This is a genomic window from Pseudoalteromonas sp. APC 3355 (assembly GCF_030407615.1).
Lineage (GTDB): Bacteria > Pseudomonadota > Gammaproteobacteria > Enterobacterales > Alteromonadaceae > Pseudoalteromonas > Pseudoalteromonas distincta.
On sequence record NZ_JASDDB010000002.1, the window covers coordinates 173,015 to 230,685 of the forward strand.

General features: G+C 39.7%; 54 protein-coding genes (2 of these 54 running past the window's edge). 32 read left to right on the forward strand and 22 right to left on the reverse strand.

All coding sequences use genetic code 11. From position 1 onward, the window contains the following. On the forward strand, positions 1 to 152 hold the final stretch of the coding sequence (locus QMA08_RS04060) for a hypothetical protein (protein WP_290173759.1). 196 nt of this gene lie to the left of the window's left edge; only the last 152 of its 348 coding nucleotides appear in the window; the start codon falls outside the window, past its left edge; the stop codon is at positions 150 to 152. A 158-nt stretch (positions 153 to 310) separates the two neighbouring features. Here the strand turns inward: QMA08_RS04060 and QMA08_RS04065 are convergent, their stop codons facing one another. After that, the gene (locus QMA08_RS04065; RefSeq protein ID WP_149602186.1) at positions 311 to 1,687 is read right to left on the reverse strand and encodes an NAD-dependent succinate-semialdehyde dehydrogenase; all 1,377 of its coding nucleotides are present in this window, start codon (positions 1,685 to 1,687) and stop codon (positions 311 to 313) included. 217 nt (positions 1,688 to 1,904) lie between these two features. After that, positions 1,905 to 2,420 (reverse strand): NUDIX hydrolase, encoded by a 516-nt coding sequence (locus QMA08_RS04070; protein WP_290173760.1) that lies wholly within the window; start codon positions 2,418 to 2,420, stop codon positions 1,905 to 1,907. A gap of 234 nt (positions 2,421 to 2,654) precedes the next feature. On the opposite strand from QMA08_RS04070, the gene QMA08_RS04075 reads away from it, so the two are divergent. The 6 genes from QMA08_RS04075 (at position 2,655) to QMA08_RS04100 (ending at position 9,050) form a co-directional block, all read left to right on the forward strand. Further along, on the forward strand, positions 2,655 to 3,995 hold the full coding sequence (locus QMA08_RS04075) for a sigma-54 dependent transcriptional regulator (RefSeq protein WP_290173762.1): 1,341 nt from the start codon (positions 2,655 to 2,657) through the stop codon (positions 3,993 to 3,995). Positions 3,996 to 4,009: 14 nt separating this feature from the next. Next, the gene (locus tag QMA08_RS04080) at positions 4,010 to 4,219 is read left to right on the forward strand and encodes a histidine kinase (protein WP_039485081.1); all 210 of its coding nucleotides are present in this window, start codon (positions 4,010 to 4,012) and stop codon (positions 4,217 to 4,219) included. Positions 4,220 to 4,257: 38 nt separating this feature from the next. Then, positions 4,258 to 5,742, forward strand: a complete 1,485-nt coding sequence (locus tag QMA08_RS04085) for a sensor histidine kinase (protein ID WP_290173763.1) — start codon at positions 4,258 to 4,260, stop codon at positions 5,740 to 5,742. After that, the gene (locus QMA08_RS04090; RefSeq protein ID WP_039485075.1) at positions 5,743 to 6,204 is read left to right on the forward strand and encodes a response regulator; all 462 of its coding nucleotides are present in this window, start codon (positions 5,743 to 5,745) and stop codon (positions 6,202 to 6,204) included. Positions 6,205 to 6,214: 10 nt separating this feature from the next. Next, positions 6,215 to 8,182, forward strand: coding sequence for a hybrid sensor histidine kinase/response regulator (locus QMA08_RS04095; protein ID WP_290173764.1), 1,968 nt, complete (start codon positions 6,215 to 6,217; stop codon positions 8,180 to 8,182). A 247-nt stretch (positions 8,183 to 8,429) separates the two neighbouring features. Next, on the forward strand, positions 8,430 to 9,050 hold the full coding sequence (locus tag QMA08_RS04100) for a fumarylacetoacetate hydrolase family protein (RefSeq protein WP_290173765.1): 621 nt from the start codon (positions 8,430 to 8,432) through the stop codon (positions 9,048 to 9,050). Here the strand turns inward: QMA08_RS04100 and QMA08_RS04105 are convergent. The 3 genes from QMA08_RS04105 to QMA08_RS04115 all read right to left on the reverse strand — a co-directional run bounded on the left by QMA08_RS04105 (position 9,001) and on the right by QMA08_RS04115 (position 11,541). Next, positions 9,001 to 9,924, reverse strand: a complete 924-nt coding sequence (locus QMA08_RS04105; protein ID WP_182673315.1) for an ABC transporter substrate-binding protein — start codon at positions 9,922 to 9,924, stop codon at positions 9,001 to 9,003. The genes QMA08_RS04100 and QMA08_RS04105 overlap by 50 nt on opposite strands. Before the next feature lie 117 nt (positions 9,925 to 10,041). Continuing rightward, positions 10,042 to 11,094 (reverse strand): aldo/keto reductase, encoded by a 1,053-nt coding sequence (locus QMA08_RS04110; protein WP_272450756.1) that lies wholly within the window; start codon positions 11,092 to 11,094, stop codon positions 10,042 to 10,044. A gap of 18 nt (positions 11,095 to 11,112) precedes the next feature. Further along, positions 11,113 to 11,541 (reverse strand): thioesterase family protein, encoded by a 429-nt coding sequence (locus QMA08_RS04115; protein ID WP_002958095.1) that lies wholly within the window; start codon positions 11,539 to 11,541, stop codon positions 11,113 to 11,115. 730 nt (positions 11,542 to 12,271) lie between these two features. Here QMA08_RS04115 and dinB point away from each other — a divergent pair. Continuing rightward, complete coding sequence (dinB, locus tag QMA08_RS04120) at positions 12,272 to 13,324, forward strand: DNA polymerase IV (RefSeq protein ID WP_039485058.1); 1,053 nt, start codon at positions 12,272 to 12,274, stop codon at positions 13,322 to 13,324. Between the two features lie 129 nt (positions 13,325 to 13,453). Continuing rightward, positions 13,454 to 14,974 (forward strand): leucyl aminopeptidase family protein, encoded by a 1,521-nt coding sequence (locus QMA08_RS04125; RefSeq protein WP_039485056.1) that lies wholly within the window; start codon positions 13,454 to 13,456, stop codon positions 14,972 to 14,974. Positions 14,975 to 15,045: 71 nt separating this feature from the next. On the opposite strand, the gene QMA08_RS04130 is transcribed toward QMA08_RS04125, so the two are convergent. After that, complete coding sequence (locus QMA08_RS04130; protein WP_149602193.1) at positions 15,046 to 16,683, reverse strand: methyl-accepting chemotaxis protein; 1,638 nt, start codon at positions 16,681 to 16,683, stop codon at positions 15,046 to 15,048. A gap of 142 nt (positions 16,684 to 16,825) precedes the next feature. Next, positions 16,826 to 19,051, reverse strand: coding sequence for a S9 family peptidase (locus QMA08_RS04135; RefSeq protein ID WP_138488613.1), 2,226 nt, complete (start codon positions 19,049 to 19,051; stop codon positions 16,826 to 16,828). A gap of 111 nt (positions 19,052 to 19,162) precedes the next feature. Between QMA08_RS04135 and QMA08_RS04140 the strand changes: the two genes are divergently transcribed. Then, the gene (locus QMA08_RS04140) at positions 19,163 to 19,567 is read left to right on the forward strand and encodes an HIT family protein (protein WP_290173766.1); all 405 of its coding nucleotides are present in this window, start codon (positions 19,163 to 19,165) and stop codon (positions 19,565 to 19,567) included. A gap of 41 nt (positions 19,568 to 19,608) precedes the next feature. Here the strand turns inward: QMA08_RS04140 and QMA08_RS04145 are convergent, their stop codons facing one another. Next, on the reverse strand, positions 19,609 to 21,309 hold the full coding sequence (locus QMA08_RS04145) for a Zn-dependent hydrolase (protein ID WP_039485046.1): 1,701 nt from the start codon (positions 21,307 to 21,309) through the stop codon (positions 19,609 to 19,611). 296 nt (positions 21,310 to 21,605) lie between these two features. On the opposite strand from QMA08_RS04145, the gene QMA08_RS04150 reads away from it, so the two are divergent. Next, positions 21,606 to 22,445 carry an HDOD domain-containing protein gene (locus QMA08_RS04150; RefSeq protein WP_002961652.1) on the forward strand — a complete coding sequence of 280 codons (840 nt, stop codon included), beginning with the start codon at positions 21,606 to 21,608 and terminating at the stop codon, positions 22,443 to 22,445. 55 nt (positions 22,446 to 22,500) lie between these two features. Here the strand turns inward: QMA08_RS04150 and QMA08_RS04155 are convergent, their stop codons facing one another. The 5 genes from QMA08_RS04155 to QMA08_RS04175 form a co-directional block, all read right to left on the reverse strand. Further along, positions 22,501 to 24,183 (reverse strand): amidohydrolase, encoded by a 1,683-nt coding sequence (locus tag QMA08_RS04155; RefSeq protein ID WP_290173767.1) that lies wholly within the window; start codon positions 24,181 to 24,183, stop codon positions 22,501 to 22,503. A gap of 132 nt (positions 24,184 to 24,315) precedes the next feature. Then, complete coding sequence (locus tag QMA08_RS04160; protein ID WP_002961647.1) at positions 24,316 to 24,552, reverse strand: calcium-binding protein; 237 nt, start codon at positions 24,550 to 24,552, stop codon at positions 24,316 to 24,318. A 9-nt stretch (positions 24,553 to 24,561) separates the two neighbouring features. Continuing rightward, positions 24,562 to 24,798 (reverse strand): EF-hand domain-containing protein, encoded by a 237-nt coding sequence (locus QMA08_RS04165; RefSeq protein WP_182732761.1) that lies wholly within the window; start codon positions 24,796 to 24,798, stop codon positions 24,562 to 24,564. Between the two features lie 186 nt (positions 24,799 to 24,984). Continuing rightward, on the reverse strand, positions 24,985 to 25,212 hold the full coding sequence (locus tag QMA08_RS04170) for a hypothetical protein (protein ID WP_024597597.1): 228 nt from the start codon (positions 25,210 to 25,212) through the stop codon (positions 24,985 to 24,987). Between the two features lie 24 nt (positions 25,213 to 25,236). After that, positions 25,237 to 25,470, reverse strand: coding sequence for an EF-hand domain-containing protein (locus QMA08_RS04175; protein WP_290173768.1), 234 nt, complete (start codon positions 25,468 to 25,470; stop codon positions 25,237 to 25,239). Positions 25,471 to 25,800: 330 nt separating this feature from the next. Between QMA08_RS04175 and QMA08_RS04180 the strand changes: the two genes are divergently transcribed. Genes QMA08_RS04180 through QMA08_RS04195 form a run of 4 tightly spaced genes read left to right on the forward strand, consistent with a single transcriptional unit; the run spans position 25,801 to position 29,666 of the window. Next, the gene (locus QMA08_RS04180; protein WP_290173769.1) at positions 25,801 to 27,258 is read left to right on the forward strand and encodes a HAMP domain-containing sensor histidine kinase; all 1,458 of its coding nucleotides are present in this window, start codon (positions 25,801 to 25,803) and stop codon (positions 27,256 to 27,258) included. A gap of 1 nt (position 27,259) precedes the next feature. Beyond that, positions 27,260 to 27,805 (forward strand): hypothetical protein, encoded by a 546-nt coding sequence (locus tag QMA08_RS04185; RefSeq protein WP_290173770.1) that lies wholly within the window; start codon positions 27,260 to 27,262, stop codon positions 27,803 to 27,805. A gap of 2 nt (positions 27,806 to 27,807) precedes the next feature. Beyond that, on the forward strand, positions 27,808 to 29,157 hold the full coding sequence (locus tag QMA08_RS04190; protein ID WP_002961637.1) for a sigma 54-interacting transcriptional regulator: 1,350 nt from the start codon (positions 27,808 to 27,810) through the stop codon (positions 29,155 to 29,157). Between the two features lie 8 nt (positions 29,158 to 29,165). Further along, entirely contained in the window at positions 29,166 to 29,666 is a 501-nt protein-coding gene (locus tag QMA08_RS04195) for a DUF1543 domain-containing protein (RefSeq protein ID WP_290173771.1), read from the forward strand. A 33-nt stretch (positions 29,667 to 29,699) separates the two neighbouring features. On the opposite strand, the gene QMA08_RS04200 is transcribed toward QMA08_RS04195, so the two are convergent. Continuing rightward, positions 29,700 to 29,927: a hypothetical protein gene (locus QMA08_RS04200; RefSeq protein WP_007581571.1), complete on the reverse strand. Its 228-nt coding sequence runs from the start codon at positions 29,925 to 29,927 to the stop codon at positions 29,700 to 29,702. A gap of 132 nt (positions 29,928 to 30,059) precedes the next feature. On the opposite strand from QMA08_RS04200, the gene QMA08_RS04205 reads away from it, so the two are divergent. After that, positions 30,060 to 31,310 (forward strand): multifunctional CCA addition/repair protein, encoded by a 1,251-nt coding sequence (locus QMA08_RS04205; protein ID WP_290173772.1) that lies wholly within the window; start codon positions 30,060 to 30,062, stop codon positions 31,308 to 31,310. A gap of 5 nt (positions 31,311 to 31,315) precedes the next feature. Here QMA08_RS04205 and QMA08_RS04210 read toward each other — a convergent pair whose 3' ends face one another. The 3 genes from QMA08_RS04210 to pdsR form a co-directional block, all read right to left on the reverse strand. Continuing rightward, positions 31,316 to 31,480 (reverse strand): hypothetical protein, encoded by a 165-nt coding sequence (locus tag QMA08_RS04210; RefSeq protein WP_182769157.1) that lies wholly within the window; start codon positions 31,478 to 31,480, stop codon positions 31,316 to 31,318. Between the two features lie 281 nt (positions 31,481 to 31,761). After that, positions 31,762 to 33,900 carry a proteobacterial dedicated sortase system histidine kinase gene (gene pdsS / locus QMA08_RS04215; protein ID WP_290173773.1) on the reverse strand — a complete coding sequence of 713 codons (2,139 nt, stop codon included), beginning with the start codon at positions 33,898 to 33,900 and terminating at the stop codon, positions 31,762 to 31,764. Beyond that, positions 33,900 to 34,589, reverse strand: coding sequence for a proteobacterial dedicated sortase system response regulator (gene pdsR, locus QMA08_RS04220; protein WP_039486017.1), 690 nt, complete (start codon positions 34,587 to 34,589; stop codon positions 33,900 to 33,902). The genes pdsS and pdsR overlap by 1 nt, the downstream gene beginning before the upstream one ends. Before the next feature lie 204 nt (positions 34,590 to 34,793). Here pdsR and pdsO point away from each other — a divergent pair, with 204 nt between their 5' ends. From pdsO to QMA08_RS04235, 3 genes are read left to right on the forward strand one after another with little or no spacing between them, the layout of a single operon-like run. After that, entirely contained in the window at positions 34,794 to 35,525 is a 732-nt protein-coding gene (pdsO, locus tag QMA08_RS04225; protein WP_290173774.1) for a sortase-associated OmpA-like protein PdsO, read from the forward strand. Positions 35,526 to 35,581: 56 nt separating this feature from the next. Next, the gene (locus QMA08_RS04230; RefSeq protein WP_290173775.1) at positions 35,582 to 37,600 is read left to right on the forward strand and encodes a marine proteobacterial sortase target protein; all 2,019 of its coding nucleotides are present in this window, start codon (positions 35,582 to 35,584) and stop codon (positions 37,598 to 37,600) included. Further along, entirely contained in the window at positions 37,597 to 38,202 is a 606-nt protein-coding gene (locus tag QMA08_RS04235; RefSeq protein ID WP_290173776.1) for a class GN sortase, read from the forward strand. Before QMA08_RS04230 ends, QMA08_RS04235 begins: the two co-directional genes overlap by 4 nt. On the opposite strand, the gene QMA08_RS04240 is transcribed toward QMA08_RS04235, so the two are convergent. Next, positions 38,097 to 39,056, reverse strand: coding sequence for a DMT family transporter (locus QMA08_RS04240; protein WP_024597327.1), 960 nt, complete (start codon positions 39,054 to 39,056; stop codon positions 38,097 to 38,099). The genes QMA08_RS04235 and QMA08_RS04240 overlap by 106 nt on opposite strands. Before the next feature lie 119 nt (positions 39,057 to 39,175). On the opposite strand from QMA08_RS04240, the gene proB reads away from it, so the two are divergent. From proB to QMA08_RS04265, 5 genes are all read left to right on the forward strand, one after another. Further along, on the forward strand, positions 39,176 to 40,279 hold the full coding sequence (proB, locus tag QMA08_RS04245; protein ID WP_182681788.1) for a glutamate 5-kinase: 1,104 nt from the start codon (positions 39,176 to 39,178) through the stop codon (positions 40,277 to 40,279). Between the two features lie 101 nt (positions 40,280 to 40,380). Beyond that, positions 40,381 to 41,355, forward strand: coding sequence for a GGDEF domain-containing protein (locus QMA08_RS04250; RefSeq protein WP_290173777.1), 975 nt, complete (start codon positions 40,381 to 40,383; stop codon positions 41,353 to 41,355). Positions 41,356 to 41,411: 56 nt separating this feature from the next. Further along, positions 41,412 to 41,771 (forward strand): glutaredoxin domain-containing protein, encoded by a 360-nt coding sequence (locus QMA08_RS04255; protein ID WP_002961611.1) that lies wholly within the window; start codon positions 41,412 to 41,414, stop codon positions 41,769 to 41,771. A gap of 39 nt (positions 41,772 to 41,810) precedes the next feature. Further along, positions 41,811 to 43,295, forward strand: coding sequence for a glutamate--tRNA ligase (gltX, locus tag QMA08_RS04260; RefSeq protein ID WP_002961608.1), 1,485 nt, complete (start codon positions 41,811 to 41,813; stop codon positions 43,293 to 43,295). A 429-nt stretch (positions 43,296 to 43,724) separates the two neighbouring features. Further along, positions 43,725 to 44,024, forward strand: coding sequence for a hypothetical protein (locus QMA08_RS04265; protein WP_002958795.1), 300 nt, complete (start codon positions 43,725 to 43,727; stop codon positions 44,022 to 44,024). Between the two features lie 16 nt (positions 44,025 to 44,040). On the opposite strand, the gene QMA08_RS04270 is transcribed toward QMA08_RS04265, so the two are convergent. Then, on the reverse strand, positions 44,041 to 44,433 hold the full coding sequence (locus QMA08_RS04270; RefSeq protein WP_182673334.1) for a hypothetical protein: 393 nt from the start codon (positions 44,431 to 44,433) through the stop codon (positions 44,041 to 44,043). 104 nt (positions 44,434 to 44,537) lie between these two features. Continuing rightward, the gene (locus QMA08_RS04275) at positions 44,538 to 45,317 is read right to left on the reverse strand and encodes a CPBP family intramembrane glutamic endopeptidase (protein WP_290173778.1); all 780 of its coding nucleotides are present in this window, start codon (positions 45,315 to 45,317) and stop codon (positions 44,538 to 44,540) included. A gap of 202 nt (positions 45,318 to 45,519) precedes the next feature. Between QMA08_RS04275 and QMA08_RS04280 the strand changes: the two genes are divergently transcribed. From QMA08_RS04280 to QMA08_RS04295, 4 genes are all read left to right on the forward strand, one after another. After that, positions 45,520 to 46,221 (forward strand): DUF3581 domain-containing protein, encoded by a 702-nt coding sequence (locus QMA08_RS04280; RefSeq protein WP_182716070.1) that lies wholly within the window; start codon positions 45,520 to 45,522, stop codon positions 46,219 to 46,221. Positions 46,222 to 46,397: 176 nt separating this feature from the next. Further along, a complete protein-coding gene (locus tag QMA08_RS04285; protein WP_039484965.1) occupies positions 46,398 to 47,645 on the forward strand; it encodes a DEAD/DEAH box helicase in 1,248 nt (415 codons plus the stop codon). A gap of 59 nt (positions 47,646 to 47,704) precedes the next feature. Further along, a complete protein-coding gene (locus QMA08_RS04290; protein WP_290173779.1) occupies positions 47,705 to 48,685 on the forward strand; it encodes a sensor domain-containing diguanylate cyclase in 981 nt (326 codons plus the stop codon). Positions 48,686 to 48,701: 16 nt separating this feature from the next. Next, positions 48,702 to 48,890, forward strand: a complete 189-nt coding sequence (locus QMA08_RS04295) for a hypothetical protein (RefSeq protein ID WP_039484956.1) — start codon at positions 48,702 to 48,704, stop codon at positions 48,888 to 48,890. A gap of 126 nt (positions 48,891 to 49,016) precedes the next feature. On the opposite strand, the gene QMA08_RS04300 is transcribed toward QMA08_RS04295, so the two are convergent. Further along, positions 49,017 to 49,973, reverse strand: a complete 957-nt coding sequence (locus QMA08_RS04300; protein ID WP_024597318.1) for a methylenetetrahydrofolate reductase — start codon at positions 49,971 to 49,973, stop codon at positions 49,017 to 49,019. A gap of 250 nt (positions 49,974 to 50,223) precedes the next feature. On the opposite strand from QMA08_RS04300, the gene QMA08_RS04305 reads away from it, so the two are divergent. The 3 genes from QMA08_RS04305 (at position 50,224) to QMA08_RS04315 (ending at position 54,848) form a co-directional block, all read left to right on the forward strand. Next, positions 50,224 to 53,106: a pitrilysin family protein gene (locus QMA08_RS04305; protein WP_290173780.1), complete on the forward strand. Its 2,883-nt coding sequence runs from the start codon at positions 50,224 to 50,226 to the stop codon at positions 53,104 to 53,106. A gap of 207 nt (positions 53,107 to 53,313) precedes the next feature. Continuing rightward, complete coding sequence (gene cysE, locus QMA08_RS04310) at positions 53,314 to 54,132, forward strand: serine O-acetyltransferase (protein WP_002958786.1); 819 nt, start codon at positions 53,314 to 53,316, stop codon at positions 54,130 to 54,132. A gap of 35 nt (positions 54,133 to 54,167) precedes the next feature. Further along, a complete protein-coding gene (locus QMA08_RS04315; protein WP_290173781.1) occupies positions 54,168 to 54,848 on the forward strand; it encodes a hypothetical protein in 681 nt (226 codons plus the stop codon). On the opposite strand, the gene xseA is transcribed toward QMA08_RS04315, so the two are convergent. Beyond that, a complete protein-coding gene (gene xseA, locus QMA08_RS04320; RefSeq protein WP_149602214.1) occupies positions 54,845 to 56,176 on the reverse strand; it encodes an exodeoxyribonuclease VII large subunit in 1,332 nt (443 codons plus the stop codon). The two genes, QMA08_RS04315 and xseA, sit on opposite strands and share 4 nt — an antisense overlap. 135 nt (positions 56,177 to 56,311) lie before the next feature. Between xseA and guaB the strand changes: the two genes are divergently transcribed. Then, positions 56,312 to 57,671 carry the 5' portion of an IMP dehydrogenase gene (gene guaB / locus QMA08_RS04325; RefSeq protein WP_002958783.1) on the forward strand. 110 nt of this gene lie beyond the right edge of the window, so the window shows 1,360 of its 1,470 coding nt (coding positions 1–1,360); it begins with the start codon at positions 56,312 to 56,314; the stop codon falls past the right edge of the window.

Below are 57,671 nucleotides of genomic sequence, written 5' to 3' on the forward strand. Positions count from 1 at the left end.
TATGTACTATTACTTTAGCGCCAGTACTTGTCTTTGGTATTGAACCTGACCCTCAGGCTGGGATTGGTATTATGTTTTTGCTGATAATGCAGCTAGCTGCAATTAGTGCCTCTGAATTTATTATATTATTCTTGTATGTTGATAATTATTAAAAAGCAAACTGCTCATTTACAGTTATTACTGTGTAGTTGCTTTGTGGTTTGAACTTAGTAAAGACTAAGCTCTTCTGTAATCTAATTTTAAAGTTAAAAAAACCTAAAAGCGGTTACCCACTTTTAGGTTTTTTAATGTACTAGTATTTAAGGCTAAATTAGCTATTGATCATAATACATTTGATATTCACAAATTCGCGCATACCAAAGCCGCCGTGCTCTCGGCCGTAGCCACTTTCTTTAACACCACCAAACGGTAGGTTAGGTTGTGCTAAACCGTAGCCGTTAATATTGATCATACCGGTGTCGAAGTACTTTTTAGCTAGTTCAATGGCTTTTTTCTCATCTTTAGAGAAAATACCGCCGCCTAAACCGTAGCGAGAGTCGTTAGCGATGCGCATTGCATCGTCGTTGTCTTTGGCTTTAATAAGCGAAGCTACTGGGCCAAATAATTCGTCGTCGTAGGCTGGCATACCAGGGGCTAAGTTATCTAGTAGAGTAGGTGGGTAGTAATAGCCTGTTTGCGAAGGTATTTCGCCGCCCGTTACTATGTTTGCACCTGCTTTAACTGATTCCATTACTTGGTCGTGAATACCGTCGCGTAGATCCTCACGTGCCATTGGACCTAAGTCTGTGTCATCAGCCATTGGGTCGCCCATTTTCATGGCTTCAAATTGCTCTTTAATTTGCGCTTTAAAGTCATCGTAAAGTGACTCTACAACAACAAAGCGTTTAGCTGAAACACACGTTTCACCGTTATTGATCATGCGCCCGGTTACACAGGTTTTAACTGCAAGCTCTAGGTCTGCGTCATCAAGTACTAAGTAAGCGTCGTTACTACCAAGCTCTAACACTGTTTTCTTAACGTGTTTACCTGCTTCTTCTGCTACTTTTTTACCTGTAGCATCACTACCGGTAAAGGTTACGCCGCTAATTGCTTTGTGCGAAATTAAAGAACTGGCTGTTTTGCCGTCGATAAGTAAATTGTTAAAGCAATACTCTGGGAAACCAGCTTGTTTAAATAGCTCTTCTATTTTTTCAGCCATGCCAAATACATTACCAGCATGCTTTAATACGGTTGTGTTACCCGCCATGATGTTAGCAGCACTGTAGCGAATTACCTGATAAAGCGGAAAGTTCCACGGTTGAATACCTAATAGTACACCTGTTGGTTGGTAGCTGATAATTGCGCGGCCGCCGTCCATATCACGTTCTTCGTCAGCAAGTACTTGTGGGCCTTGTTCGGCTGTATAACGACAAATTCCTGCACATAGTTCAACTTCTTGAAAGCCTTGCTCATAAACTTTACCCATTTCTTCGGTCATGAGTTTTGCAATAGCTTCTTTTTGATCTTCAAAGAGTGAGGCTAACTTATTAAGGCATTTTGCACGTTCAGTGAATGACGTTAATCGCCATTTTAAATATGTTTCGTGAGATTTTTCGATTACCTGTTCTGCTTCCTTTTGAGAAAGTAGTGTATAGGTTTCAATGGTTTGCTCAGTTGCGGGATTAATCGTTTTAACTGTGTTACTCATTTCTATCTCCTTACAAATTTAGTTATTTAAAAGGTGCAAGGCTAGAGCCAGTTTTTATCATAAGTTGATTTTGTTTTTATCCATCTGATTTTATTAGTTAAATTTATATTTTTGTTGAAGGGGGTATTTTTTAAATATAAAAATTGAAGTGCTCGAGGCAGTAAAATATTCTGGGCGTTGCAAAATTTACAACACCCTCTGGGGCAAACACAGAGCTTTATATTAGCTCCTTTGCAATGCGCTTTAATAAGTAAGTTTCTCGTAAAATAGAAAGCCCTTGTTTTTCACTGTTAGCAATGGTGCGCTCGTTATGTGCAATTGCGTCGTTAATATCAACCCATTTGGCTGTCATGCCATTTTGCTGCTCGTAATGCTCTAACTGCGCTTTGCCAAACTCGTCGGCAATATTACATACAAAGCAATACGATTTAATATGAATAATATCAAAATCGTCTTTATACCAAGGGCGATACTCTTCATAGAGTCCAAAAGCTTTAACTATACTTATTTGTTGTGCACCGGTTTCCTCGCTTAGTTCGCGAATTAAGCCTTGCTCAATACTTTCGCCGTCATCTACTCCACCGCCGGGTAGGCTGTAGTCTTCATAACGGTTTGTATACATTAAAAGTATTTTATTATTTTTAATTACAATGGCGCGAGCTGTTAAGCGTGTAAATTGGGTGCCTTGGTCAATATTAATACCTGAATGTATTAAGGTTTTTAATTGCTGCATTTCGTCTCCTTTTTTAGGTTTTTAATAATAATAGTTGCTACCATTCTATAAATAGAAACGATTTTAATTATTAATCATAATTTATGATCGATTTTTTTCAGCATACGTAAATATTAGGTTGGTAACATTTATAGCATTTAATCGCTTAAGTTTATTTTAAAAATTAGATTCTGGGCGCACCTTTAAATTAATATCTAGGATGCGTAGAATAAGAAAAAAGCATAGGGATTTATCATGTTAGACATACTTTTAGTAGATGATGACGTTGAATTTAGTGACGTTGTTTGCCACATAGTCGAATTCCTCGGCCACAATATAAGCACAGCTACCAGTTTAAAAGAAGCACATCAATGGTTTGAAAATAATACCTTTGATCATGTGCTGCTTGATTTTATGCTGCCTGATGGTAGCGGTTTGCACTTACTTGATCACTTAAAAACGATTGGGCAATCTCCAAAAATTACACTTATTTCGGGCCATCCTTCAGTTAAAGGTATTTTAGCTGATATGTGTGAGCCAAATGTAGGGCATTTATTAAAACCATTACAACGTGAAGATTTAGAACTCGTTTTAAATGGTCCTAAAAAAGCAGTTAAAAAAGCAAAGTCGAGCGGTATTGTACGCCACTTTGGCGGTTTAATTGGTGAATCTGAGCCAATGCAAAAGCTTTACAACATGATTGAACGCGTAGCTAAAACAAATGCTAACGTGATGCTTATGGGTGAAAGTGGTGCAGGTAAAGAAGTAGTGGCTCAAGCTATTCATAACGCAAGCCAGTGCGAAGGGCCATTAGTTGCTAGCAACTGTGGCGCACTTTCAAAAGAGTTAATTGGTAGTGAGTTATTTGGCCACGAAAAAGGCGCATTTACAGGCGCAATTGCACGTAAAGAAGGTGTATTTGAGCAATCAAATAACGGTACTTTGTTTTTAGACGAAGTAACTGAAATGCCAATTGATATGCAGCCAAATTTACTGCGAGTGCTTGAAACTAAAAAGGTAACACGCGTAGGTGGTAACAGAGAAATACCAACCAATTGCCGTGTTATTTCAGCTACTAACCGCTCGCTTACCGATTTAGCACAAAATAATGTTATTCGTGAAGATATTTACTTTAGGTTGGCTGTTTTTCCTATTGATATACCGCCACTTCGCGATAGAAAAGAAGATGTACCTTTATTAGCAAAAGCCTTTTTAGATCAACTTAATGACGAAAACGGCACTGCCTTTAGTTGGACTGCCGCACAGCTCAAAGAGCTGCAAAGCTATGAATGGCCGGGTAATGTGCGAGAGCTCCGCCATGCTATACACCGTGCATTTATTATGAGCGACCCACAAACTGGCGACATTATTTTACCTGATAACTTAGAGTCACCTTTTTCGCGCGTTAATAATCAAGCTGCCGAAAAGCCTGTATCAGCAGGGCAAACAATTGAAGAAGTTGAAAAAGAACTTATTCATGCAACGCTTGATAAGGTGCAAGGTAATAAAACGCTTGCTGCACAAATGCTGGGTATTAGTACTAAAACACTTTATAACCGCCTTAATGCATATGGCGGTATTGGCGAATATAAATAGATTTGAGGAAGGGCATGACATCCGATAACCAAACAGAGCAACTCAATAAATTAGTACACGATGCAAGAGGGCCGCTAAATCGTATTTCGATGAATGCTGAGCTGATTAAATTGGTACTTGAAAACGATATGCCAAAAGAAAAAGCGTTAGATGCACTTGATAAAATTATCAATAATTGCCAACAGTGCAGCGAAAGTTTGCAAAAAATATCAGACTCTCAATAAATATTAAGTGTTGTATAAACTTTAATTCGGGAAGCTAAATGAGCAAGAAAAAACAGCAAGGTAAGGCGAATATCACTTGGGCAACATTTATGGTGGTTGTGCTAGGTATTATTGTGGGCAACGCATTTTTAGCATTGAATACGATTCAAGGCTTAACACAAACCCAAAAAAGTTTAGACAACACTAGCATGCTAACCACTGCAATTGAGAAGCTGCATCTATCCATAGTGCAGGCTGAGTCAGGACAGCGTGGTTATTTATTGACAGAAGAGGCTGATTATTTAACGCCGTACTACGATGCTGTAGGCCAAATTGAAGCGCAAACAGAACATGTCAAGTCGCTTCACTCTGAGATTGACGGTCAAGCTGAGCGTATAGCCCAGTTGTTAGTTCTTGTAGATAGTAAAATTAAAGAATTAAAACAAACTGTAAACCTTGCGCTAGATGACAAAGAAAGACGTGCGTTGTATGTATTAAATACGCATAAAGGAAGAAAGCTTTACAAGCAAATTAGAGAGTATGTTAATGAAATTCAAGACCGCGAATTACTCTTTAAAGTAAGCCATTTTTCTAAATTAGCACAGATTAAAAATGAAGCTAAAATTACATTCGCTATAACAGCAATAACGAGTGCGTTACTGATTATTGGTATGTTTATTATGACGCGCCTTAATTTAAGAAATGCAGCACAATATCGTTTTGAGCTTGAAAAACAAAACGAAACTTTAGCAATAAAGGTTTCTGAGCGGACACAAGAGCTAACATTATATTCAGATGAATTGAGCCGTAGTAACCGAGAGCTTGAAGAGTTTGCTTTTGTAGCAAGCCATGATTTACAAGAACCTCTTAGAAAAATCCAAGCCTTTAGCGACCGTCTTGAAACCATGTTTAAAGATGAATTGGGTGAAAAGGGGATGGATTACATTGGGCGCATGAAAAATGCAGCGCAGCGTATGTCTAATTTAATAAACGACTTATTAGAGTTTTCGCGAATTACAACGCGTGGTAAAGATTTTGATGACACGAATTTAAATGAAGTTGTAGCTGATATATTAAGTGATTTAGAGATAGCGATAAAAGAGTCTGAAGCACAAATTGATGTAGATGATTTGCCAGTTATTCAGGCCGATAAAAGCCAAATGCAGCAGCTGTTTTTAAACTTGTTGTCGAACGCTGTTAAATTTAGGCGTCCCAACGTAAACCCACACATAAAAATTAGTTATCAAGATGAAGACATATTTAGTGCGGATCATAATGCACATTTAAGTTTTCAAGTTATTACCATAGAAGATAACGGTATTGGTTTTTCACAAGACTATGCCGATAAAATATTTGTACCGTTTCAACGCTTACATGGACGCTCACAATATAAAGGCACGGGTATTGGCCTTTCTGTATGTAGGCGTATTGTGGAGCGCCACGGCGGAACAATTACAGCCCAAAGTAAAGACGGTGAAGGTGCAACCTTTATTATAAAACTACCTGTGGAAGCTGAGCTTTTCACATTGCAAGGAGAGGCTTAAATGCCCTATTCAAAAGTAAAACCGATTACTATTTTAATGGCAGACGACGATGAAGATGATCGTTTGTTAACACAAGATGCCCTTGCTGAAAGCCGTGTACTTAACGAGCTTCACTTTGTTGAAGATGGCGTTGAGTTGCTTGAGTATTTAGAGCGTAAAGGTAAGTTTGAAGACAAAGCCGTTTCGCCGCGTCCTGGACTTATATTACTTGATTTAAATATGCCTAGAATGGATGGCCGTGAAGCGCTTGAAGCTATAAAAGGAAACCCTAACTTAAAGGGAATTCCGGTTGTTATATTAACTACGTCTAAACAAGAAGAAGACATGGTTAAAGGGTATAACTTAGGTGCTGCATCTTACATTACAAAACCAGTAACGTTTGATGGTTTGGTTGATTTGATGAAAACGCTAGGAAAATACTGGGTAGAATTTGTAGAGCTACCGACAACATTTAACGATTAATGGAGATTGTATGTTAGATAAAGTGACTCAGTTGCTGCTTGTAGAAGACGATGAAGATGATTACATACTCACCTGCGACTATCTGGACCAATTGGATTCACACACGTTTAACATTCAATGGATAAGCTCCCCAGAGCAGGCAATTGCAACGCTTAGCAAAAATGAGCACGACATTTGCCTGCTTGATTACCGCTTGGGTGCATCGAATGGTTTAGATGTATTAAAAGAAGCAATTGCCAATGGCTTTAGCGGACCCATTATTATGCTTACCGGGCAGTCAAACGACGAGTTAGACTCGGCGGCGCTTGATGCCGGTGCAGTAGATTACTTAATTAAAACAGAAATGAGTTCGAGCCGCTTTGCACGTGCTATTCGTTATGCTTTGGCACGTAAAGATGTTGAAGGCGAGAGAGTAGAGCGCTTAAAAGCTGAAGCCGAAAACCGTTCAAAAGATCGATTTTTAGCTCATTTGAGCCATGAGTTACGTACTCCTCTATCGTCTATTTTAGGTTACACCGAACTGTTAATGCAGAGCGATTTTAGTCAGCAAGCTGAAAATGAATTGGGTGTTATTTATCGAAATGGTAAACACTTATTGAGCTTGTTAAACGATGTGCTCGACTTATCTAAAATAGCAGCCGATAAACTGGAGCTGACCCTAAGCGAAGTTAACCTTGATAGCATGCTTGCCGATGTTTACACGCTAATGCGCGTATCGGTGCTTGATAAGGGCCTTACGCTGCGCTTTGAATCTCATCAGCCATTACCTTTGGTTGCACGACTGGATGCAACAAGAGTTCGTCAAATTTTAATAAATCTAATAAACAATGCGGTTAAATTTACCGATAAAGGCGAAATTGTTGTTAATGCGTGGACGCAATGGGTTGATAATCGCGAAATGCTATTTTTTAGCATTAAAGATTCAGGTATGGGCATTGCCCCTGAAAAACAAGAACTTATATTTAAGCCTTTTGAACAAATAGCCGATGTAGAATCACGCTCTGTAGGTGGCGCAGGCTTAGGTTTGGCAATATGTGCTGAATTGTTAGCGCGTATGCACGGTGATATTAGTTTGCACTCTGAAATAGGCAAAGGTTCTACATTTACGATTTCGGTGTATCCAGGTGATATTAGCGAAGTAGAACGACAAGTACTTAATTTTAGTAGTGCCCCACAATTACAAAGTAAATCGGCTCCATGCAAAGTGCATGGGCGAGTGTTAGTGGTTGATGATTTACGTGATTTACGCATGTTAGTTGGTCATATGATCAGTACCTGTGGTGCGCGCGTAGATTATGCCGAACATGGCCAGCAAGCACTTGAAAAAGTACGCATAGCAGATGCGTATAAAGCGCCTTACGATATTATTTTTATTGATATTCATATGCCTGTAATGGGCGGCAAGGAAGCTACCATAGAGCTTAGAAAAATGGGCTACAAAGGCCCAATAATTGCGCTCACTGCCGCTACGATGAAAGGCATACATGAGGAGCTTGCTGCACTTGGTTTTAACGATGTAATACCAAAGCCTGTTGATAGCGCGGCTTTATATCAATGTTTGCAAGATTACTTGGTAGCGCCAGAGCATGCACCGCAAGCTAAAGATATAAATTGTAGTAATGGCTTAACCGAGAAAAAGCAGCGCTTTTTACTTGTGGAAGACGATCATGATGCAGCGCAAATTACGCAACTACTTTTAGAAAGTTTAGGCGTTGAAACCGTCATTGCGTCTAGCTGCGCACAATGTTTGCAAATACTTAATCACGATCAGCAATTTAATAAGGTATTGTTAGATATGCATTTACCTGATGGTCGTGGCGTTGACTTAGGTCAGCAAATTAATGAACGATATCCAGAGCTACGCTTGGTGATTGTAAGTGGCGCAGAGCCAGACCCTAGAGAAATAAAAGATTTAAATATTGACCGGGTTTTACTTAAACCTATTAATTTGAGCTTACTTGAAACGCTTATTAGCTAGGGCCTGTTTATCTTTCGAGGTTAAATTTGCAGCAGTATGTTTGGTATTTAGGCAAGGCAGAGCCTGTGTAGTGTGGTTATTCCCCATAAATAGGCGATAACGTAGCACAAATGCCAAACATGCGCTGCCCGAAGGGTTATGCCCAGGGGCTATTTACTCTTTGTTGCTCGGTTTTTACTTAGCCCCTAGATTGAACAAATTTTAATCCTGAAAGGTCAACAGGTCCAATAACTGAGAAATTATTTATATGCATTCAATAAAGTTAGTATCTGAAGAATTAACACCATCAAAAGTAGTGTGTGTTGGGCGTAATTATACAGCACACATTGCAGAGCTAAATAACGAAACGCCAGAGCAAATGGTTTTATTTAATAAGCCAAATAGCGCAATTACTAATACGTTATTTGCAGCTCACAACGGCGATACGCTGCATTATGAAACCGAGCTATGTTTTGTAGTTAAAAATAAAAAATTTGCAGGTGTTGGACTCGGCCTTGATTTAACTAAGCGTACTGTGCAAAGTAAATTAAAAAATAAAGGGCTTCCATGGGAGCGCGCTAAAGCGTTCGACGGCTCTGTAATTTTAACTGATTTTGTAGCGTTAACTGATGCAATGAAGCACTTTACCTTTGAACTTAAAATTAATAATGAAGTGGTTCAGCGAGGTGATACTCATTTTATGCTGCACAACCCTGACTCAATTTTACAAGAAATTAGTGAATTTATGAGCTTAGAAGACGGTGATGTAATAATGACAGGTACACCGTCGGGCGTAGGTGAGGTAACAGCTAAAAGTATTTTTGCAGTGGCGCTTTATGCTAATGATCAGTGTTTGCTTGAGCATCAGTGGCAAGTAAGTAAAAATTAATGACTTGCTGTTGGTAGTGTTTATCAAAGTCAGTAAAGGTAGTTTTAAGCCAATTATGCTGACTTTGTTGATACTCAGGCGATTGGAGTACATTAGCTTTTAGTGCGCGGTTAATTTTTTTAAGGGCTTGCTGTGCAAAATTATTAGGTGCGTTAGCCGCACAGCCTATTGCTCCTCTTATAAATTGAATGTCATTTTCTGCAATTGGCACACTTTCTATATTCGTATACTCCCCTTGTTTATTAAAGTAATCAGCCATAAACGGGTAATCAATTGAGTAGTCTAAAAAGCCGTGACTCAAGCGTGCTATAACAGCCTGACTTTCATTTTCGCTATTCCAACTTAACGAAGACTCTTTATCTCGTTTTGTATTTTCAATAATTGTATTAATTTTAGTTGTAAATTTACGTGCAGCTGCTTGCCCGTATACATATTGCGGGTCGGTTAATAAATTAATAAGGTGGATAGGCGAGCCGTGCTTTTCTTCTAATTGCGGCTTTAGCTCTTTAGTTGTGATAATTGAAAATGGGGGATATACCGTTGTTGGATTTGAGTAGTTAAGTTGTTGGTTATTATTTTTTTTATAAATAACACACGGAAAACATACATTTTTTCCTTCATTTAAATATTTATTTATACGCTGCTGAGGAACAATTAAGCGGGTATGTTTTACATCAGTTATGGTTCTGATGAGTTGCTCGGTTAGGTTGTCGCAAATTCCGCCTTGTGGTGCGCTTTCACTTTTAGCTATATGAAAAGGGGGCGTGTAACTTTGCAGCCAAATAATTTCTTCTAGAGGTTGTACTTTTTGCTCAACGGCGTGCGCGTTGAATACAATTAATAAGCAAAATGCATAGTATCCGTTTTTCAGCATTGATAAGTGTTCGTTGAATTAAGAAAACTTAATAAAAGTATAGTGTTGGTTGTAGTAGGGTCAAATATTTTAGTTTAAAAGCAACCTCATTCAAGGCTGCTTTTAACTCATACATGCTTAATAAGGCATCGGATGGTTTCTAAATATGGTGTTAATCTCACTAAGAATTTCGTCGTTTAGCGTTATGCTAAATGCGTCTATATCTTCCTTTAATTGAGCTATAGATGTTGCCCCAATAATTGAAGAAGTTACGCCATCTACTTGGTTACACCATGCTAAGGCTAGTTGTGCTGGAGTAATATTGTTTGCATGAGCCAGCTCAACATACTGCTTAGTGGCTTGCTCTGCATTGGGTGTATCTCTAAAAATACCGTTACGCTGCATGAAGGTCCAACGAGAACCTTCTGGGCGAGCACCATTTAGATATTTACCCGTTAATAAACCGGCTGCTAAAGGCGACCACGGTAAGTAGGCAATATCTTCGTGTACACATTGTTCTATTAAATACGGCCAGTCTTTAGCGTGCGCTAAGCTAAACTCATTTTGAATAGATACCATACGCGGTAAGTTATGCTCTTTGGCCAAACTTAAGAACTGGCTTATACCCCATGGCGTATCGTCAGATAAACCGCAGTGCTTAATTTTACCTGCTTTAACACATTCATTAAGGCCTTCTAGAATATCAAGCATACTAGCTTGTTGCTCTTGTGTATTTACGTCGGTAAATTTAAGAGTGCCGGGCCATTGTCTGCCAAAGTGAGGGGTAGAGCGGTTTGGCCAATGTAGTTGATATAAATCAATGTAGTCTGTTTGAAGTCGCTTAAGTGAATCATCTACGGCTTCTATTACTGTTTGGCGAGTAATATTGCCGCCATCACGTACCCACGATAATCCATTGCCTGCAATTTTTGTAGCTAGTACCACTTCGCTGCGCTTTTGCTGATTACGCGATAGCCAATTGCCAATAATTTCCTCGGTTTTACCATAGGTCTCTGGCGAAGGAGGCACAGCATACATTTCGGCTGTATCAATAAAGTTTACGCCTTGCTCGAGCGCGTAGGCTATTTGTTCATCAGCGTCGCTTTGAGTATTTTGTTTACCCCAAGTCATACTCCCTAGGCACACTCGAGATACGTTTACGCCACTGCTACCTAGTGGGTTGTATTGCATAAAAATTCCTTAACTAAATTAGTTTTGAGCATGGCTGATTAAAGCCGATAAAAGAGGCTCGGAGATTGGGGCTTTTTGCCCTGTAGTAAAATCAAACATTACAACTTTAGATGCACCCGTAGTCGTTATTGCTTTTTGCGCATGGCTGTAAACGGTGTAGTTCATGGTAAAGCGATCTGTTTTAAGATCTGTAATTGTAACGCCTACAGTGAGTGTGTCGGGAAAAGTTACTGGGCGTTTATAGCGAACGTTATTTTCGCTTATTACTGGGCCCACACCGTTTGGGCTTATTGTGTCGAACAGATTTATTTTATTTAAAAAGTCGATTCGGGCTATTTCAAAGTAACGTAAATACACTACATTATTTACGTGTTGTAGCGCATCCATATCAGCCCATGCTACGGTGATATCGGTATGAATAGGGTGCTGATCTTTAAACGTTTGCATTATTTATTGGCCCTTGATTTTCAAAGTACTTAGATTATCAACATGGTGTTACGAGCTCAAGGTAATTAATGGCATGTTTTTTTTATAAGATGATTGTACCTGTTTAATTTTAGGTCTACAGTTAAATTACACAGACAAACACAAAAACACACAAAGGTAAAAATATGCAGAATATAATTAATTGGTCCTTAGCTTGTTTGGTTTTTATAGCTTCTTTTACCTGTTACGCGATGGGGAATGAATCTGGCGCTATCATTTTAATGTTGGCAGGATTTTTATTTGAGGTTATGTATTGGCTACGTGGTTATAAGAGAACGGAGGATAATAAACACTTTTTTTAATCGTTAACTAGGGCCTGTTGACCTTTCAGGATTAAAATTTGTTCAATCTAGGGGCTATTTAATCGCGGCGCAAGGTTTGTGACCTAGTGGGCTAAGTAAAAAAACCGAGCAAAGCTTCCGCGTCCTGCTCACGCCCCTTACCTACATCCATGTAGGCAACAAAGAGTAAATTGCCCCTAGGCAGAACCCTTCGGGCAGCGTATGTTTGGCATTTGTGCTACGTTATCGCCCATTTATGGGGAATAACCACACTACATAGGCTCTGCCTTGCCTAAATACCAAACATACTGCTGCAAATTTAACCTCGAAAGATAAACAGGCCCTAGGCTTGCTTATCGCATGTGATTCAATAATAATGACTGTATAAATAACCAGTTATTGTTGTGGTGATGAAGAAGTTTATTCACATAGACATGGATTGCTTTTATGCAGCAGTAGAAATGCGAGATAATCCAAAACTTGCATGTGTACCGCTTGCTATTGGAGGCAATAGCCGACGAGGCGTGCTCTCAACCGCTAACTATATAGCTAGAGAGTATGGCGTACGATCGGCTATGTCGAACTATCATGCTAAACAATTATGCCCCGATTTAGTTATTGTCCCAGGGCGCATGGCTGTATACAAAGAAGCTTCAAACCAAATACGTGAAGTATTTAGCCGCTACACAGACTTAATTGAACCCCTTTCTTTAGACGAAGCCTATCTAGATGTAACAGACAGCACCGCATGTAAAGGCAGTGCCACACTTATTGCACAGCAAATAAGAGCCGATATTTACAATGCTACAGGGCTCACTGCATCAGCAGGTATTGCACCGATTAAATTTATTGCCAAAATAGCCAGTGACGAAAACAAACCGAATGGTCAATTTGTCGTTTTGCCTGATGAGGTCGATGACTTTTTAGCGCAATTACCGCTGGGGAAAATTCCAGGAGTGGGCAAAGTAACGCTCGAAAAGCTAAATTTAAAAGGCTTATATACCGGCAAGGATGTACGTGAAAAAGGCGTTAACTGGATGCAGCAACATGTGGGTAATTTTGGTGTGTCGCTTTATCAAAAATGTGCAGGTGAGTATGTTGGTAAAGTATCCACAGATCGTATAAGAAAATCGCTGAGTGTTGAACATACCTACGAGTACAACAAAACAAGTTTGCAAGAGTGCTTAGATGAGCTGCCAAGGTTGTTAGAGGAATTAGTTTTAAGGCTTAATAAACAGCAGTTACAAAACCGTATTAATAAATTGAGTGTTAAGGTGAAGTTTGCAAATTTTGTAGTGACCTCTGCCGATCAGGTATATCACGAGCTAAATACAGAAATATTTGTTCAACTACTTACTAAGGCCTACCAGCGTGGGCTACAACAGCCTGTAAGATTACTTGGCATAGGCGTTGGCATTAAAAACGAGCCAGAGCAAAACTTCCAACTTAGTATTCTCGATTAAGCTGTAAAGCCTGTAACTCCAAGTTGCCATTTATTGGCAGGTTATGTGATTAGCTCATCGCTCCTTGCTGGTCTTCAATATTTAAATCGACGATAATAGGGGCTTATGTTTTCTAACAGGACCTTATTTATGGCATACCCTCAAGCGGTTAGTGCAAGCCTTGAATGCACATCTCATGATGCGCTTATTATTATTAGTAATGACTTTTCTCAGTTACCAAATAACTCATTACGTGATGCTATTTTAGCTCAAGCAAACGTAGATTCTCGCATCGGTAAGCAAGTTACTTTATTAGTAATTGAAAACAAGCGCGTTGTACTTGCGCCAACCGGTCCGTTAAATAGAGATTACGACGACGTGCGTCGTTATTTTGATGCTGCTAAATTAGCAATTAACGAAGCAAAAGCGTCGGGCAGTGTTAACCCTGCATTATTTTTACCAAATTTAAATGGCGATAGCCGTTATCAGCATGCTTTAGAAGTTGCTTATTTAGGCGCTTGCCAAGCCTTATGGCAGCCATTAGAAGCGCGTGAATATCACGGTGAAAGCATTGAACCTATTACACAGATTGGTTTAGTTGGCGCGAGCGAGCAAACTATTAAAGCTGTTAATGCAATTGCAGCTGGCCAATATGCAGCGCGTGACCTGTGTGGTACTGAACCTGAGCGTATGGCTCCTCCACGTTTTGCTGATTACTGCGTTGAATTGTTTAAAGGCTCAAACATTGCAGTTGACGTAATTGATGATATTGCAGCTATTGATAAAAATTACCCAATGCTAAGTACAGTTGCTCGCGCATCGTATGCAGTTGAGCGCCATCACCCACGTGTTGTTAAGCTTGAATATGTACCAGAGGGCGAAATTACTCGCACACTTATGTTTGTAGGTAAGGGCCTTGTATACGATACAGGCGGTGCAGATTTAAAAGTAGGCGGCCATATGGCAGGCATGAGTCGTGATAAAGGCGGCGCAGCTTCTGTTGCGGGCTTTATGAAAGCCGTTGCTGATTATCAGCCTAAAGGCGTTAAAGTGGTATCGTACTTAGCTGTTGTTCGCAACTCTATTGGCTCAGATTGTTTTGTGCCAGATGAAATTATTACTAGCCGTGAAGGTGTTCGTGTACGTATTGGTAATACCGATGCAGAAGGGCGTTTAGCAATGGGCGACCTGCTTAGCGAAATGAAAGATTTAGCTAAAGGTGAGATTAATCCAACGTTATTTACTGTAGCTACATTAACGGGTCATGCGGCACGTGCAATGGGTCCTTACGGTGCGTATGTTGAAAATGGTCCAGCTCGTAGTGCTGGTGTCTCACGTCAAATAGCTGACCTTGGAGATTTGTGGGCCGATGGCGCTGAAGTATCGCGTTCACGCCGTGAAGACTACGACTTTATTAAACCACGTACGCTAGCTGACGATGTTTTATCTAGCAATAACGCAGCATCTGCCGTTACTGCTCGTGGACATCAGTTCCCTATGGCGTTTATGGCTATTGTTGGTGGGCTTGATAAGCACGGTAACGACTCTGCACAGCCTCTACCTTATGTTCATATGGATATAGCAGGTAGCGGTGTTGAAGGCGGTGATTGGCAGCATGGTAAGCCAACAGCTGCATCAGTAACGAGCTTGTTTGCACGTTATTGTTTGTAAGCTAAAAACTTACATGTAATAAAAAAGCCCTGTTAATTCAGGGCTTTTGCATTTTATGAGAACGCTATCGATTAATCTAATTTAAAACGATTAACTACGCTCGAAAGACCTTCGCTACTTTGTTTAAGGTTATCACTGGCATCGGTAAGCTGCTTAGTATTATTTAATGATTGCTCAGTTGATTGAGATAGCTCATTAATACGCAAATTAACCTCGTCGGCAGCTTGCGTTTGTTGCTCTGTGGCACGTGCTATTTGGCTGTTCATTTCGGTAATAATTGAAACAAGTCGCTCTATTTCATTAAGTGAAGTATTAGCTGATGACGCCTGCTCTACGGTAGAAACTGAAAGTGCTTGGCTTGATTTAACTGCTTCTACTGCTGCTTTTGCACCTTCTTGTAGTTTAGTGATCATGGTTTGAATTTCGTCAGTACTTTGCCCTGTACGACTGGCCAATGTTCTTACTTCATCAGCAACAACAGCAAATCCTCGACCATGCTCTCCTGCGCGAGCAGCTTCAATGGCAGCGTTTAATGCCAGTAAGTTTGTCTGCTCCGATATACTTCTTATTACGTCAAGCACAGAGCCTATATTATGGCTCTCGTTGGCTAAATCTTCTGTTACACGGCTGACTGTTTCAATGTTGCTTGAGAGTGTTTCTATTGCTGTAATTGTTTGCGCAACCACATTTTTACCCGTTGATGCGTTTTGTGCTGCATCCTTAGCTGCTTGCTCTGCGGCTTCAGCGTTACGGCTCACATCGTGTATTTGGTGAGTCATTTGCTCCATGGCAGCTGCAACTTGGGTTGAACTATCGTTTTGAAGCTCAATAAATGAGTGGCTTGTTCTACTTGAATCGTCAACTGTATGCGCATGTTCGCTTACATCGTTTGCACTTTGTGCTACATGAACAAGTGACTCTCGCATTTTTAGAGCAAATAAATTAAATGAGCGTGATAGTTCAGATATTTCATCATTACCGGATTCATTTAATTTACGGGTTAAATCGCCTTCGCCTTGTGAAATATCTTTCATCATATCGGCCGCTAAGCGAGTCGGTATTAAAATACTCTTACCTATAAAGTAACTAAGTAAAATAACAGCAATAATCATAATTATTGCACTGACGACTATAAGATTACGTTGCTCGCTAAATGCTTCGTCAATTGAATCAAGGTAAACACCCGAGCCAATAATCCACTGCCATTGATTAAAACCTTTAACAAATGCGATTTTTTCAACCGGTTTATCTTTACCTGGTTTTGGCCATTTATAAGGGATAAAGCCCTCGCCATCTTTTTTCACTATATTTACCATATCAACAAACAATGATTTGCCGTCAGGGTCTTTGTTATTGGTTAAATCTTTTCCATCAAGCGCAGGTTTTATAGGGTGCATAACCATTGTTGGCTGATAATCGTTAATCCAAAAGTAATTGGTTTTGTCGTAGCGTAGTGCTCTTATTGCATTAAGTGCTTGTGATTGAGCTTGTTGTTGAGTGAGAGTGTTATCTTGTTCAAGCGCATAATAGTGCTCGATTATACTGTACGCCGTTTCTACTACATTTTGTGTTTTTATGTATTGCTCGTCTTTTAGCGAACTATATTGATGAGTTAGGCTCGATATACTAAGTATTATTAGTCCAAATATAACGATGGCTATTAACAGTGAAAAACGCTGGGATATACTAAAACTTCGTAGATTAGGCATACATTTATCCTCAAAAAGTGTGCGCTTTAGCGCATAGAATAAGCGTAGCTAAAAAAAGAGTTTAATCTAGGCTTAACGCCTATTAATGCAAAAAAAAGGCTGATTTATCAATCAGCCTTTAGTCTGTTATTACTTTACTTTCTTATTTAACGTCAAAATGGCGATTAAAGAAGTTTGTAATTGTTTGATGTAAGTGTGTTTGCACTTGTTTACCGCGTAGGCTGTGCTTAGAGCCTGGGTAGGTCATCATTTCAAACTGTTTTTCGTTATCTTGCAGTTGTTTAAATAACTTAGTTGAATGTGTAAACAATACGTTGTCATCAGCCATTCCATGGTAAATCATTAATGGGCCTTTTAAGCCATCTGCATATGGAAATACTGCGCTGTCTTCATAGCCTTTAGCATTTGTATCAGGGTGACCTAAATAACGCTCTGTGTAATGTGTATCGTATAGAGCCCAATCGGTTACGGGAGCACCCGATACGCCGGCTTGAAAGTAATCGCCCGCTTTAAACATTGTCATAAGCGCCATGTAGCCGCCGTAGCTGTGGCCATAAACACCGATGCGTTGTGGGTCAACGTAATCAAGTGTACGTAAAAACTCTACGCCTTTAATTTGATCGGCAACTTCAACCACACCTAAATGTTTATAAATAGCATCTTCAAACTTTTTACCACGGTTGTACGAACCACGGTTATCCAGTTGAAAAATTACATAACCTTGTTGCGCCATGTACTGAAAGTACAAGTTTTTACTGCGCCAGCTATTCGTCACTCGTTGAGCATGCGGGCCGCCGTATACGTTAACAATAACAGGGTGCTTTTTGCCATCAGCAATGTTGCTAGGCTTAAATAAACGGTAATGCATAACTTGGCCATCATCGGCTTTAATTGTGCCGTATTCTGGTTTTGCTAAGTCGCTTAAATAAGGGGTAAGCGGATGGTTACTATCAAGCCTATTTTCTTCAAGCCAGGTAATGAATTCGCCGTTTACTTTACGAAGCGCTGCTGAGTTTGGTTTATTATCAGACGAGCTATTATCGATAAAGGTTTTATTGTCTTTTGCTAGCACAACATTGTGGTACTGACCTTTTTCGGTAATACGTTTGGCATCGCCTTTTTTAAATAAAGGCGCGCTGTATAAATGGCTTTCAAGCGGTGTATCTTTTCGACCGGCAAAGTAAACAATGCCTTTTTTCTCATCAATACCTTTTAAGCTATCAACAGCCCAATCACCAGAGGTGATTTGACGAACAAGTTGACCGTTTGTGCGATACAGATATAAATGTTTAAAGCCGTCTCGCTCAGATGCCCATACAAAGTGTTTTTTGTCTTTTAAAAACTCAAGATCAAAATGTAGGTTTATCCACGTTTCGCTGTTTTCGGTCAGTGCTACTTTTTGGGCTTTAGTTTCGCTGTTATAAAAACGCAGTTCTAATTTATGTTGCGAGCGATTTTGCCATTGGTACGACAGTGTATTGCCGTCTTTTAGCCATTTTGCGCGTGCAATGTAAATGTCTTCATCTTTACCTAAATCAATCCAATCTACTTTTTGGTCGTTTAGCTTAACGACACCAAGTTGAATTTTAACATTATCGGTACCTGTAAACGGGTAGCGCTGGTTAAATAATTTAACTTCGTCAGCGTAAATTTCGTTACGGATAGCTTCTTTTACAGGGGTTTCGTCAACGCGGGTATAGGCAATTTTAGTTTCATCACCTGACCACCAGTAACCTGTCATACGGCTCATTTCTTCTTGAGCAACAAATTCGGCCATGCCGTTTTTAATTACGCCGCCGCCATCTTTACTAAGCTGAATCTCTTTACCAGACTCAAGCTCTAAAGCATAAAGGTTTTGCTCTCGAATAAACGATACGTAGTTACCTTTAGGTGAAAAGCGTGCATCGGTTTCAAATGCTTCAGTGTCGGTTAGTTTTTTACTTTTAGCTGAGGCTAAATCGTAATAATAAAGGTCACCATTGAGTGGGAATAAAAGTGCTTTGCCATCTTTAGACCATTTGTATTCAAGTATGCCTTTACCAAAAATACGTTGGCGTTCGCGGCGTGCTTTTTCTTCATCTGATAGGTTTTCTGGGCCTGAAAATAACTTTGCTGAATCAACTAGCACACGGTTGGTGTTATCTTTTAGATTGTATTCCCATAAATCGTAGCGGTTGTAGTCATCGCTTTTGCCTTGTAGGTAAGTTACACGGCTGCCGTCAGGCGAAAATTTAAGTTGTACAGGTGATTTACCAGAAAGGCTCGGATCGTCAAAAATTCGCTCCAGCGATAAAGGTTTTGCTTGAACACTAATAGCGCCAACCATTAACGGTATAGCTAGTGAGAGGTGTTTTATTTTTTTTAGCACAAGGTTGCCTTAGCTTATTATAAATATTGCTTTGATGGTAAAGCCAAGCGTGTGCAACTGCAACTAAATGCTATAAAGTGGCGATTATCAAAGACAAAGTAGGACATAGCAATGACTCACCCTGAATTTAAACTAGCGCCAGAACTTAAACGCGACTGTATAGAACTTGCCGATTGGCCGTTGTGTAAAGTACTTTTATTGAACGACAGCTTGTATCCGTGGTTTGTATTAGTGCCTAGGCAGGCTAACTTAAAAGAGATAATTGATTTATCTGAGGATGATCAAATGGTTTATTTAAAAGAGTCAGCCAAGCTAAGTAAATTATTAATGGATGTATTTAAACCTGATAAATTAAACATAGCGGCTTTAGGTAATATGGTACCGCAATTACATATTCATCATATTGCGCGTTTTACGAGTGATGCTGCATGGCCTGCGCCAATATGGGGTAAACACCCAGCAGTGCCTTATACAGATCTACAAATCACAGAGCTAAAAAAAGCGCTGCAATTATAAGCTGCAACGCTTTTTTAGGGTTTAACTAAGTTTAATTAAACTTATTTAAGCCCTAGTACTTCCTTACCTTGTTTAAATGTTACATCTACAGGGATATTAGCTTTGCTTAGTTTTTCTAAGTCTTTAGCAAGTTCTTCTTTAATGTCGCCATGCGTTGCAATTAGTTGATCTACTTTTTCGTAATCGCCATCACCTTGTAAGGTTAAAATTAAGCGAGAAAGCTTGGCCATTGCAATGCTCATTTTTTCCATATTAACGCGGTATAAGCCTTCTTCATTTTTAGAAAAAGCACCTTCTTGAGCAAAAAAGTTAAAGCGGATCATATTTGCTTTACCATGCGCGCTTGATGCGCCAAAACGAACTGAGCGGAATATACCTGCCATGAAGGTGGTGTAATAATCTTCAATAGTGCCTTCAGTAATTTCGCCTTTTTTAAGTAACTGTTCAATCATGTATAGCCCTAAAATATCGGCTTTACCTTCTTCAAGGGCACTTGCGTGTTCTTGTAATGATTGACGAACAGTACCTTTACCTGTGATTGTATTTTTAATACCTAAACCGTGAGCCACTTCATGGAACATCGTATTGGCAAAAAATGCGTCAAAAGTAATGTGTTTACGCTGCTCTGGTACAATTAACTGCTCTGAAATTGGCACTAAAATTTTATCAAATTTAGCACGCATTGCGTTTTTAAGTTGCAGACGACGAGTTCCTTTTTCGAGCTGTACTTGCTCATCGTTTGGTAAGTTAATTGCAATTGTTTTACTACCCGCGTTTGAATGCCCAGCGTAGTAAACAACATCATATGCATTTAGGTCGGCGTCAGAGCCTGGTACTTCTTGTTTGTACTTAGCATCTACAGGTAAGCCTTTTTGAAGCTCAGGTAAAAATGCTGCAAACTTAGCTAAGCGTTCGCTCCATTTTAAATCTTTAATAAGTACGTAAGATTCATAAGCTGCGCGGTAACCAAATAATTGATCTTCATAAGTTTCAATTGGACCAATAACCACATCTACTGGGTTATTTTTCATATCCATCCAAGCAAAGTCAGATACTTGGAAGTCATCTTTTTGTAGAGCATCGGCACGCAAGTTTAGATAGTTAGCAAATTCTTTATCGTCAGCAAGTTTGCTTGCTTCACGTAAAATATCAGCGGCTTTTGCAAGCTCATCAGCATATTCTTTTGAATAAGGCACGCTGTAAAGCTTACCTTGCTCATCACGCTTAATTACAGAATAAAGCCCTGTTTTATCTTCAACGTCTGCATTGTTTAACTCTTCTTTGGTTATATCAGCAGGGTAAAACTGTGCACCAAGTGGCTTTTCTTTATAGCTGGATAAAAATGCTTCATCACCATTTAAACGATCCCATGGACCATAGTTAATATCAGCAAATTTACGTACTTTTTCATCGTTTAGTTTTGCTAAAAAAGCATCTTTATTTTCACCAAATGCTTGCTTCCAAAATAACTCATCCATTATTTTTGAAGCGTCAATAAGCTTTGCAACCATTGCTCGTTGATTATCGCTTAAGTGCGATAAATCACTTTGTAAGCTAAAGTCGGTGTAAATATCTAAACGTTGTTTATCTGCATTAATAAGCTTAGGGCCTGACTGTGCACTGCTTTTTTGAGCAAGCTCTACGGCTGTGTTGTCGGTAGAAGACGGCGCTTGTTCAGAACATGCGCTAAGAAAAACAACACCAGAGAGCATAATTGCTTGGCTAATTTTATTTAAGATCATTATATTGCCTGTTAAAAAGTAAGTTTAATAATTTGTACTGCTTTAGTTAAAATATTAAGTATGTACAAACGCTTCCTTATTGTGAGTGCATTAAAGCAAAACTAAATGGTAAATAGCAAGTATTTGGCGTTGTAAGGCAAGCATGAGCGGTAAAGCATTATAAATAAAAATAAACTTCTATAATTTTCTTAACTTTATCGGTAAGTTAGACAATACTAATTATATTACTAATACGAAAATTAACTGCCTGAGTTTGCAGTTACTTTACAGGCTGAACACAAAAGGATGGCAGCTTTATGTCTACAGAAAACGCTTTATTAACGATTCTAGTCGATAGAATAAATAACGATACGTTGGTTTTACCAACGCTACCTGAAGTAGCGATTAAGGTTCGCCAAGCTGCAGATAACCCAGATGTGAATTTAATCCAAATGTCAGATGTAATCTCACAAGATCCAGCGCTTTCAGCTCGTATGATAAAAGTAGCTAATAGTGCGATTATGGGACGTTCTGTAAAAGTATCTAATTTACAACAAGCAGTGACTCGTATTGGATTACGTCAAATTAAAAACATTGCTACAGCTATGGCTATGGAACAATTATTTGTATCAAATAATGAGCTAATTAAAGGCTACATGGGTAAGGCATGGCAAAAAACATTAACCGTTGCTAGCCATTCAATATCACTCATGGAGTTTTATTTAAAAAATAGTAAGCACACGTCACTAAACCGTGATTCTATTACACTCGCCGCACTTGTTTATAATATTGGTGTATTACCAATTTTAACCGAAGCCGAGCGCCACCCAGAGGTATTTGCTAATCCAAGCTTTTTGGCTCATGCAATTCAAAAGCTGAGTGGAAAAATTGGCTCATCTATTATGCAAGCGTGGGAATTCCCTAAAGAGTTTGTTGATGTAGCTCAGAGCTGGGCTGACCCAAGTTACAAACCTGAAAAAGTTAGTTACGTGGATTTTATTCGAGTAGGGGCTATTTTAGAGGGCACATTACAGGTTTCTGATAAGTCTGCAGCGCTGCAAACGTATATAGACAAAGGCGTTATACCGTCTATGCAGCTATTCACAAGTGATGAGTACAACGACATGCTAAAAGATGTGAAAAACATGTTTAGCTAAAAGTGCCTTCCTACACAAACAAAAAGGGTTAACTTGCGTTAACCCTTTTTTAGTTTTATTTTTCGGTGGTATTTTCTGTCTTAGTTTTTTCGTATCGCTTTATTCCTGCTACCCATGTTTGCAGTACGTTTGTTTTGTATATCTCGTCAACAGGCACTTTAAAGTAGTCTTTATCAATTAAAATAAAGTCGGCCCATTTACCTTTTTCTAAACTACCCACCTTAAATTCTTGATGAGCTGCATAGGCGCCACCAAGAGTAAATGCACGCAATGCATCTTCGCGGCTTAGTACTTCACTTGCGCGCCAGCCGTTTTCCGGTAGTTTGTTATGGTCCATGCGTGTAATGGCTGAATACAAACCATCAAATGGATTTGCAAGCTCTACAGGGTAATCAGAGCCCGCAGCAACAACCGAACCTTGCTGTAAAAATGTTTGCCACGCGTAGGCGCCGCTTAGTTGTTTTTCAGTTAAACGCTGCTCTGCCATATGCATATCTGAAGTGGCATGCACCGGCTGCATTGAAGGGATTATTTTTAACGCTTTAAAGCGAGGGATATCATCAGGGGTTACAATTTGGGCGTGCTCTATTCGGTTTCGTAGTAATATACCGCCCGTTTTTTTAAACACATTTTGATAGGCATCAAGTACTACTTTATTTGCTTTGTCGCCAATGGCGTGAGTATTTGCGCTAAAGCCGCTTTTAAAGCTTTGTGTAAAGAGTGCTTCGAGTTTCTCTTGTGTTTCAAGCATTAAACCATGGTGACCAGGTCTGTCTGCATATTCTTCAATAAGTGCTGCACCACGAGAGCCCAGTGCGCCATCGGCGTAAACTTTAACACTGCGAATTTCCATAAAGTCATTTTTGTCGTGGTATCGGCCTGCCTTTAACATTGTGTCTAAATCAGGGCTTGCACCACTTAACATTGCCACAATACGTAGCGGTAAATTACCAAGGTCGCCGCGCTCTTTATAAACCTCCCATGTGGTTTTATCAATACCTGCATCGTGAGTAGAGGTAATGCCTAAACTTAATAAATGTTTACCTGCTGCATCTAGTGAGTCACTTATATCTTGTTTAGAAGGGGCTGGCATATGCTGGGTAATTAGCGATTCTGCTTTGTCTACAAAAATACCCGTAGGATTGCCAAATTCGTCTTTAATTATCTCACCGCCTTCGGGCGCTTTTGTTTGGGCGGTAATACCTGCAAGTTCGAGCGCTTTTGAATTAACCCAAATGGCGTGGCTATCAACTCGAGAAAGCACCACAGGTCGATCGTTAACTACTTTGTCTAAATCTTTAGCCGTAGGAAAGCGTGTATCAGCCCAAAGCTCTTGGTTCCAGCCTCGTCCTATAATCCAACCTTGTTTGTTATCGGCAAATACTTTTAGTTTATTCGTTACTTCATCAACCGATGTTGCGCCGCGTACGTCAAGTTGCGATAAATTATCTCCTAGGCCAATAACGTGCCCATGAGCATCAATTAAGCCAGGTAATAAGGTATTACCGTGCGCATCAATTAGCTTGGCATCTGGGTAGCTATCTTTAAGTGTATCGCTACCTAGTTTTACTACCTTGCCATTTTTAATAACGAGGGTAGTAAATTGCTGTACTTCACCTTGATATAAAGGGGTATAACCATTGGCGTTATAAATTACTTTTGTTTGTGCAAAAGTGTAACTAGAACTAGCGCAAAGGCTGGCTAGTATGAGTGGTTTGATTATTTTTTTGAGCGGCATAAGGCATTATTTTTTATTGTTAGTGCGTTAACACTAGCAAACCCAACTTTATAATACCAATATGTGAGACAAATTATGATGAAGAAAAAAGCAGTAAAGCTAGAACATAAAATATCTAGCTTTTGAAAGGGTTTATTTACTAGCGTATAAACTGTATTCACTTAGCGTTAGTTTACCATCTTTGTCTTGATCGTAGCTTGAAAACCGAGACCACAAAGCGGGGTCTACAGCGGTTTCTGAACGTGTTAAAAAACCATCCTGGTTTCTATCAAGTTTTTCAAATTGCTCTGCAACATTGTTGCTTGCAGCAAAGCCTAATGTGCTAAAAATACTAAACGCAAAAAGCGCTATATAGCTTGTTTTTTTCATGAAAAATACTCAGTAGAGGTTATTGGTAAGGTAATTTTTAAATTCGATTAACGAAATTTGGTTATCTTGGTTTTTGTCCCATTTTACAAATGTGTTTAATAGTTGTGGTTGGGGATCAAGTTCGTCATGCGTTAAATAGCCACTTTTGTCGCTATCGAGGTGATCAAAGCGTTGCTTTACATCAAGTGCAGCGGCATCAAAGCTTAATAGCATTAAGATGCTTATAACAAGGGGAAGTATCTTCATGGTGTTCCTTCCAAAAGATGTATTTAAAGTTTATGGCTAAAAAAAAGGAAAAAGGAAAAAGCACTTGCCGTAATTTAACTCCCAACATTAAATCCTTTTACACACTCCCTCAGGGATTATGGCAAATGCTTTTAATTCCAGTTTACCTATAACAAGCTTAAGTAAAGCTTAATCAGTAATTACTCATTAAGGTTTAAAGCTTTCAAATTCTTTTTTTGAGACTTTTTCATCACCGTCTTCATCTAAGTCGGCAAATTGTCTCATTACTTCCTTGTCTTCCTTTGCTTCTGCAATTGATATTTGTCCGTCCATGTCTTTATCTAAGTGGGCAAAACGCACATTTGTTGGCGATGCAATTACGGTGGCACTAATTGCTAAAAACATTAATGAAAAAGCGGCTATAAGTTGTTTCATAATCACGTTCCTTATTAAATGAGTTTATTGAATAAATTTTTTGAATTCATCTAGCGACAATTGCCCATCTTGATTAGTATCAATTTGAGAAAAATTCTCGTGTAAGACAGCATCTTCACCTGCTTCGGCTTCACTTAATGTGCCGTTACTGTCTTTATCAAGTTCGTTAAAAGTCGCGTGAACGTCCATTGCGTGTGCATTAGGGCCTAAAAAGCCTAAAGCCAGTAATGATGAAATTACTAAAATGCGTTTGTTCATAATTATTTCCTTATTGATTAAAGTTATTACTCCTATTACAAAAATGGTGCCAATAATAATTGTTGTTATTTTTCAAATGGTTATTGTTTTTGCTTTAAGCCAGTGAGAAGTTTTTACTGGGTTTATTGTAATTTTTGTGCGCCTTTTGCAACACTATTTAGTGAGGTTGAAAGGGAGTTTATTAAAATCAACGAGTTACGCTGTCTCTATTTGGCGACACATTGTTTTATAGTGCTGGCTGTTAATCGTATTAAATATAATTGCTGGTTCAGCTAGTGTATAAGGTAAGCACTTAATAATAGAGCGCTTAACTTAAAAGGACTAAACGAAATGCCAGCAACCATAGCTAAAAAATACCATGCAATGCTTAACTGGCGGTCTAATTTAATTGGGCAATTTGCAATGAGTATGCTGCTTTCGCTACTTCCGCTTTCTATAGTGGTGATCGTATTTTTAAATGCGCTTAATAAGCAATTAGCGGTTACTCAAAGTATTGTGAGTAGCAACTACCAAATTACCAAATCGTTTAACACTTTAAAGCAAGAGCTCAACAGCCTTGAGCGCGCCACTAGGCAAAACTGGGTATTAAAAAGTGAATCGCTTGATAAGCTCATTGTCGATAAATGGCAATCATCCCTACAAAGCATTGATGAACTCAAATTTGTAAACACGAATAAAGAGTATATTCACCAATGGCAACGCTTATATACCACCTTACAAACCGCGCATGTAAAACTCGTTGAGCAAAAACAACAACAAGCTGAGCTATTTGTGCCAGTGAGCGATTTAATTGCTGAGCTTACTTTATGGTTACGTGATAAAAACGAAGCGCAAATTACCAATAACCAAAATGAGCTTACAAGCCTGCAAGCGTCATTTATAAACTGGCTGGTGGCACTTATTCCACTGACTTTAATTGTTGGGGGAGGTTTTTTATGGCGCATAAGTGGGCGGCTAAAAGGGTTAACTACGGTTATTGATAAGCTTGGGCAGGGGCATTGGCAGCAAAAAATATCTGTGAAAGGTTCAGCTGAGCTTGTTGAGCTAGGAGAAAAGCTCCAATGGGTACAAGAGCAGCTTCATATGCTTGAGCAGCAAAAAGATACTTTTTTACGCCATGTAACTCATGAGCTAAAAACGCCGCTTGCTTCAATGGTCGAAGGCACTGATTTATTAACTGATGAAATAGTAGGTCCAATTACTGCTGAGCAAAAAGCAGTGCTTGAGCTCATTAGCCAATCTATGGTGCGCCTTCGTACAATGATTGACAGTTTGCTGAGTTATAATGCGATTCGCACCAGTAAAGACAGCTTAAGCGAAGTTGAATTTAGTCTTCTTATTAATAAAATTAATAGCCATTTTGAACATCGCTTAACTGCGCGTCAGCAAGCTCTGCAGTGGCAAAATACTTTACCTAACAAACCGCTTGCTTTACCTAGTGAGCTTATTGAGATGATTTTAATTCAGCTTATTTCAAATGGCTTAAAATTTTCAGAAGATAAGCAAAGCGTTACTATTAATTTAGCGCTTGAGCAAAACCAGCTTTGTATCGTTGTACTTGATAAAGGGTGCGGTATTAAAGAGCAAGAAAAAACTCAAATTTTCAGCGCATTTTATCAAGGTAAACACAGTAAAAATGTTACGCTGCAAGGCAGTGGACTGGGTTTAACTATTGTAAAAGAGTCTGTTGAACAGCTAAGAGGTACACTTAGTGTTGAGCATAACGAGCCACATGGTTGCCGGTTTTCAATTAAAATTCCCATAACAAAAAATCTAGGAGTTAATTAACATGCGCTTGCGTTTAATCGCTATTTTATGTGTGCTCAGTAGCAGCATGGTTATATCAGGTTGTGAAATTAATAATGGGCAAGAAGAGCGTGTGTCAATTACACCTGCACCTGTGGTCGATACAAAAAAAACGACCGACAAAAACAGTAACCCTAGTCCAAAACCTAGACCAAAAATTGAACCAAGCTATCCTCCTGCAGAGCAGGTTATTGCATGGCACGCTAATCAGTGTGGCGGATTTAAATTGGTACCTAGCAAAGATGTTTTTACAGGCGAAAACGAGCTTAAACGCTTTTTTAAGTTCATGTGCTTAAACATAAATGATGATCCAAATACGGTAATGACTCAGTTGCTAAAACTCGATCTTGCTTACTTTTGGCCTGATGACATAAAGCAATATTTATGGCTTCAAAAGCAGCAAGTAACTATGCAAATAAATGCTAAAAAAGAGCAGCAAGCACTTAATAATAAAATGCAAGAAACCCTCTCATCGTTAGCAACGATTGAGCAGCAACTTTTACTACGAGAAGAAACGAAGGAGCAGTAACGATGGCCGCAACTAAAGTACAAGGTGCAAAAGTATTACTCGTAGATGACGACGCTAGCTTATTAAAACTGCTCGCTATTCGTATTGAATCAAAAGGATACGAAGTAACAACCTGCGAAAGCGGCTTAACTGCACTACAAATACTTAAAAGCCAAGTGTTTGATGCCGTTATAACCGACTTACGCATGGATGAAATGGATGGTATGGCACTGCATCGTCAGCTGCAAAGCCGCTACCCTGCATTACCTGTCATTATGATGACAGCGCACGGCTCAATTCCTGATGCCGTAGAGGCAACTAAGCAGGGCATTTTTGCATTTATAACTAAACCAGTGGATAAAGATGAGCTATTTGACAGCCTTGCTAAAGCGATAGAAATTCATGGTGTTAACGCCGATGAAGCTGCACCTAAAAGTAATATAGTTACGCGCAGTGGTGCAATGCTGCACTTGTTAGAGCAAGTAAAACTACTTGGGCCAACGCAAGTTAATGTACTTATTTCGGGGGCTAGTGGTACTGGTAAAGAGCTACTCGCACAGGCGATTCATCAGCATAGCCATGTAAGCAGTGGCCCTTTTGTTGCAATTAACTGCGGCGCTGTACCTGGGGAGCTTTTAGAGTCTGAATTATTTGGTCATAAAAAAGGCTCGTTTACGGGTGCAATTAAAGATCACCAAGGTTTGTTTCAACAAGCACAGGGTGGCACGTTATTTTTAGACGAAATTGGCGATATGCCGCTTAACTTACAGGTTAAGTTACTGCGCGTATTACAAGAAAAAACAATTCGCCCAGTAGGTTTTCAAGAAGAGATAGCAATTGATGTACGCATAGTGTCGGCAACACATAAAAATCTTCCTGAAGCTATTTTAAACCAGCAATTTAGAGAAGATTTATACTATCGCTTAAACGTAGTTAATTTAAAGTTACCGCCACTGTGTGAGCGCCGCGAAGATATAAGTTTATTAGCACAGCACTTCAGTGCAAGCATTGCTAAGCGCATGAACCAAAATGAAAAACACTTTGCAAGCGATGCTATGCATGCACTTGTACGTTACGACTGGCCAGGTAATATCCGCCAATTACAAAACGTAGTAGAGCAAGTTGTAGCATTAACACCGAGCGATGTTATTTCAGAGCATTTAGTGTTAGCTGCGCTAAATAGTAACGAAACAAACGTAGAACCATTATCACTAAACGACGCTAAAAAAGAGTTTGAGCGCGACTATGTAATTAACACTTTAAAAATGGCAGGTGGTAACGTAGCTGAAGGCGCTAAGCTTGCCAAGCGCAATCGCTCAGATTTTTATAAGTTGATTAAAAAGCATAATATTGATGTTGATAATTTAGGTTAAGGAAAAGCATGCAGTTATTTATGGTGTATTTAGGTGGCCGGATTCAAGGTTGCCATATTGAAATGCACGATATTCGCTTTGTAGTAGGGGAGAATATAGAGCAAACCTACTCAAAGTTAAAAAGCCAATGGGTAGGCGACAGAAGTAGTGTTCACATGGATAGCTACATGGCAATTAATCATATTGATGGCTTTAAAGTAGAAGTTGTTGATAGCTATGTGGAGCAAAATAAACAACTCTATTTTGTAAATTTAGGCGCTTACAGAAGTGATTCCATGGCTGAACAACATGACTTTGCGCTGTATGTTGCAAGCAGTAGCCATGAAGCTAAAGAGCGCGCTAAAAACGATTTGCTCGCAGGGCTTAGTCATATTCATAAAGATGATTTACATGATGTGGACGATTGCTTTGCCATTGATTTACTCGACAGCCAGCTAAACATTAAGCTCACGTCTAGTGGGCAAGCTCAAGCAATTAAACCAGATTGGTTTGGGTACCACGTACTTTAAATAAATAGAGCGCTCTAAAAATATAAAGCAGGATTAAGAATCCTGCTCGTTTTGCTCATCTTTTTCGCTTTTAGCCGCCATTTTAAACGCCACAATAACCAACCCAAACATAGCAAACGGCAGTGCTGCCAACATGTATTCAACCACATTACTGTCTTGAAAATTTGCTTGTAGTAAAAAGTGACCCGCCACACACATCAAAATAACCACTAATAAAATGGGTAGTAACATGAGTTCTTTTTTTGATGAATGGTTTTTCATTAATTATGAGGCTATAGCTAAAAATAATGCGCCATTGTAATGAGCTTACTTAAGCTTGGCAAATACCGCAGAATTTTTTAATTAATGATATGATTAGCGTCAAACAATTGGGCAAGTGTTATTGGGAATAAAGTGAAAAGTAACTTAAAACAAGTTTACCTCGTTGGCGGTGCAGTGCGCGACAAACTGCTAAATATAAAATCAAAAGATAACGACTATGTAGTGATTGGGGAAACACCAAAAACGATGGAATCGCTTGGTTTTGTGCCAATAGGTAGCGACTTTCCGGTTTACTTACACCCAAAAACAAAAGAAGAATACGCACTAGGACGCACAGAGCGTAAAAGTGGCAAAGGCTATACTGGCTTTGTGGTTGATGCCAGCCCAACCGTTACGCTAGAAGAAGATTTAGCAAGGCGCGATTTAACCATAAATTCAATGGCGCTTGATGAACACGGTAATATTATTGACCCGTTTAATGGCCAAACTGACTTACAAAATAAAACACTGCGCCACACCACTGAGGCATTTGTAGAAGACCCTGTTCGAGTACTGCGTATTGCCCGTTTTTTAGCGCGCTATGGCAGCGATTGGCGTATTCACCCAAGTACCTATGCATTAATGCGCGAGCTTAAAAATAAAGGTGAGCTAAATCATTTAGTACCTGAGCGCGTGTGGCTTGAAACCGAAAAAGCACTGGGTGAAAAGCACCCTGAGCTTTATTTTGAAGCACTGCAAGGTTTAGGTGTTTTTCCAGAACTTGAGCGCATGGTTAATGTACAGCAACCGGCAAACCATCATCCTGAAGGGGATGTATTTGTGCATACTATGTTGGTACTTAGGCGTGCAGCCGATTTAAATTTTAACTTAGAAGCACGCTTTGCTGCACTTACCCATGATTTTGGAAAAGCGCTTAGTTTTAAAAAGTATGGAAACCTACGTGGACACGAACGCGAAGGCGTTGCCGTTATTGAAAAGTTTTGTGAGCGCTTAAAAGTACCTAACCGTTTTCGCGATGTTGGTGTACTCACCAGTGATAATCACACCCTTTGCCATACAATTGATCAGTTAAGGCCGCAAACCATTCACAAGCTAATAGTGACTAACTTAAATGCGTTGGTACACCCAGAACGTTTTATAGCGTTTACCCAAGCATGCCAATGCGATGCACAAGGGCGTGGTGAAACACTGGTAGATAAGCCATACCCGCAAGCAACTAAACTGCGAGCAATTCATACTGAACTGCAAAAAATGGATAAGAAACAAGTAGTGCAAGATGCACTTAAAAATGGCAAAAAAGGCCCTGAAATAGGCGAAGAAGTAAAACTTGCAGAAATAAACTGCATTAAAGCATTTTTAGAACATGAGAAGTCCCAAGCGTAATAAAATTAGACTAAGTAGTGCGATACGCCTTGGTTTTTAGTCGCGTCGTGCTTTCTTAGCTCTTTGTAATTGGTGTTTTTTGGTTTTATCTCTTCAGACTTGGGCTTTTTTGAGGGCCTGTATAAGTCAAAAATAAAGTCTAGTTCTTCACGCTCTAGTGATGGTTTCATGAGTATTCCTTCAATTTAATACTTTAATATGATGTAGGATATGGTCATTCGACTGAATAAAAAGTGAATAGTTACATTTGAAGTTGTACTAAATTGTAACCGGCAGGTTTTAAGGGATGAGAGGATTTTATTTGTTAATTTATATGGAGTTAAGGTAAATTTTAATAACTCTTTTTAACTAAAAATATACAGCTGAATTTAATTTATTGCGTACTTACTATTTGCATATAATGCTGTGGCTATAAATATAACGGTACAGATATAACTGTATAAATACAGCCTTAACCATTAACTAACGGCAGTGTTACGGTAAACACTACACCATCACCTTGTTCGTTGTTTTGCGCTGTTACATTGCCTTTATGGTAGTCGCACACCAGCCTTACAATATAAAGACCTAACCCCAAATGTGGCTGTTGCTGCATTTGCTGGCTACGTACCGACACCATAGAGTCAAAAATATGCTCAGTTAATCCTTCGGGTAACGCGGGGCCTGTATTACGCACTGTTAATGTTGCTTTATTTTCGCTCTGCTTAAGGCCTACATTAATAGCCGTATTGGCTTCACTAAACTCCAGCGCGTTATTAATAAGTTTATCAAGCAGCTGAGCAATAAACTCCGGTGCACCTTGCATAGGTAATTTGCTTTGGCATACATCAAGCGTAAATAACTGGTGTGGGTAAGTAAGCTGATAGCCTTGCATGCAGCCATTTATTACTTTTTGTAAATCAAAAGGCTCAGGCTCGTTGCTTTGAATACTTTGCTCAAGGCGAGTGGCTTCGCTCATGGTGGTTATTATTTTCCCTAAGCGTTCAACGCCTTCACTGGCGCGATCGAGGTATTTTTGACTCAGCTCGTTTTGTGGCAAGCTTTGTAAGTTCTCGAGTGACGAGCGCACTACGGCAACCGGCGTGCGCAGCTCATGTGATAACCGCGACGACATATTTTCTAAGTAATCGGTATAGCCACCAAGTCGGCTCACAATATTTGAAAAACTACGAGACAGGTCGCCAATTTCATCGTTAGCATCGCTGTAATTAATACTCCCTGTAACACGCCCTTGTGCATCAATTGCTTGTTCAGCTGTATCGCGCAGTCGCCTAATTCGGTTCGATATACGTGAGGCAAAAAAGAACAGTGTGACAGTACCAATTAGCATCACAGCTAAAATAACGTTAAAGAGTTTTTCAAGTGACTTGTTACGCAGCGTACGTACGCCGTTTGTGGTTTCCTCTGCTATTACCGCGCCAATTACTTGGTCTTGAATCCAAATAGGGTATGCGGCCGATAAAATAACGGCTTTGCTGTCAGGGGTTAAGCGCCAAGACGATGCAGGTTGTCCTTTTAATGCTTTCGCTAAATGTGTGCCTTGCATAGAGGCTACATCGTGCAGGGTATCTAAAAACTCATTTTCGGGGCGCGTTAATATTTTATAGTAAATAGGGTGTAAGTAATTTTGCTCAAAGCGCTGCCACCAAGTTTCAGGTGCTTTATTAGCAAGCCCATCAGCCCATACGCCATCTGCATTTTGAATAGTACCCGATTGCGCAAGTACGCGATGATGGTTATCAACCACCCAAATGCGGCTACCACTGTGGCCCATGCCTTTTAAAATACGGCTAATTTCTGGAGAAGGGACTAATACTGAGCCTAAATCGTTTGGGTTATTTAAATTTGAGGTCGACATTATTTTAGGCTCTAACAATGCCTCTTTACTATCTACGTCAACAATAGCAAAGCCAAGTTTGTTGCCTAGCATGCTAATAGGAAAGCGCAGCTCTACGTTATAACCTGATTCGGTACTTTCAAAATAGCCCTGAATTTTTGTAAAAGGGGCTTTGGTATTTGCATCAAACGCATTAACCCAGCCATCTTGGCGTGGCGCAATTATATAGGTATTAAATTGGCCGTCAGGTGTTTTTAAGCCAATTTGTAAATAATCGTTATTGGTAATACTTAAGCTATTTTTAGCGCGATAAATAAGGGTATTGTCGGTTACTTTAAATACGGCGTATAAGTAGTTATCAAACTTTCCCACCATATGATCAAACGATAAGTCACTGGCTTGATGTTTGTTATCTGTTTTTTGTAAGTAGCGCTTGTCGTAATGCCAAAATAGCGGTTGATAGCTGTCCCAATCGTTAAGTTTACCGTCGAGCTGAATAGGGTTTTTAAGATTATAAGCGTATAAATCGCGGCCTTTTACTACTTGGTCTAAAAAGTTGGTTTGCTCGTCAAATAATGCGGGGCGCTCATGTAATGCTGTAGCAAGTGCTCGAGTGGTGCCTACGAGGGTTTTTTCTTGGCCTTGGCGTAAAAACTTTTCCATTTCCCATACGTACTCGTAGCCAAGCCACGGTAGCAAAAACAAAAAACATGAAAGTAATATAAATTTACTGCGCAGACCAAATCGTAGCATTAGTGTTGTTCCCACCGATAGCCCATGCCATACACGGTATCTATGCAATCAAAGGTGCTGTCGAGTGCTATAAACTTTTTACGAATACGTTTTACGTGTGAAGTAATGGTGCTGTCGTCTACATAAATTTTTGCATCGCTCATTAAATCGTTACGGCTTTTAACATGGCCTGGTCGCTGGGCGAGTGAATGCAGCATCCAAAATTCGGTTACGGTTAAATCAACTAATTGTTGCTGCCAAAATACCTGCATACGTTGCGTGTCGAGCGTTAACTGCCCGCGTGTTATGAGGGCGTTTGCATCAGCGGGTTGTTCAAGTGCTTCCATTCGGCGAAACAGCGCACCAATACGTGCAGCCAAGTGAGCCAAGCTTATGTCTTTTGTTAGGTAGTCGTCGGCGCCCATGCGCAGGCCGCATACAGTATCTATTTCGCTATCGCGGGCGGTTAAAAAAATAATAGGCAGTGTTTTAGAAAGCGATCGCAATGTTTGGCACAGTAAAAAACCACCATCTATTTCATGGCCTAGGCCAATATCAACAATGGCTAAATCGGGCAGAGCGTTTTTAAATGCAGCTTCAGCGCTGGCGCGATTTTCAAAGCCACTGACTTGGTAGCCCTGTGCGCTCAGCATTTCTATGTAGTTTTCGCGGATTGCGGGTTCATCTTCAACGATGGCTATTTTTTTCATTTTAATCATTATCCTATCGGCTCTGTTGTGCACTATATCGAAGTTTTTAAGCTAAGTAAGGTTAAAAAGGCAATTGCCATTTTTTTGCCACAATTGCTCAGCAGTTTGCCATTTTTGATCCCCTTTGCTGCCACTTGAGCTTGTTTTAATACACTCCTCAAAACAAAACATCACAAATTAAAAAGTAAGTTTAAGGATCACATCATGAAGAAGACATTAATTGCGTTAACACTCGTTGCTAGTTTTTGTTCTCCAGCAATTGCCTCAACATCTAACACGCCATCAAAAGAAGCCCATAAAGAAACGGCTATTGGGCTAGGTGCAGGCGCTATTATTGGCGGCGTAGTGGGCGGGCCAATTGGTGCGTTTATTGGGGCATTTGCCGGTGGTTTAATAGGTGATTCAAAAGTAGCTGATAACAAAATTGCAGAGCAAGAGCGTGCAATTACGGTTATGAAAGAAAAAACCAGCGATTACCAACACGTGCTTAACCACAATAATATGTTAGAGCAACAGCTAGAAGTGCTTGCCAATCAAAATGAGCAGTTAACTCAAGTTCAAATTAATAACTTATTGGCGATGACGGTGCAATTTAAAACAGGTTCAAGTGTTATTGCCCCGCATTTTGCACTGCAGTTAGACCAACTGGTTACCTTGTTAAACAACCAACCACAACTCGCACTTGATTTAAGTGGCTTTGCCGATCAACGCGGCGATGAACAAGCCAACCTTTTACTTTCTAAAGCGCGTGTAAATGCCGTGCAAAGCTATTTAATAAAACACGGCGTGAGCCACAAACGCTTAAGTACGCAGGCATTTGGCGAGCAGCAAACATTGGCTAACAGCAACTCGGTGGAAGATAACTTTTTTGATAGACGCGTAACGCTTACCACTCGCTCAATGAACCCTGTAAATGGCCAAACGGCGAGTAACTAAATCTAACTGAATCTAACTGAATCTAAGTAAAACAAAGCGTTCGATGGAGTGATTTTATGTTGAGTAAACCAACCAAAATGCTTACTAAAGTAAGCATTTTTATATTCATAGCGATTGTGCTGTTAGCGAGCTTTAAAAGCCATGCGCAATCACCCAAGTTAGAACTTTTTGATAGCAATGGTGCGCCAGCAGGACCAGCAATAATATTAAAAAGCGACGCCAATATGACCTTAACCGGCCTAATTAATCATGTTGTAGTAACGCAAACCTATCAAAACGAAAACCCGTTTGCGGTTAATGCGCGCTACGTTTTTCCATTGCCAGATGAAAGCGCCGTGCACGCCATGACAATGCGTATAGGTGAGCGAGTCATTAAAGGCCAAATTGATAAAAAAGTGGAAGCCGAAAAAAAATACGAGGAGGCTAAAAAAGCAGGTAACCAAGCGGCCCTTGTACGCCAGCAACGCGCCAATATGTTTATTACTAATGTGGCAAATATTGGCCCTGGTGAGCAAGTGATTATTGAGCTTGAGTATCAAGAAATAATTGATTACAGCAGCGGTACATTCGCTATTAGGTTTCCTACTACCATTACACCGCGTTATCACGCGATTAGTGGTGAGGTTGAGGTTAATACTCAAAATCAAGCGCATGTTAACTCACTCCCAACGGGATGGTTAAGCCCTGTTTACAGCATTCAAAGCAGTAATCAAAATGATAACGTACCAAGCAGCCAATTTAGCTTAAACATAGATATAGACGTAGGCTTAGAGCTGGTGGATATCAATTCTAAATTTCATAATGTTGATGTGCAAAACACCGCGTTTGGACAATATAAAATAGCGTTAAATGAGGAAAATGCAGTTAATCGCGACTTTGTACTTGAGTTTAAACCGCTGCAAAAAGAGCAAGCTCAAGCTGCATTTTTTACTCAGCAGTTTGAAAATGGTGACCGATACGGCCTTGCTATGCTAATGCCACCAGGGGATCACTTTACACAAACTCAACGCTTACCTCGTGAAATGGTATTTGTAGTTGATACGTCAGGCTCTATGCACGGGCAATCTATGGAGCAAGCTAAAAAAGCCTTGTTTTATGCGCTGTCATTACTCGATAGCGACGACAGCTTTAACATTATTGGTTTTGACAACATAGTAACTCCAATGAGCGATAAACCACTTATAGCCAGTGACTTTAATTTACGCCGTGCAGAGCGATTTATTTATAGCCTAGAAGCCGACGGCGGCACTGAAATACAAGGTGCGCTTAATGCCGTACTTGATGGCAGCGAGTTTGATGGTTTTGTACGCCAAGTTGTATTTTTAACTGATGGCAGCGTAAGCAACGAAGATGCATTGTTTAAGAATATTCAAAGTAAGTTAGGCGATAGCCGCTTATTTACAGTAGGTATTGGCAGCGCACCGAATAGCTTTTTTATGCGCCGAGCGGCAGATATAGGCAAAGGCTCATTTACGTTTATAGGCAGCACAAGTGAGGTGCAACCTAAAATGCAGCAGTTGTTTGATAAGCTTGCACATCCGGCTATTACTAATGTGGCGCTAAGCGATGAAAGCGGTAATAGCTTAGATTTTTGGCCATCACCACTTCCTGATTTATATTTTGGCGAGCCTATCATGGTCGCTATAAAACTTAATAATGCTAAAAGTGTGGTACTTGCTGGGCAAACAGCACAAGGGCCTTTAAGTATTAAATTAAGTACACAAAATAGCTCAAGCGCTCAAGGTATAGCAAAACTGTGGGCGCGCCAAAAAATCAAGTCATTACTTTTATACAACGAGCAAAATACAGTTAAAGATGAAGTACAGGAGCTTGCGCTTACTCATCAATTACTTAGCCCGTTTACTGCTTTTATAGCGATTGAACAAACTCAAGCAAAAGAAGTGGCAGATCAAACGGCGCAAGCTACTAATGCAGTACCGCAAGGTATGGCAATGCGCTTACCGCAAACCGATGGGCAAAGCAGGTTACATATATTGCTAGGTTGTATTTTATTATTGGGATTTGGTGCTCTTAAAATAAACCGATCATTTAAATTAAGCAGGGCAGGTAAATGAAAAAGTGGCTAAGCGTGGGCTTACTAATAGCTGGGCTTGGATTATTTGGTCACGGCGCTTATATGCAGGCAAAAGCGTGGCTTGCTCAAGTATTAATTGAGCAAGCATGGCAAGAGGCGCTTAAATCACCCGGCACTAAAGTAAAACCGTGGTATTACGCCGACAGCTACGTGACTGCAAAGCTCGATTGGCCAAGCCATAATAAAACATTAAGTGTATTGGCTGGAGCGAGTGGTCGTAATTTAGCGTTTGCGCCTAGCCAATTTTTACCCGCAGGGGAGCTTGGCGGGAAAAAAATTGGAAACGAAAAAGGCGCGCTAATAGCTGGGCATAACGACACCCACTTTGCATTTTTACAAAACGCCAAAGTGGGAGAGGCGTTTACTTTGCAGCTGCAAAGTGGGGTGATTCAAAATTATAAGGTAACGGGGATTGAGGTTATTCATCAATCCCAAAACTCATTTTTACAAACACCTGGGCTGTATTTGCTTACCTGTTACCCTTTTGATTCGCTTGCCTCGGGTACTGATTTAAGATTGCTTGTATCTGCGCAAATGTCTTCGCCTGATTCACTAAGCGGTATATCAACCACGAGTTCTTGATGGCGCTGGCTTACCATTACGCCAATAAATACCACAAATATGCTCAGCCATTGCCAAACATTGAGCACTTCGCCCAAAATAATAGCTGACAAAATAAGTGTAAAAATAGGAATTAAATTAGAGTACGCAGCAGCGGTTAATACCGATACCTTGCTAATTGCATAGTTGTACATGCCATACCCGCCAAGGGTTACACACGAGCCTAAATACAAAATGCTCATGAGCGCAGTTAAGTCGTGTTGATTTTCGCTTGGTAGGTCGATAAAAAATAAAAACGGCGCAAAAAACAAGCTGCCGCTAATACCTTGCAACGCAATTAAAGTCAGGGGCGAGTAGCGATTAGCTAAATGTTTAATACTTACGGTATAAAATGCAGCGCACACCATAGCCATAAGCTCTAAAAAGTTACCTAGTAACGGATTAGGTGCTTGGTCGGTACTTGGTGAGAGAAGCGTAAGTAAAATACTGCCACCTATACACAGCGTAAAACCGACAACAATGGCCTTGCTTATATGCTCTTTAAGTAATACAAAGGCAAGCAACGCAATAATAATAGGTAAGCAAGAGACAATAACACCGGCCTGCGAGGCTGATGTGTATTCCATTGCATGGCCTTCAAATAAAAAGTATAAGCAAGGCTCAGCAAGCGACATACCCACTAAATACTTCCAGTCACCTTTTAAATACTCAAACCGAATAACGTAGCGCCATAAACAAAGCGACAAAACTAACGTGGTGAGCATGCGTAAAAATATCACCAATGCAGGGTCGTAAATAGCAATGGCGTATTTAAGCGCAATAAAAGAGCTGCCCCATAAAAAGGTGGCAATAATTAAACATAAACTGGCAGGCATAGAGAGTAATTTACTTAATTTAATAAAATCAGATCCTAGCATGAAAATTTTTAACTTGTTCAAAAATACCGAGCTGGTATAAATTAATTCATCTTTAATTAATCAATAGTAAAAAGCACATGCAAAGGGAACAGGTAATAGTTGTAAAGCTTGGTACAAGCGTACTAACTGGCGGCACCGATAAGCTAGACAAAGCACATATGGTTGAATTAGTACGCCAATGCTGCGAGCTTAAAAAGCAGGGGCATCAGGTTATTTTAGTATCGAGCGGCGCGGTAGCTGCTGGGCGCGAACAACTATTAAAACCCTGTGGCAGAAGCTTAATTGATAAACAAATGCTTGCTGCAATTGGACAAGGTCAACTTATTCATATTTGGCAGAGCTTGTTTGCTTTATATGGGGTAAATGTAGGGCAAATGCTGCTTACTCGCGCTGATGTAGACGACAGAGAGCGCTACCTTAATGCCCGCGATACACTCAATGCGTTATTAAATTACGATGTTGTGCCCATCATTAACGAAAATGACGCAGTCGCTACCAGTGAAATAAAAGTAGGCGACAACGATAATTTATCGGCACTTGTTGCTATTTTGGCTAATGCTAATAAATTATTGTTACTTACCGATCAAGAAGGGTTATTTACCAGCGATCCTCGCACCAATGCCGATGCCACCCTCATTGGTGAAGTAACACATATAAACGATGAGCTGCGCCAACTTGCTGGTGGCAGTGGTACAAACTTAGGTACTGGCGGCATGGCGACTAAACTGCAAGCCGCCGACATTGCAAGGCGTGCAGGCGTTGAAGTTATTATTGCTAAAGGCGCAGGTAAAAACGTTATTTTAAAATGTATGAGTGACGAGTTACCAGGCACACGCTTTTTAAAACTCACCGCCCCAAAAGATGGCCGTAAAAAATGGCTACTAGCTGGGCCTAAAAGTACCGGCCAAATTGTTATAGATACAGGTGCTATTAGTGCCCTTCAAAATAAAGGTGCAAGCTTACTTGCTAAAGGCGTTACTAATGCATTTGGACGTTTTGAAAGAGGCGATTTAATTGATTTAATAGATACTAAAAATCAAGTGATTGCACGTGGCTTAACGCGTTTTAGCAGTACCGAGGTAAATAAAATCAAAGGCGCACATTCAAATCAAATAGGTGAGTTACTTGAATACGATAGTGGTGCAGAAGTATTGCATCGCGACGACTTAGTATTACTTTAATACCTGTTCTAAAGGATTAGTTAATAAGTATTACCTCATAACTTAGTAAATTCATGAGTATTGTCTAGACTAATAAAAGTTTAATTAGTTTAGGCAGTGTAATGAAGGTAAATAAGTGTGGGCACGAATGGATTATTAAGCTTACCCAGCAAGAGGAAGAAAGTGATTTAGATAGCGCATTAATACAAATAATTAGCGACTTGCTCGAAGTTGATAATTTTGCCATTTACGTCAATAAAAATTTTTCAGCCCCCATACCCCCTACTCTTATAAATTCAAATAGTAATTTAGAGCAATTAAGCCCAGATGAAGCATCATTATTATTACAAAAGGTCACTCAAAATAAAATTAGGGTGAGCTATGCCTTTAGTAGCACAACAAGTTACGTGCCTATTTATCATTTTGGAAAAGTAGTCGGCACTTTATTAATAGAAACCGAGCAAGAATTACCAGAACGAATAACTATGTTAGCTGTACATATTTTAAATATTTATGCTAATCAGCTTGGGCTATTATATAAGTCGCGGTTAGATCCACTTACAGAGCTTTTAAATAGGCAAACATTTGATAAAAAAGTAATTGAGATTGTATCGGGTAACGGTTTTTTGTTACCAAGAAATGATAACAATAAAAAGCGACGTTGGTATTTAGCTATTGCCGATATCGACAACTTTAAAAATATTAATGATAACTACGGGCATGTAATTGGCGATGAGGTTATTTTACTTGTTGCACGGCTACTAAAAAATAATTTTAGAATTGAAGACTATGTATTTAGGTATGGTGGTGAAGAATTTGCTATGTTATTTCAAGCAGAAACAGAGGGTGATGCACATGTTGCACTTAACCGGTTACGCCTTAATGTTGCCCAATACCCTTTTCCACAAATTGGCCAGTTAACCATTAGCATTGGTTTTTTAGAATTAGTGAGTATTGATACTGTATCGAGTATTGTAAATCAGGCTGATTTAGCGCTTTACTACTCTAAAAATACTGGCCGTAATAGAGTTACCTCCTACAGTGAATTAGAAGTTAATAACGAACCAAAGATAGATAACAGTATTGAGCTTTTTTGATTGTAAATTTGTGCTAAAATCTGGCTCCTTAAATTGTTGTAAGCAGAGCACAGAACATGAAATTAGTTCGTTGGTTTTTAGGTTGTATAATCTTATTCTTTAATTTTGTATTTACTCCTCGCAGTAAAAAGCGTGCAAGCGACGAGCAAGCACAGCTTGATCAGCAAACCTCACAATTTAAACTGTACCAATTTAAAGCATGCCCGTTTTGTGTAAAAGTACGCCGCGCTATTAAGCGCGAAGGCTTAAACATAGAAACGCGTGATGCAAAAAATAATGAGCAATATCGTCAAGAGCTTCTTGAACAAGGCGGCAAAGTTAAAGTGCCTTGCCTGCGTATAGAGAAAAATGGCCAAGTACAATGGCTGTATGAATCAAACGATATTATTGCTTACTTAAACAAAGTAGCTGCATAAACCACTTTTATTATCTCACTTATTTAAAGAGAATTTACCATGACAATTCGCACCCGTGTTGCCCCGTCGCCAACTGGTGACCCGCATCTTGGCACCGCTTATATCGCCTTATTTAACTACTGTTTTGCTAAACAACAAGGCGGTGAATTTGTACTTCGTATTGAAGATACAGACCAAGTACGTAGCACGCCAGAGTCTGAACTTGCGATTATGGATAGCTTACGCTGGTTAGGGCTTGAGTGGGATCATGGTCCTGATGTGGGTGGCGAATTTGGTCCTTACCGTCAATCTGAGCGTAGCGATTTATATAAAAAATACGCGCATCAGTTAGTTGACGATGGTAAAGCGTTTTACTGCTTTGCAACAAGCGAAGAGCTTGATCAAATGCGTGAAGAGCAAATGGCAGAAGGCTTGCGCCCTAAATACGACGGTCGTGGTTTAAACCATACAGATGAAGAAATTAAAGCAAACTTAGCGGCAGGCAAACCTTACGTTATACGTATGAAAATCCCAAGCGAAGGCACATTTAAGTTTAACGACTACCTACGAGATGAAATTGAGATCCCGTGGGAAAACGTAGACATGCAAGTGCTTTTAAAAGCGGATGGTTTCCCAACGTACTTTTTAGCGAACGTAGTTGATGACCACCATATGCAAATTAGTCATATTTTCCGTGGCGAAGAGTGGATTAACTCAGCACCTAAGTTATTAAAACTTTACGAAGATTTTGGTTGGGAAGCGCCGGTACTTGGTCATTTACCATTACTACGTAACCCAGATAAATCAAAGCTATCTAAGCGTAAAAATCCAACGTCTATTAACTACTATAAAGAAATGGGTTACCTACCAGAAGCCGTGCTTAACTACTTAGGTCGTATGGGTTGGTCAATGCCAGATGAGCGTGAAAAGTTCACACTTAATGAAATGATTGAAAACTTTGACATGAAGCGCGTATCGCTTGGTGGCCCAGTATTCGACGTGGATAAATTAAGTTGGTTAAACGGCATGTGGATCCGCGAAAATCTAACCGACGAGCAGTTAATTCAGCGCTTTGTTGATTGGAAGTTTAACGGTGAAATGTTAGCTAAAGTATTACCTGAGGCTAAAACGCGTATTAATACCCTTTCGGATATGGTTGAGCTGGCAGGGCACTTTGTAGGTGGTATTCCAACTTACGACCCTGCGCTATTAACAGCTGGTAAAGCAGACGAAAACGTAATACGCCAAGCACTACAATTTTTTGTATGGCAGCTAGAAGGCTTACGTAGCTTTGATAAGCCCGCTATTTTTGCAATTGCAAAAGAAGTGGCTACATTCCACGAGCTTAAAATTAAAGACTTTTTAGAGCCAATTTTTGTCGCAATTACAGGCAAAACATCAAGTACGTCAGTGCTTGATGCCATGGAAATATTAGGCTCTGACTTATCACGTGCTCGTTTACGTGTAGCGCTTGCTCATTTAGGTATTTCTAAAAAGCAGGCTAAAAATATAGAGCGTGCGTACCGCGAATACCCAAGTGCATAATTGCTAAACAATGTACTTTTAAAAGCCGAGCTTAGTAAAATAAGTTCGGCTTTTTTGTTTCAGGCTGTTTAGCTATATGACATCGTATTTTGATATTGTTTAACTAAAGTATTAGGGTCTGTTGATCTTTTCGGATTAAAATTTGTTCAAACTAGGGGCTATTTAATCGCGGCGCGAGGTTTGTAACCTAGTGGGCTAAGTAAAAACCGAGCAACAAAGAGTAAATAGCCCCTAGAAAGAACCCTTTGGGCAGCGCCTGTTTGGCATTAATGCTACGTTATCGCCCATTTATGGGGAATAACCACACTACATAGGCTTTGCCTTGCCTAAATACCAAACAGACTGCTGCAAATTTAACCTTGAAAGATCAACAGACCCTAGTACTTAGCCCAATGATACAATAGGGAATATAAACTCATAGGAGGCAGTATGATTGCACCTGTAAAAAACAAAGCCATTTTTAGCAGTAACACATTTTCGATAAACCTTGTTACTTACCCAACCAATCATAGCGTAATGAACCATATTGACCCTGTGCAGCAAGGGCGCTATTACAAGCTTAATTTTGTATTAGAGAAACCTAAAGCGGGTGGGGTATTTAAATGCTCTAAATGCATTATAAATTTATTTAATCGCGTGTATTTGTTCAGACCCGATAAGTACGAACACAGCGTATCTAAAATCGAGTCTGGAAAGCGTGTGCTACTGAGCTTTGCGCTTAATATATAATTTGCACTTTTACTTATTAATAGTCGTAGGCCTGTCCGGTGCATAAAACAGATAAGTCGCAGTACGATACAGAGGTTTCACTACAGGAATTGATAGTAAAAGCATTTCCGCCTCTGCGCATAGCATCAGCTTTAAGTAAATCAATCGCGTTTGATTTAGAGCGATTGTAACTTACATTATTGCTGCCCATGCCGTCGCCATCACAGCTTTCACCTTCTATTCGCCCTAAAAGTGTTGCGCCACTTTCGTGTGCTTCTTGGTCGCTATAAAATTGCTGTAAATCTCTTTTATTAACGTAGGTGCCAATTTCTTGAGATAAAACACCGTTGTCTATATCTGTATGATAAGTCATTCCTGAACAACCAGTTATTGTGGCCAGCACTGTTATTGTCATTATAAAACGTAGCATATTTATTAGTCCTTTAATTTATTATTTAAAGTAGTAAATTACTAATAAAATCAAATGCTGGCAATGTTTGCTAACGGGTAAATTGTTAGCATTTGTAAATGTATTTAGATTTTACTGAGCATAGGGTAAGTAAACAAAAAGAAGTGGCAAACATTAACTAACCAATGGCACATAATGGCCCACTCTAAGCGCTGCGTTTTATAAAAAATATAGCCATATCCTAAGCCTGTAATAAATGAAACCAATACATAGTTAAATCCTCCTGCAAAATGTGCCAAAGCAAACACTGCAGCTGTCATTATTGGAGCAAGTAGCGCTGGGCGAGTAGATGTGATTATTTGGCTAAGTTTGGTTTGTAATAAACCTCTAAACAAAGCTTCCTCAGCTACACAGGTAAATAAAAGATTAATAGCAATAAAGGCTAACCAAAAGTTGGGCACTTTTGGGTTAAAGCTTACAAGTCCAAGTGTTAAAGCCGCAGTGAGCGAAGCTAAAACAGTAGCAATAATTATAAAAATAGGTTGTTTAACGTTTAATGGGCCTGCTTTATTAGAGTCTGCTTTTAAAGCTTTTTTATTCGAATAAAAGTAAGCACAAAGGAATAACCCAGCCATAGCTTTATCAAAATTAGCATAAAGGGTAAAAGCAATCGCATCGCTTGTAATACGCTCATCTATAACAATAGGGAGGTTATTAAAACCAGGCACCCAATGAAGTGCTAATGCCAGTGAGGAAATTATAAAAACAGTACTTAAAATAGCGCGTATTATTGCCCACTTTGCATTTAGCACACCGTAGTATAAAACAACGTAAAGCCCAGTGCTGAGCAGAGCATACAAATTTACATAACCTTGAAAATACCCACTTACTACACTTAAAGCCATTAAGTAGTGCCAAAGGGGTTGCCGCATTATTGATATTTTGCAGTACGGAAAAACACATATAATTGATAGTGCTAATAAATAAAAGGTCATTGTTTTTTATTACTCTGTTTTATTTAACCATTAATCTAACAGATTCGACCTCTCAATATTTTTTTTCTGGTAATATAGATAGGTTATAAGCAGTTTAAGCAGTGAACAAACTATGTTAAGTCCTTTTTTTCAGCAGCATGCTGATTATGTTTCTATCTCTCGTGAGCAGGGTTGTCGCTTCGCTAAATGCGTTGCTGACGATTACAATCCACTTCATGACAAAGATGCCAAAAAGTTTTGCGCGCCAGGAGACTTACTTTTTTCATTGGTACTAGACCGCTACGGTATTAGTGAACAAATGGAATTTACTTTTGCCGGTATGGTTGATGAAAACACCAAACTACATTTCCCTGAGGGAGCAGATGAGTTTGATGTTACCAATGGCGAAAAAGTAATTTTAAAGGTAAAGCGCAGCGGTAAAACCAGCCAATGCCCAGCACTAACTAATAGTCTAATAAAAAATTATGTTGAGTTTTCTGGTACTACCTTTCCGCATGTAATTATCCCATTAATGGGCAAGCAAGAGGTAATGATAAACCCTGCTCGTCCGATGGTAATTTACGAATCAATGCTTATTAATCTTGATAACCTTGATATAACAGCGCCAGTACTTGAATTTGCAGAGCCAAGCTTTGAGTACACTGGTAAGCGCGGAAAAATTACACTACGTTTTAACCTGTTAGAAAACGGCGTTAAAGTGGGTAGTGGTGAAAAGCACATGGTGGTTTCGGGTATTCGCGAATACTGCCAAGCAACAGTTGACGATTTAATAGCGTTTTACAACGAACGTAAAGCGACACTAAAGCCAGCTTAAAGCTACAGCAAATTATAAAAGGCGCTAAATACAACAGTTATTTAGCGCCTTTTTTATTGTTTTTGCGCTAAAGCGAAAGAGAGCAATCACGATTAAATACTTTTCTGGACTGGTTAATTTACGCAGTACAGTAATATGCGTACAATAGTGCTCTTTGTTATTTTAAAGCTAAGCCTATGTCTGCCACTACGTTCTCATCACTTAATCTCGACCCGTTATTATTAACAGCGATTGAGCAAAATAATTACACTCAGCCTACCGCAATTCAGATTAAAACTATTCCGCCTATTTTAGCCGGAAGTGATGTAATGGGCAGCGCGCAAACAGGTACGGGTAAAACCGCCGCCTTTGTTTTACCTCTATTACATAAGCTTTTAAATACCCCTAAAAAAGATGAACAAGGCCTTGCCCGCGTTGTAATTTTAACGCCAACACGAGAGCTTGCTCAGCAAGTATTTGCCAGCTTTGAAAAGTACGCACAAGGCACTAATATCAATGGTGCTTTAGCCTATGGTGGTGCAAGTATTGGCCCTCAAATTAAAGCACTTAAAACAGCGCAAGTTATAGTGGCCACACCAGGGCGTTTGCTTGATCATATAGTTAAAGGCAGTGTGGTACTTTCAAGCGTAGACTCTTTAGTGTTTGACGAAGCCGACCGCATGCTTGATATGGGCTTTATTGATGAAATTAGACGTATATTGCGACATATACCAGGAGATCGCCAAACTTTACTCTTTTCTGCTACGTTTGATGACAGCGTGTTTGAACTCAGTAAAAAGTTACTTAAAAACCCAGAACTAATTGAAGTTGATAAACGTAACTCAGCCGCAGTTGAAGTAGAGCAAGTTATTTACGCTGTAGATGAAGATCGTAAGCGCGAACTTGTATCGCACATGATTGGCATGAAAAACTGGCGCCAAGTGCTTATTTTTACTCGCACAAAACAAATGGCCGATCAGCTTGCTAAAGAAATGTGTAAAGATGGGTTAAAAACCGAATCAATCCATGGCGATAAATCGCAAGGCGCACGTGACCGTGCATTGCAAAACTTTAAAGAGGGTATTACACGCGTACTTGTTGCAACCGACGTCGCTGCGCGTGGTTTAGATATTTCTACACTTAGATACGTAATTAATTTTGAACTGCCTTACATTGCTGAGGATTACGTACACCGTATTGGCCGTACAGGTCGCGCTGGTGAACAAGGGCTTGCTATGTCATTGGTAAGTCTTGATGAGCAATGGCTGCTAGAAGAAATTGAAGTATTACTCGATACGCGTTTAACGCCGCAGTGGTTAGAAGGTTACGAGCCTGACTTAAATAAAAAGCCCAAAGATAATCGTAAAAATACGAATAAATCTCGAAAAGATCGCGATAAAAAACGCATTACAGGTAAAAGAGAGCCAAGTAGACGTCGTAAATAATAGCTTTTACTTTACTTTTTTGCCTATACTGGAGCTATTAAATAGCCGAGGTAAAGTTAATGTTTGAAACTGATAAATGGGCATTCTCTGGTGTTGATGGCCAAATATCTTTGCATAAATGGCAAAAAACAATGGACCTTATCACGGGGCTTTTTTCAGCCCCGTCTGGTTATATAGTTCAGGCAACAAGCAAAGGCTATCGCGTTGTTATTAGAAATAACGAAGGTGGCTCAAGCTTTGAAACCAACCCGATACTTCCCCCTCAAACTCCTCTTTTTTGTCGGCACGTCGCTGAAACTAATAATATTTTATATGTTAATGATGCAAGCAATAACGATGCATGGAACACCCTACCAGAAGTAGTTGAGGACGGTGTTGAATCCTACCTAGGCTTACCTATTCATTGGCCAGAAGGTGAAGTATTTGGCACGCTATGCTTAAAAGACACTAAAATAACTAGCTATACCGATGAATACTTTGAACTCATAGAGCAACTACGCGATTTAATTGAAGACGACCTAGCGCTTGTTTACAGCTATGAACAAATGCGCGAAATAGCCATGTTAGACTCATTAACAGATATTTATAATCGCCGAGCACTTAACTTACTAGCTCAGCAAAAGCTTAATTTAGCGCTACGTTTAGGTTTTGACGTGTGTTGCTTGTTTATAGATATAAACGACTTTAAAAAATTAAACGACACCTTTGGACATGAAGTAGGTGACAAAGCCTTAATTATATTGGCAGATACGCTAAAAACGCATTTAAGAGATGCCGATATAGTAGGGCGCTTAGGTGGCGATGAGTTTGTTGCAGTAATGCAATTAAGCGATAAGAGTAAAATTAATTACATCATGGATAAAATATCCTCTGAGTATTCAAAAGCTTTACTCAAAGAAGACGTTTGCGATTTATCGCTCAGCATAGGTTATAGTTTTACTAATAAACAAAAGCAGCCCTTTGAAGCGCTATTAAATGATGCAGACCACGCAATGTATAAAAATAAACAAGCGTATAAGCTCGCTAAAAAAGAACAATAATAAAAGGAAGTTCGTCATGACTCATGCCACAAAAACTTGGCTGGTTTTTTCTGCGATAGGTTTTATTTTTTCATTAGCAATAATAAGCTTATTTGAAGCGCTTCCTAGCATTAGATTTATATCTGATGAGGGAATTATTTTTGGTGTTATGTGCTCATCGATGGGGTTTGCCTTAAAAAGGCTTGAGAGTAATAACCAAAAATAGCTTTCATGGATAGCTTAAGCTGCAAATTTTTACTTGTACTTATTAATTTATTTTTCAAAGTACGGACATAAAAAAGCAAGCCATGAGGCTTGCCAAGAAGGGTGTTAATTAGCTCTAACCTAGCCTTTAAGCTATTAGTTTTTCGGCTAGGTTTAATTCCATAATGGCTTTTAATAAACGGTATAAGTTAATTGACGCGTCAATTTCTTCTTTACGGTTTGTTAAGCTTTCAATATTTAAGCCCAGTGGTACATCTAAATGCGCACAGCTTTTAAGTATTAAGTCGAGGTTTTCGCGGCAAATACGTACTGATTCGCTTAATGTATTGTCTGCATCAAGCATGCGCCATTTAGTTGCCTCTGGCACTGAGATACCCAACCATTGCATAAACTCTAAGGTTTTTTCGCCGCCGCACGGGGTAAACGTTAATATAATACGTTGTGGTGTAATACCCTGCGCTTTACATGTACGTGCGTAGCTAGTGATTAGCTCTATAGTCGCTTGTGCATCGTAAACAGCTTGCGATATAAAAAACTGACAACCTTGTGCTGTTTTTTCTATTAATCGTTCGTGCTCATTTCGTTTACTTGAATGGCGCTCGGCAATCGTAACGCCACCTAAAAAGAAATCATCTGACTGCTCAGCCAAAGCTTTATACGCATCTGGCAGGCTTAGCTTTATATCGCCTATCGATGATGGGCTACCTACTAAAACTACATTTTGTAAATCGTAGTCGTTTTTAGTTTCACTTAGCCAATCTTTAAATTCGCCTACGCCACGCTGCGCCACACTTTTATAAGTAATTACATCTTGTGCAGATAAATTACGAAGTAAATGGCTGTATTCACGCGGATCAACGGTTTGTTTAAACGCAAATGGACGGTCTTGATTAGTGCGGCTGCTTTCGTCTTGAATGTCGTAAATTATCACGCCGTCGTATTCAATTTCGTGTAAGCGACCTAATAGCTTTTCTGCAATGGTTTTTAATTGCGCTTTATCGGTGCCAATTTTAGGCGGGGTAGTACCAATAAGATAAACACCTTGGTTGGTGTCCACTATCTTCTCTTTTAGTGATAAAGCCATAATCCTCATTCCAGCTAAGTTTGTTTTGATGGATTTAATATAGCAGCCATTTAGACGTCTAGATAGATTTATTTAATGAAAGTTTTTCAATTAACATGATGTTTATTCATAGTGCTTGTTCCCATAATTTATAATTGACACAGTTGTTTACATAATAAATTCCCTTGGGGCTCTTATATTTATTGGCTTTGGGGCATAATTAAAGAGTTAAATCTGACAACAAATTTGCTCAATTTAAAAAGGGACAACAATGAAATTTAAATTATTAGCAACCAGCTTAGCGGTATCGCTGGCGTTAACAGGTTGCGCCATGCAACAAAACCAAAGCACGCAAACAACAGCACAAAAAGAACAAGTAAATAAAGCTGATGACCGTGTTTTTTCGCAAGATTACTTAATTGAAGAGCTAGAAAACGGCTTACGTGTCATGGTTGTTAAAACCGATTACCCTGATGTAGTGTCGCTGCAAATTCCGGTATCGGTTGGGTCGCGTAACGAAGTTGAAGAGGGTAAAACAGGCTTTGCTCACTTTTTTGAACACATGATGTTTAAAGGCTCACAAAAATACCCTGAAGATGTGTACTCAGACATATTAAAAAATTCAGGTGTTGATAACCGCGCTTATACAACAAACGATTACACAAATTACCATTTAAACTTTTCGAAGCAGCACCTTGATAAAGTACTTGAGCTTGAAGCTGATATTTTTCAAAACTTAACCTACACCGAAGAGCAATTTAGAACCGAAGCACAAACGGTAAAAGGTGAGTACTTAAAAAACAACGCGAGCCCAATTCGTAAATTATTAAGCGCTGTACGCGAAGAAGCGTTTGATAAGCACACGTATAAACACACCACTATGGGCTTTTTTAAAGACATAGAAGCCATGCCAGATCAAATGGCCTATGGTAAAGAATTTTTTGCTAAGTTTTATAAGCCTGAGTATGTGTCACTTGTCATCGTGGGCGATGTAGACCCGCAAGCAACAATGGCAATGGTTAAAAAGCATTGGGGCAGCTGGGAAAAGGGTAACTATGTTGCTGACATTAAAGCAGAACCAGTTCAACAAGCACCAAAATATTTGCACCAGCAAGATGAAGCGCTACCAGGGCATTGGTTACTCGTATCGTACAAAGGCGCTGCGTGGGAGCCCGCTAAAAAAGACAGAGCGGCACTAGATTTAATCTCACAGCTTTATTTTTCAAATAATTCAGATTTATATCAAGAGCTAGTGGTCGACAAACAAATTGCCAGCCAAATGTTTACCTATAACCCAGAGACTAAAGATCCGGGTTTATTACACGTATTTGTTAAAGTAGAAAACGCAGACGATTTAGCCACTGCGCGCGATGCCATTAACCGAACTTATGCAAAAGCACGCACTGAGCTTGTTGATGAGCAAAAGCTCAGTGATTTAAAATCGAACCTTAAATACAGCTTTATAAATGGCTTAGATTCGTCGCAAGCGATTGCATCAACACTTGCTAGTTACATGCATTTTGAGCGCGATCCTGAGGTTATAAACCAGCTGTATAAATCGGCAGATAACATTACCAGCGCAGATATTAAAGCCGTTGCTAATAAATACTTTACTGATAACGCACGTACCACATTAACAATGTCGGCACTTGATAAAGCCCCAGGTTTTGAGCAAGAAGTTAATTTAAATGCGCTTACTGCAAAGCTTGAACAAGCACCTGCGGCACCTGTATTTAAAGTACTTGATAAAACCAATAGCTCGCCGTTAATCGATGTTAACTTTTTATTCAATACCGGCGCGGCTGCCGACCCTCAAGACAAAAAAGGTGTTGCTGCGTTAACTGCGGCAATGCTTGCACAAGGTGGCTCAGAGGCGACAAGCTATAAAGATATTCAAAAAGCACTTTATCCGCTTGCAGGTAGCTTTGGTTATCAAATAGATAAAGAAATGCTGTCGTTCCAAGGACGTATTCATAAAGACAATGCAGCGCAGTGGTATTCACTTGTGAGCGATCAATTATTAAACCCAGGCTTTAGAGAGGATGACTTTAAACGCCTTAAAAAAGAAATGATCGATGGCATTAAGTCAGGCTTAAAAGCATCTAACGATGAAGAGCTAGGTAAAGAAGTGCTCTACAGTGCGCTTTACAAAAATCACCCTTACGAAAGTTACAACTACGGTGATATTTCGGATTTAGAAGCGTTGACGCTAGATGATGTTAAAGCGTTTTATAACAGCGAGCTTACGCAATCTAAACTCACGGTTGGCTTAATTGGGGCTGTGCCTGCAAATCTTAGAGCTAAAATGATGAGCGATTTTGCAACGCTACCAAAGGGTGAGCAAAGCCGTTTAAGTATTCCTGATGCGCCAGCGCTTAAAGGTCATCATGCAACTATTGTAGAAAAGTCAGCGCAATCGACGGCGGTATCGTTTGGTTTTCCTATTGATACAATTAGAAGTAGCGAAGACTGGACAGCCCTTTGGCTTGTGCGTTCGTACTTTGGTGAGCACCGTAGTTCTAACAGCTTTTTATATGAGCGCATTCGTGAAACTCGCGGCATGAACTATGGCGATTACGCATACATTGAATACTTTCCACGTGGTATGTTTCAAACCAAGCCTGATGCAAACCTAGGGCGCTCTGAGCAAATATTTCAAGTGTGGTTACGCCCACTTCGCTCTAATAACGATGCGCACTTTGCAACACGTACCGCCTTGTTTGAACTAGATAAGCTAATTAAAAATGGCATGAGCGAAGATGACTTTGAAGCAACGCGTAACTTTTTAATTAACTTTGTGCCGCAAATGGTTGCAAGTCAAAACCGCCAATTAGGTTACGCGCTTGATAGCGAATTTTACAACACTGATAACTTTGTAAGTTACGTAACTAATAAACTTAAAACGCTAACGCTTGCTGATGTTAATCGCGTTATTAAAGAAAACTTACAAACAGACAATGTTCACTATGTGTTTATTACTGGTGACGGCGCTGATATGCAAAAACGTTTAGCATCGCAGCAAACCTCACCAATGGTTTACAACACTAATAAACCTGCTGAGTTGGTTACTGAGGATAAAGTAATTGCTGATTATAAATTAGCAATTCCTGCAAAAAATATTAAAGTGATGAAAGTCGATAAAGTATTTCAATAATTTAAGTGTTTTTAAACTATCTTTAAATGTATAAAAAATGCCCCAGTGCTTAAAGCTCTGGGGCATTTTTATTATTTAATAATGAAACTTAATAAACAGTTATACCTAATAACCAGAACAAATAACTAAGGGATTAACACCTTAGTGGTTAAATCCGTTAGACTTGGGAAAAGGCTATTTTATATCAACTTAAGGCAGTGCAGTATTATGCGTCATGCAATTTGGCAACAGCTTCGCGACGAAGCTAACGATGTAGTAAAACGTGAACCATTATTAGCAAGTCATGTTTATTCATGTGTTTTAAATCATGATTGTTTAGGTTCGGCATTGAGCTTTATTGTTGCTAATAAGTTGGCTGATGCGGTGGTATCTGCATTCACTATCCGAGAGCTGTTTGACCAAGCATTTGTAAAATGTGACCGTATGCTATCTTTTGTTGCTGAGGATATTAAAGCGGTAAAAGACCGCGACCCTGCATCAGAAACCTATCTTACGGTTATATTAAATCTAAAAGGTTTTCATGCTATTCAGGCGCACCGTTTGGCTAATTGCTTGTGGCAACAAAACCGCAAAGAGCTAGCGCGCTTTATTCAAAGCCGTAACTCTGAAGTGTTTGGGGTCGATATTCACCCTGCATGCAAAGTGGGTAAAGGCATTATGTTTGACCACGCAACCGGTATTGTTATTGGTGAAACAGCGGTAATAGAAGATAACGTATCAATTTTGCAATCTGTAACGCTTGGCGGTACGGGTAATGAGCAGGGCGATCGTCATCCTAAAATTAGAGCGGGCGTATTAATTGGCGCCGGCGCTAAAGTACTTGGTAATATTGAAGTAGGTGAGGGCGCACGAATTGGTGCGGGCTCAGTTGTACTTAGCAATGTTCCACCACACACAACCGCTGTTGGCGTACCCGCTAAAATTATTGGTCGACCGGATTGTGAGTGTCCGGCGCAAAGTATGAACCAAAACTTTTTAGCAAATCCTGAGCCTGAAAACGAATCGCACACGAGTGCAATGCTATAAGTAATTAAAAATAATAAAACTTAAAAGGAATTAACATGAACAAGAATAGTTTATTGGCTCTAGGGATTGGGTTTATTGCGGGTGTAGGTTTAACTTGGAGCTACTTTAATGCAGCTTCAAGTCATCCAGAATCTGTTAAGTCGCAGCCAAGTTATGAAAAACAGAAAAAGCTTCATACTGAACAACAAAGTAATGAGGTATTGAGTAATGCAGACTCTGCAGTACCTGAGCAAGTCGCTAGTATAGAGCCCGCTGAAGACACGCCTACAACCAATTCAGAAACCCAAATGCTTGATGAACTACCTTTAGAAGAGCAAGTAACTCAGCTTAAACAACAGCTTGCAGAGCAAAAAGCGACAGTTAAAAGTATTTTAAAGCAGATGAGGGGCCCTTCAGATTTTGAGCAGATTTTACGTGATAAATTTGAAAATCAAACGCGCGATGAAGAATGGGCTTATCGTACTGAAATGGCATTACAAGATTTTTTATTAACAGCTGATTTATCAATTATTCCTGACGTTGTTAGTGCAAAATGTAAAAAAACAGTATGTGAATTTGAACTTGCCGCTCCTACTGATAACGACACATTTGGTAATGCTCAATGGCGAGAGCTAAACGATAAGTTGATGGAACAAGAGTTTTGGCAACAATTTAAAAGCACTACCTCCACATCGAGCGATAGCGAACTTAAAATGTTGCTAAGTACAGAGCTTTAAATAATTTGTGATTCTATAGAGCCATCAACGAGCTCTGTAACTAAAACATCGCCTGTTTTAATTTGCCCCACAGATTTAACTACTTTCCCTTGCTGTGTTTTAGTGATGCTATAACCGCGCGCTAAAACATTAAGCGGACTTACCGAGTCTAACCTGCTTGCTTGCAGTGCTAAGCTATTATTCGCTTGTTGTAACTGATGCTGTATAGCTTGGTTTAGCCTAGCTTGTAATTGCGAGAGTTGATGGCTTGCTGAAGCGAGTTTTTTATCAGGTGATTGGCGCATCAAACGCGGCGTTAAGTTATTGAGTGTGCGTTCTTGTTGGTATAAACGATTACGCATAGCTTGTTGCAGCGCAATGCTTAGCTCATCCAAACGTTGTGATTTTTGACTAAGCTGATTACGCGGATGACACAAATTAAGGCGGTGTTGTAACTGTGTTGCTAATGCGCGTTTATCGGCAATACCGTGCTTAAACGCGTTAGATAAACGATTAACTAATTGTGTTACTTTGTTGTGTAACTCTTGCGTATTTGGGCTTACAAGCTCAGCTGCGGCTGATGGAGTTGCTGCACGAACATCAGCAACGTAATCGCTAATGGTTGTATCTATTTCATGGCCTACTGCACTTACTATAGGTAATTCACTTTCAAAAATAGCCCGTGCGAGCTGTTCGTGATTAAAGCACCATAAATCTTCAAGTGATCCGCCGCCTCGTCCTAAAATAAGTACGTCTACTTCATCACGCGCATTTGCTAACTCTATTTGATTAATTAAATGTAGGTGTGCTTCTTTGCCTTGTACCATAGCAGGGTAAATGATTACTTCTAACTGCGGCGCACGGCGTTTAAGTACCGTTAAAATATCTTTTATAGCAGCGCCGGTTGCTGAGGTAATAACACCAATACGATTAATATTTTGCGGAAGTGGTTTTTTATACGCAGAGCTAAATAATCCTTCGGCGGCCAAACGCATTTTAAGCGCATCGAATTCTTGTTTTAGCTGACCTTCGCCGGCCGGTTCCATATGCTCAACAATAAGCTGGTAGTCACCGCGAGGTTCATAAAGTGATACACGCGCTTTTACTGTAACTTGCGCGCCATTTGCAGGGCGATAGCTTTGGTTGCGATTATTCCCACGCCACATAGCGGCTTTAATTTGTGCTTTATCGTCTTTTAACGAAAAGTACCAATGGCCGGATGCAGGGGTAATAAAGTTAGAAATTTCGCCCGTGAGCACTAAAGATGCAAAACCTTGCTCAAGGATTGTGCGAATTTCTCTATTAAGGCGTGAAACGGTGTAAACCGCCTGCGAAGGCTTCGAAAACATAAAAAACAACCTAAAACTATTTATTGCACTACTTTATCATAAATATTTGCGAAATATTATTTACTCATGCCAACAACGCTGTTAAAATTTGGCCGCAATTCCTTATCTTAGATCCACATGTGAGAAGTTGCCAAAATGCTTAGAATCGCTAAAGAAGCTCTTACCTTTGATGACGTACTTTTAGTACCTGGTCATTCTACTGTTTTGCCACACACGGCAAATATTTCAACTCGCTTAACGCGTGGTATCAAACTTAACTTGCCGCTTATTTCAGCATCTATGGATACTGTTACAGAAGCTCGTTTAGCTATTGCCCTTGCGCAAGAAGGTGGTCTTGGTTTTATTCATAAAAACATGACTATTGAAGAACAAGCGAAAAACGTACGTAAAGTTAAAACCTACGAAGCAGGTATTGTTTCATACCCTGTAACGGTTACTGCCGATTTAACAATTGCAGATGCAATTGAGCTTTCGCACGAAAAAGGTTTTTCAGGCTTTCCGGTTACCGACAGCAATAATGTGCTTGTAGGCATTGTTACTAGTCGTGATATGCGTTTTGAAACTAAGCTTGAACAGCCTGTTTCTACCGTTATGACTAAAAAAGAAAAGCTTGTTACCGTTAAAGAGGGCGCAGCACGCGAAGAGATTTTAGGCTTAATGCACGAACACCGCATTGAAAAAATCTTAGTTGTTGATGATGAATTTAAACTCAAAGGCATGATCACAGTAAAAGATTACCAAAAAGCCCAAGACAAACCTGACGCATGTAAAGATGACCAAGGTCGTTTACGTGTAGGTGCTGCTGTAAGTGTTGGCGCAGGTACTGATGAGCGCATTGCTGCATTAGTAGAAGCGGGTATTGATGTTTTACTTATCGATACATCGCATGGTCACTCTCAAGGCGTTATTGACCGTGTTACTAAAACTCGCAAAGAGTACCCAGACTTACAAATTATTGCAGGTAACATTGCAACAGCTGAAGGTGCGATTGCACTAGCTGATGCCGGAGCGGATGCAGTTAAAGTAGGTATCGGCCCTGGTTCTATCTGTACTACACGTATTGTTACCGGTTGTGGCGTTCCACAAATTACCGCTATTTCAGATGCTGTTGAAGGCTTAAAAGGTCGCGACATTCCTGTTATTGCTGATGGTGGCATTCGTTTTTCTGGTGATATTGTTAAAGCACTTGTTGCTGGTGCATCGTGTGTAATGGTGGGTTCTCTTCTTGCTGGTACAGAAGAAGCACCAGGTGAAGTTGAATTGTACCAAGGCCGTTATTACAAATCTTACCGTGGTATGGGCTCATTGGGCGCGATGGATCAAAAAGAAGGTTCATCAGATCGTTACTTCCAAAAATCAAATGAAGCTGACAAGTTAGTACCTGAAGGTATTGAAGGTCGCGTAGCTTACAAAGGTCCTATTGCAACGATTATTCATCAGCAAGTGGGTGGCTTACGTAGTGCTATGGGCTTAACGGGTTGTGCAACAATTGAAG

Excerpts from the sequence above, each read along its gene's own strand:
- QMA08_RS04145 (WP_039485046.1), bottom strand. The coding sequence starts at position 21,309 with ATGATCTTAAATAAAATTAGCCAAGCAATTATGCTCTCTGGTGTTGTT.
- pdsR (WP_039486017.1), bottom strand. The coding sequence starts at position 34,589 with ATGAAAAAAATAGCCATCGTTGAAGATGAACCCGCAATCCGCGAAAAC.
- QMA08_RS04270 (WP_182673334.1), bottom strand. The coding sequence starts at position 44,433 with ATGCTACGTTTTATAATGACAATAACAGTGCTGGCCACAATAACTGGT.
- QMA08_RS04235 (WP_290173776.1), top strand. The coding sequence starts at position 37,597 with ATGAAAAAGTGGCTAAGCGTGGGCTTACTAATAGCTGGGCTTGGATTA.
- cysE (WP_002958786.1), top strand. The coding sequence starts at position 53,314 with ATGCGTCATGCAATTTGGCAACAGCTTCGCGACGAAGCTAACGATGTA.
- QMA08_RS04315 (WP_290173781.1), top strand. The coding sequence starts at position 54,168 with ATGAACAAGAATAGTTTATTGGCTCTAGGGATTGGGTTTATTGCGGGT.
- QMA08_RS04300 (WP_024597318.1), bottom strand. The coding sequence starts at position 49,973 with ATGGCTTTATCACTAAAAGAGAAGATAGTGGACACCAACCAAGGTGTT.
- gltX (WP_002961608.1), top strand. The coding sequence starts at position 41,811 with ATGACAATTCGCACCCGTGTTGCCCCGTCGCCAACTGGTGACCCGCAT.
- QMA08_RS04105 (WP_182673315.1), bottom strand. The coding sequence starts at position 9,924 with ATGCTGAAAAACGGATACTATGCATTTTGCTTATTAATTGTATTCAAC.
- QMA08_RS04140 (WP_290173766.1), top strand. The coding sequence starts at position 19,163 with ATGACTCACCCTGAATTTAAACTAGCGCCAGAACTTAAACGCGACTGT.
- QMA08_RS04065 (WP_149602186.1), bottom strand. The coding sequence starts at position 1,687 with ATGAGTAACACAGTTAAAACGATTAATCCCGCAACTGAGCAAACCATT.
- QMA08_RS04170 (WP_024597597.1), bottom strand. The coding sequence starts at position 25,212 with ATGAAACAACTTATAGCCGCTTTTTCATTAATGTTTTTAGCAATTAGT.
- proB (WP_182681788.1), top strand. The coding sequence starts at position 39,176 with ATGCAAAGGGAACAGGTAATAGTTGTAAAGCTTGGTACAAGCGTACTA.
- QMA08_RS04080 (WP_039485081.1), top strand. The coding sequence starts at position 4,010 with ATGACATCCGATAACCAAACAGAGCAACTCAATAAATTAGTACACGAT.
- pdsO (WP_290173774.1), top strand. The coding sequence starts at position 34,794 with ATGAAGAAGACATTAATTGCGTTAACACTCGTTGCTAGTTTTTGTTCT.
- QMA08_RS04210 (WP_182769157.1), bottom strand. The coding sequence starts at position 31,480 with ATGAAACCATCACTAGAGCGTGAAGAACTAGACTTTATTTTTGACTTA.
- dinB (WP_039485058.1), top strand. The coding sequence starts at position 12,272 with ATGAAGAAGTTTATTCACATAGACATGGATTGCTTTTATGCAGCAGTA.
- QMA08_RS04305 (WP_290173780.1), top strand. The coding sequence starts at position 50,224 with ATGAAATTTAAATTATTAGCAACCAGCTTAGCGGTATCGCTGGCGTTA.
- QMA08_RS04070 (WP_290173760.1), bottom strand. The coding sequence starts at position 2,420 with ATGCAGCAATTAAAAACCTTAATACATTCAGGTATTAATATTGACCAA.
- QMA08_RS04295 (WP_039484956.1), top strand. The coding sequence starts at position 48,702 with ATGACTCATGCCACAAAAACTTGGCTGGTTTTTTCTGCGATAGGTTTT.
- QMA08_RS04085 (WP_290173763.1), top strand. The coding sequence starts at position 4,258 with ATGAGCAAGAAAAAACAGCAAGGTAAGGCGAATATCACTTGGGCAACA.
- QMA08_RS04265 (WP_002958795.1), top strand. The coding sequence starts at position 43,725 with ATGATTGCACCTGTAAAAAACAAAGCCATTTTTAGCAGTAACACATTT.
- QMA08_RS04290 (WP_290173779.1), top strand. The coding sequence starts at position 47,705 with ATGTTTGAAACTGATAAATGGGCATTCTCTGGTGTTGATGGCCAAATA.
- QMA08_RS04200 (WP_007581571.1), bottom strand. The coding sequence starts at position 29,927 with ATGAAAAACCATTCATCAAAAAAAGAACTCATGTTACTACCCATTTTA.
- xseA (WP_149602214.1), bottom strand. The coding sequence starts at position 56,176 with ATGTTTTCGAAGCCTTCGCAGGCGGTTTACACCGTTTCACGCCTTAAT.
- QMA08_RS04110 (WP_272450756.1), bottom strand. The coding sequence starts at position 11,094 with ATGCAATACAACCCACTAGGTAGCAGTGGCGTAAACGTATCTCGAGTG.
- QMA08_RS04250 (WP_290173777.1), top strand. The coding sequence starts at position 40,381 with ATGAAGGTAAATAAGTGTGGGCACGAATGGATTATTAAGCTTACCCAG.
- QMA08_RS04195 (WP_290173771.1), top strand. The coding sequence starts at position 29,166 with ATGCAGTTATTTATGGTGTATTTAGGTGGCCGGATTCAAGGTTGCCAT.
- QMA08_RS04230 (WP_290173775.1), top strand. The coding sequence starts at position 35,582 with ATGTTGAGTAAACCAACCAAAATGCTTACTAAAGTAAGCATTTTTATA.
- QMA08_RS04095 (WP_290173764.1), top strand. The coding sequence starts at position 6,215 with ATGTTAGATAAAGTGACTCAGTTGCTGCTTGTAGAAGACGATGAAGAT.
- QMA08_RS04075 (WP_290173762.1), top strand. The coding sequence starts at position 2,655 with ATGTTAGACATACTTTTAGTAGATGATGACGTTGAATTTAGTGACGTT.
- QMA08_RS04175 (WP_290173768.1), bottom strand. The coding sequence starts at position 25,470 with ATGAACAAACGCATTTTAGTAATTTCATCATTACTGGCTTTAGGCTTT.
- QMA08_RS04115 (WP_002958095.1), bottom strand. The coding sequence starts at position 11,541 with ATGCAAACGTTTAAAGATCAGCACCCTATTCATACCGATATCACCGTA.
- pdsS (WP_290173773.1), bottom strand. The coding sequence starts at position 33,900 with ATGCTACGATTTGGTCTGCGCAGTAAATTTATATTACTTTCATGTTTT.
- QMA08_RS04150 (WP_002961652.1), top strand. The coding sequence starts at position 21,606 with ATGTCTACAGAAAACGCTTTATTAACGATTCTAGTCGATAGAATAAAT.
- QMA08_RS04275 (WP_290173778.1), bottom strand. The coding sequence starts at position 45,317 with ATGGCTTTAAGTGTAGTAAGTGGGTATTTTCAAGGTTATGTAAATTTG.
- QMA08_RS04160 (WP_002961647.1), bottom strand. The coding sequence starts at position 24,552 with ATGAAAAAAACAAGCTATATAGCGCTTTTTGCGTTTAGTATTTTTAGC.
- QMA08_RS04190 (WP_002961637.1), top strand. The coding sequence starts at position 27,808 with ATGGCCGCAACTAAAGTACAAGGTGCAAAAGTATTACTCGTAGATGAC.
- QMA08_RS04180 (WP_290173769.1), top strand. The coding sequence starts at position 25,801 with ATGCCAGCAACCATAGCTAAAAAATACCATGCAATGCTTAACTGGCGG.
- QMA08_RS04240 (WP_024597327.1), bottom strand. The coding sequence starts at position 39,056 with ATGCCTGCCAGTTTATGTTTAATTATTGCCACCTTTTTATGGGGCAGC.
- QMA08_RS04100 (WP_290173765.1), top strand. The coding sequence starts at position 8,430 with ATGCATTCAATAAAGTTAGTATCTGAAGAATTAACACCATCAAAAGTA.
- QMA08_RS04255 (WP_002961611.1), top strand. The coding sequence starts at position 41,412 with ATGAAATTAGTTCGTTGGTTTTTAGGTTGTATAATCTTATTCTTTAAT.
- QMA08_RS04280 (WP_182716070.1), top strand. The coding sequence starts at position 45,520 with ATGTTAAGTCCTTTTTTTCAGCAGCATGCTGATTATGTTTCTATCTCT.
- QMA08_RS04285 (WP_039484965.1), top strand. The coding sequence starts at position 46,398 with ATGTCTGCCACTACGTTCTCATCACTTAATCTCGACCCGTTATTATTA.
- QMA08_RS04090 (WP_039485075.1), top strand. The coding sequence starts at position 5,743 with ATGCCCTATTCAAAAGTAAAACCGATTACTATTTTAATGGCAGACGAC.
- QMA08_RS04185 (WP_290173770.1), top strand. The coding sequence starts at position 27,260 with ATGCGCTTGCGTTTAATCGCTATTTTATGTGTGCTCAGTAGCAGCATG.
- QMA08_RS04125 (WP_039485056.1), top strand. The coding sequence starts at position 13,454 with ATGGCATACCCTCAAGCGGTTAGTGCAAGCCTTGAATGCACATCTCAT.
- QMA08_RS04155 (WP_290173767.1), bottom strand. The coding sequence starts at position 24,183 with ATGCCGCTCAAAAAAATAATCAAACCACTCATACTAGCCAGCCTTTGC.
- QMA08_RS04165 (WP_182732761.1), bottom strand. The coding sequence starts at position 24,798 with ATGAAGATACTTCCCCTTGTTATAAGCATCTTAATGCTATTAAGCTTT.
- QMA08_RS04130 (WP_149602193.1), bottom strand. The coding sequence starts at position 16,683 with ATGCCTAATCTACGAAGTTTTAGTATATCCCAGCGTTTTTCACTGTTA.